The sequence below is a fragment of the Kribbella sp. NPDC050124 genome (assembly GCF_044460355.1).
Classification (GTDB): Bacteria; Actinomycetota; Actinomycetes; order Propionibacteriales; family Kribbellaceae; genus Kribbella.
The window spans coordinates 454,131-511,801 of record NZ_JBITJU010000002.1; the positions used below are offsets into that span (position 1 = coordinate 454,131).

The window sequence follows — 57,671 nt, forward strand, 5'->3', positions numbered from 1 at the left end:
CCGAAGGGCGAGGTGTTCACCGCGACATTGGGCGGCGGCGCGTTCCTGGACGGGAAGCCGATCCAGGTGTCGGGGTGCACCGAGTTGAGCACCGCGCTGGTCGGCACCGGGTTCGGGTACGACCCGGAGCGGCGGCAGGTGCAGGCCGAGGTGATCCAGCACCTGATCACCAAGGTGCGCGACATCCGGCGGATCGGGGTCGGCGCGCTCGACCTCTGCTATGTCGCCTGCGGCCGGCTGGATGCGGTCTACGAACGCGGACTGAACCCGTGGGACTACGGAGCGGGTGCGCTGATCGCCGCCGAGGCCGGCGCGGCCGTCGGCGGTCTGAACGGGGCCGCGGTGTCGCCGGAGATGTCGATCGCGGCCAGTCCGGCGCTGTTCGAGCCGTTCCACGCGTTGCTGGCCGCCGCGGACCCGTTGCGTGCCTAGACGCCGCCGAGTGCTCGTTAGTGCGTGTACTGAGCATTAACGAGCATTTTCGTGTTCGGTCCTGACATTTGTTGCGACACGCTGGCCGGAAGGTGGACCCTGACGCGCGCGTAGGGCCCTTCATAGGGCACAATCCCGTCCTCGGGAACGGTAGCTGCCGGTCCCGGCCTGGCTGTCAAGGGTTTCGGGGGACGAAAGATTCAGCGTGCGGTCCTGGCGCGGAATTTCTCGGCCGCTCTACCCGTTCAAGGGCTCAGCAGGCAACACCACGGGTACGAAGAGGGCAGGGAAACACCATGGCGACTGATTACGACGCCCCGCGCAAGACGGACGAGGACGCTTCCGAAGAGTCGATCGAGGAGCTGAAGACTCGCCGTCACGACAAGAACTCCGGCAAGGTCGACGAGGACGAGGCCGAGGCCGCGGAGAGCTTCGAGCTGCCCGGCGCCGACCTGAGCCACGAAGAGCTGGCGGTGCGGGTGCTCCCGCGCCAGGCCGACGAGTTCACCTGTTCGAGCTGCTTCCTGGTTCACCACCGTAGTCAGCTCGCGGAGACGAAGAACGGGCAGCTGATCTGCCGCGACTGCGCAGCCTGACACCAGCGCCCTACTTCGGATTCACCTCAGCGGGACCGCCCCAGACACCTGGGACGGTCCCGCTGTTGTGCTTGAAGCCAGGCCTCAGTCCTGTTTCTTGCTCAACGCCGTGTCTGTCGCCTTCACCAGCACACCGTTGACCGCGTCCTGCTCGTAGCCCGGGGGTGCGTACCCCGTGGACTTCAGCCAGTACGCCGCCGCGCGCCGCTCGGCGAACAGCTTGGCAGCGGCCGCCGCGGCTCCACTCGCGACCGCCCACGTCACCACCTCGGCGTAGCCGCCCTGGCCGCCCTTCGGCGGCTTCCCGCCCGAGCCGAGCTTCCAGGCCGTGCTGACCGCCTTGTTCGCGACCAGGCCCACGACCAGCGTGAACGCGGCCAGCACCAGCTTCCAGCCGATCTTCGCTCCGACCACAACAGCCTCCTAACAGCAAGTCCCCGACATCAGGATCTTGCCACGCTGTTCCCCGTCAGCGCTGCTGCCAACCGGTCCGGGTGCCGCGTGGCGATCAACCAGTACGGCGCCGGGTCGCGCGGATCGGTGATTTCGACCCGGACCGCCCCCCGCACGTAGCTGCGCAGCAACAGGTACGCCTTCGGGTCGCAGTCCCGCCCGAACGCGTGCCGCGCGTCGTCCCCGGTCAGCGCCTCGACCTTGCCGAGGTGGGCCCGGTCGATCACGGCCCGGCCGGCCCGGAGCCGTTCACCGTCCACCTCGACCAGCGCGGCGCCGTACTGCAGGAAGAAGAGGACCGCCAGGAGCGCGGACGTGCCGCCGACGACGGCGCCGCCGAAGCGGCCGACCGGCACGTAGGTGATCACGAACAGCGTGATGACCAAGGCCGCGGCGATGATCCACCAGGACACCGGCACGCTCAGGCGTTCGCGATAGCTACCCACGAGGACCAGCCTGGCACGTGACCGGCGCGGGCGGGTCGGTAGGGTCGCCTCCCGTGACCGAGGTTTTGATCCAGCGACTCGACCCCGACCTCCCGCTCCCGTCGTACGCGCATCCCGGCGACGCCGGCGCGGACCTGGTGGCGGCCAGCGACATCACTCTGAAGCCCGGTGAACGCGGTCTGGTCGGCACTGGGATCGCGATCGCGCTGCAGGACGGGTTCGCCGCCTTCGTGCACCCGCGCTCCGGGCTGGCCGCCAGGCACGGCGTCTCGATCGTCAACGCCCCTGGCACCGTTGACGCCGGCTACCGCGGCGAGATCAAGGTCTGCCTGGTCAACCTGGACCCGCACGCCGAGGTCACCCTGCGGCGCGGCGACCGGATCGCACAGTTGGTGATCCAGCGGGTGGAGAAGGCCCGGTTCGTCGAGGTGGCCACGTTGCCGGGATCGGCCCGCGGCGACGGGGGGCACGGCTCGACCGGTGGTTTCGGTGGTGTGACACGCTGATCAGGTGCGCCCGTTGACCTGACGGATGCGCGAGACTACGGCGGCTGTACGAATTCGGACACCAGGAAGTAGGCAAGAGGCTGTGATCTTCCGCCGCAAGGCAAAGAACGAGGAGCCCGAGACGTCCGCCGAGGAGGCGGTCGAGGAGGCAGCGCCGGAACCCCGCGCGGAGGGCCCGTTCGATTCCACCGAGGTCGACCCCGAGGTCCTGGAGGCGGAGGACCGGATCGACCTGGGCGCCCTCGTGATCAGCGGCCGGCCCGGGATGGAGCTGCGGCTGCAGGTCGACGAGCAGTCCGGCCAGGTGCAGGCGATCCTGCTGGTGCTGGAGGACTCCGCTCTCGAGCTGCGTGCGTTCGCGGCGCCGAAGACCAGCGGCATCTGGACTGAGGTACGGCGCGAGATCGCCGCCGAGGCCAGCCGGATGGGCGGGACAGCGACCGAGACCGACGGTCCGTTCGGCACCGAGCTGGTGCTGGTCGTGCCGGTCGAGGACCCGGACGGCCAGATCTTCAGCCAGACCTCCCGGGTGATCGGTGTGGACGGCCCGCGCTGGCTGCTGCGCGCGACCGTGCTCGGCCGGGCCGCCGTCGAGCCGGACGCGGCGCCGCCGATGGAGGAGACGCTGCGCAGCACCATCGTGGTCCGGGGCAGCGAGCCGATGGCGGTGCGTGAGTCACTGCCGTTGCGGCTGCCGCCGGGTGCTCAGCCAGCTCCCGAAGCCGAAGCCTGACGGACTACACTCGAAGTATGGGTAGCGACAAACCCGCGGGGCTGTTGCGGCGCGCGTTCCGTGGGCTGGCAGGCGACCGCGAGCAGCGGGACGCCGAGGTCCTCCAGGACTTCGCGCAGGACTGTGGTGCGCGGTCGATCACCGGCTGCCACGACCGGGAACTGGTCACCTTGTTCGGCACGCTGCGCACGATCACGTTCAGCCCGCGCGGCGGCGTGCCTGCCTTGGAGGGCGAGTTGTACGACGGAACCGGCACGGTCAAGCTGATCTGGCTCGGCCGCCGCAAGATCGCCGGGATCCACCCGGGGTCCGAGCTGATCGCCTCCGGGCGGATCGGCGTCGTGGACGGCGACCGGGTGATGTTCAACCCGCGCTACGAGCTGCGTCCGCAGGCAGCGCATGGCTGAGCCGCGGCGCGACCAGGTCGATGACGACCAGCAGGCCGAGTCCGGCCTGCGCAAGCAACTCGATGACCATCTCGACGAGCAACTCGTCGAGATGTTGCGTCCGGAGGTCGAGGCGGCCGAGGCGGAGCTGACCAGCGACGAGACGAAGGCGAAGTCGCCGTCGAGCGACAAGGACTTCTTCCACGCTCTCGGCGGCTGGGGCGCGCTGCTCGACATCGGGCTGCCCTGGATCGCGTTCCTGGTCGTCTACGCGGCCACCGACCACAACCTGCAGGTCGCGCTGATCGTCGCGATCGGCGGTGCGGCCGCGATCGCCGTACTGCGCCTGATCCGCCGGCAGCCGCTGCGGAACGTGTTCGGTGGGTTCGTCGGCGTGCTGATCTCGGCCTGGGTGGCGAACCGCACCGGCAACGCCAAGGATTTCTACGTCCCCGGCCTGCTCACCAACCTCGGGTACGGCGCGCTCTACCTGATCACTGTGCTGATCCGCTGGCCGCTGTTCGGCGTCCTGTACGGCGTGATCACCCAGACCGGCACCGCCTGGCGCAAGGACCCGGCGATGCTGCGGGGCTTCTCCCGGGCCACGATGGTGTTCGTCGGCCTGTTCGCGGTCCGGCTCATCGTGCAGGTGCCGCTGTACTTCACCGGCAGCCTGAACGCGCTCGGCATCGCGAAGATCGGCCTGGGACTCCCGTTCTACGCGCTCGCGCTGTGGCTGGCGTACGCGGTACTGCGGGGATCACTGCCGCAGGACAAGTGGGACGAGGCCCGCGACCATGTCACCCACCTGCTGCGCGGCAACAAGAAGTAAGTAGGTCAAAAGGAAGCGCCCGGGGATTCCCCGGGCGCTTCGTTCATTCCGCTTCTTGCTTGCGGTGGTGCGGCGAGAGCATGTCCTCGAGTTGTTCCTCGGTCTCGTCGGCGGCGACGAACAGCAGCTCGTCGTTGAGCTCGAGGGTGCCTTCGGGGTCCGGGCGCAGTACCCGGCCCTCGCGCAGGATCACCACCAGCGCGGTGTCCAGCGGCCAGTCGATGTCGCCGACCCGCAGGCCGATCATCGGGGAGTCCTCGGGCAGGGTCAGCTCGACCAGGTTGGCGTCGCCCTGGCGGAAGGTGAACAGCCGGACCAGGTCGCCGACCGAGACCGCCTCCTCGACCAGCGCGGACATGATCCGCGGGGTGGACACCGACACGTCCACGCCCCAGGCCTCGTTGAACATCCACTCGTTCCGCGGGTGGTTGACCCGGGCAACGGTCCGGGGGACGCCGAACTCGGTCTTCGCGAGCAGCGAGACGACCAGGTTGACCTTGTCGTCGCCGGTGCTGGCGATCGCGACCTGGCAGCGCTGCAGCGCCGCCTCCTCCAGCGAGGACAGCTCACAGGCGTCGGCCAGCAGCCACTCGGCGCGCGGCACCGACTCGGCCTTGATCGCCCGCGGGTCCTTGTCGATCAGCAGCACCTCGTGGCCGTTCTCCAGCAACTCGCCGGCGATCGAACGACCGACGTTGCCGGCGCCGGCGATGGCTACCCGCATCACAGCTCCTCAGGCTTGGTGCCGAGTTGGGACTCGACCGCGGCGACGTCCCGTTCGAGCATCACGACGTGGACCAGGTCACCCTCCTGGATGACCGTATCGGCCTTGGGCAGCAGGCCCTCGCCCAGCCGGGTCAGGAACGCGACCCGGGCGCCGGTGGCCTTCTCGATGTCGAACGCCGGCCGGCCGACCCAGCCGGAGTGCACGTGCACCTCGGCCAGCCGGACCGTGGCGGACGGATCGCGCCACTCCGGCTCCGAGCCCTCCGGCAGCAGCCGCCGCATCATCTGGTCGACGGTCCAGCGCACGGTGCCGACGGTGGGGATGCCGAGGCGCTGGTAGACCTCGGCGCGGCCCGGGTCGTAGATCCGGGCCACCACGTTGTGCACGCCGAACGTCTCCCGGGCCACCCGGGCGGCCAGGATGTTGGAGTTGTCGCCGTTGGACACCGCGGCGAACGCCTCGGCCTCCTCGATCCCGGCCTCGGTCAGGATCTCGCGGTCGAACCCCATGCCGGTGATGGTCCGGCCGGTGAAGTTCGGGCTCAGCCGGCGGAACGAGTCGGCGGACTGGTCGATGATCGCGACCGTGTGGCCCCGCTTCTCGAGGGTCCGCGCGAGCGTCGATCCGACGCGGCCGCAGCCCATGATGACGACGTGCACTCGGCTTCACTCCTTGCCCCGTTCGCGGGGCCGCTGGCTCGGTTCGGCGGGATAGACGCTACACCGGACCGGGGCTCCCTCTAACATCACCGGTGTGACTCCCGCTTTAGGCGATATCGGCAAACGGCTGCTGCTCGGCCGCAAACTGCGCAGCACCCAGTTGGGTGAGACGCTGCTGCCCAAGCGCATCGCGCTGCCCGTGTTCGCCAGCGACGCCCTGTCGTCGGTCGCCTACGCGCCCGACGAGATCTTCCTGACCCTCTCGCTGGCCGGCCTGACCGCGCTGACGATCTCGTGGAAGGTCGCCATCGTCGTCGCCCTGGTGATGCTCGTGGTGGTCGCGTCGTACCGGCAGAACGTGCACGCGTACCCGTCGGGTGGTGGCGACTACGAGGTGGCGAACGTCAACCTCGGGCCGACCGCCGGCCTGACCGTGGCCAGCGCGCTGCTGGTCGACTACGTGCTGACGGTCGCGGTGTCGATCTCGTCCGCCGCGCAGTACGCCGCCTCCGCGATCCCGTCGCTGGAAGGGCATCAGGCGACCGCGGCGGTGATCGCGGTGCTGTTCTTGACGACGATGAACCTGCGGGGGATCCGGGAGTCCGGGGCGGCGTTCGCGATCCCGACGTACATCTTTATGGTCACGATTCTGGGGATGGCCGCGTTCGGGTTCGGGCGGATGGTGTTCGGGACGCTGCCGCAGGCCGAGACCGCCGGCCTGGACCTGGTCGCGGAGGACCCGTTCGTGCAGGGCGCGGGTGGCTTCGCCATGGCGTTCCTGGTCCTGCGGGCGTTCTCGTCCGGGTGTGCGGCGCTGACAGGTGTCGAGGCGATCAGCAACGGAGTGCCGGCGTTCAAGAAGCCGAAGAGCAAGAACGCGGCGACCACGCTGCTGCTGCTCGGCTGCATCTCGATCGCGATGATGATCAGTGTGGTGGCGCTGGCGAACGTGATGAACGTGCGCTTCGCGGAGGACCCCGCGCACCAGTTGCTCCGCGACGGCGTACCGGTCGGGGACAGCTACCACCAGGACCCGGTGATCGGGCAGTTGGCGCAGGGGATCTTCGACCACTTCTCGCTCGGCTTCTACCTGGTCGCCGCGGCCACCGGCGTCATCCTGGTGCTGGCCGCGAACACCGCGTTCAACGGCTTCCCGGTGCTCGGCTCGATCCTGGCCCGCGACGGCTACCTGCCGCGACAGCTGCACACCCGCGGTGACCGGCTCGCGTTCAGCAACGGCATCATCATCCTGGCCGCGTTCGCGATCTTCCTGATTGTCGCCTTCGACGCCGAGGTGACCCGGCTGATCCAGCTCTACATCGTCGGCGTGTTCGTCTCGTTCACGATCAGCCAGATCGGCATGGTCCGGCACTGGACCCGGCTGCTGAAGACCGAGACCGATACCTCCAGGCGGCGGCAGATGCACCGGTCGCGGGTGATCAACACGATCGGCCTGACCATGACCGGCGTGGTGCTGGTGATCGTGCTGCTGACCAAGTTCACCCACGGCGCGTACATCGCGATCATTGCGATGGCGGTGCTGTTCTTGATGATGAAGGGCATCCGCCGGCACTACAACGCGGTCAGCAAGCAGATGGCGGTCGAGGGCGACGAGCAGCTGATGCTGCCGTCGCGGGTGCACTCGATCGTGCTGGTGTCGAAGCTGCACAAGCCGACCCTGCGGGCGCTGGCCTTCGCCAAGGCGGCCCGGCCGTACATGCTCGAGGCGGTCACGGTCGACGTCGACCGGGACGAGTCCGAGGCGCTGCAGGCCGAGTGGGATCGCCGCGGCATCCCGGTCCCGCTGAAGCGGCTGGCGTCGCCGTACCGGGAGATCACCCGGCCGATCCTGCAGTACGTCCGCGACATCCGGCGGCAGTCCCCGCGGGACGTGGTGATGGTCTACATCCCGGAGTACGTCGTCGGCCACTGGTGGGAGCACATCCTGCACAACCAGAGCGCACTCCGGCTCAAGGGGCGCCTCTTGTTCACACCTGGTGTCATGGTTACGTCCGTTCCTTACCAGCTGATCTCGTCGCAGGCAGCCGAGGAACGGCACGACCGGGAGGAACGGGTGGCAGGCCAGGTACGGCGTGGAGCCCGCAAGTCGTCAGGAGATCGGTGACAGACGAGAACATCGTCGGGACGGTAGTCGAGCTGGAAGTAGGGCCAGTAGCGCACGGGGGACACTGTGTAGCCCGGCACGAGGGGCAGGTGGTCTTCGTCCGGCACGCGTTGCCGGGTGAGCTGGTCCACGCCCGCGTCACCGAGCAGAACGCGAAGTACCTGCGCGCCGACGCCGTACAGGTCCTCACACCGTCGCCGCAACGGATCGATCCGCCCTGCCCGTACGCCGGACCGGGGCGGTGCGGTGGCTGTGACTTCCAGCACGCCAACATCGTCGAGCAACGGCGGCTGAAGGCCACCGTGGTGTCGGACACGCTGCGGCGGATCGGCGGGATCGAGCGCACGATCGTAATGGAGTCGCCGGGCGACGACGGCCTCGGCTGGCGGACCCGGATGCGGTACGCCGTGGTGGACGGGCGGCCCGGGATGTACGCGCACCGCTCGCACGACCTGATCCAGATCGACAAGTGCCTGATCGCGCACCCGGACAGCCCAGACGTCCTGGGGGAGCGGTGGCCGGGCGCGACGTCGGTGCAGTCGGTGGTGTCGTCGGAGGGCAAGACCGCTGTACTGACTGGCGAGGAGCCTGGTGGTCGCGTGGTCGAGGTAGTGCGGGGCCGGCGGTTCCGGGTGGAGGCCGATGGGTTCTGGCAGGTGCACCCGGCGGCTCCGGAGATGCTGGTGGACGCCGTACTGAGTGGACTGGAGCCGGCGGCGGGGGAGACAGCGTTGGACCTCTACTCGGGGGTCGGGCTGTTTGCTGCCTTCCTCGCTGAGGCTGGGTGCCCGGTGCTGGCGATCGAGGGCGACAAGGACGCGGTGCGCAATGCACGGCGGAACCTGCACGACCTGTCTGACGTGACGCTGGAGACCGGTGACGTCGGCCGCGTACTCAACACGGCCGCGGGGCAGGGGCTCGAGCATGTCGACCTTGTTGTCCTGGACCCACCACGGACGGGCGCCGGGAAGGACGTCGTACGGCGGATCGCGGCGCTGACCCCGCGTCGGGTCGCGTACGTTGCCTGCGACCCGGCGGCGCTGGCGCGGGACCTGAAGTCCTTCGCTGGGCTCGGTTATGGGATCGCGTCGCTGCGGGCTTTTGACCTGTTCGGGATGACTCACCACATCGAGTGCGTCGCCATACTCGAGCCTGTGGACGGCTGAGTCGCGAGTGTCGGGGGGCTCGGGTAGCGTTCTGGCCCTGGATTCCAATGCGCTGGAGACCTGATGCCGCTCGTTGACCTGGACGACCCGGAGGAGTTGCGTTCCCGCTGGACCGCACTCGCCGCGGTCGCCCATGCCACGGGGTTCGACCGGCGTTGGTACGCGGACGAGGCCGGCTACCACCATCAGGACGAGACCGCGTCCTTCCTGAACATGGTCCGGCTGGACGGCGGGCGGGCGGTGCTGTTCGGGTTCCACACCGAGCACAGCCAGACGGCTGGGGCAGACCTGCTGGCGGGATCGCCGGACTGGATCGGCCAGCCCGAGGTCCGGCAGCTGATCGCGGCGGGCGAGCTCGGGTTCGTGTACGGCGCGTTCAACGGGACGTGGGCGCGGGCGTCGTACCCGGGGGATCCGTGGCAGCCGGCCGAGGACGGGTTCGCGCCGATCGGGCAGTGGATCACCTCCGACGAGGACACCGCCGGCGAGATGATCGAGTGGGTCGCCGAGTGGTGCGACTACCTCGGCGGCCTCGACGAGCTGGTGCCGTTCGGGGTGCAGCTGATCCGGACCGGGGTCACAGTCGACTCCCTGGCGGAGTTCTTCGACCATTTCGGGATCGATCCGCGCTCGCCGGTCCAGCCGGATCTGCCGGCCGGCGCGGCCGCGGCCGGCGACTTCAAGCTTGCAGTCGCCGAACAGTTGGCCGACGAGCCTGACACAGCCGAGGTCTCGGTCGTTGAAGATGTCGTGATTGGAGCACCCGAGGGCCCCGACGACGAGGAGTCGTACGTCGTTCCGCCCGGCATCAGCCCGTTCACCGGCCAGCCGATCGACGAAGCGGTCGACGCCGGGCCTGCGTATGCCGAACCGGAGCCCTACTACGACCAGACGCCGTACCTTCCGCCTGCGCACGAGGACGACTACGGCGTCGTCTCCAAGAAACAAGGCTGGCTCCGCCGCCGCAAACACGAGGACGCCCCGCCTGACCCCGCCGCGGACGGTCCTGCCTACCCGGCCGGCGGCCCTGCGCCGGGTTACCAGGCCGGCGCGCCTTCTGCGGGTTACCAGACTGGCGGCCCCGCGCCCGGCACCTTCGTCCCGGACGGCATCGTCGGCTCGGGCCTGCCGTACGGCGCCCTGCCTTCCTCCGAGCCGCCCCGAGTGGGTGGAGGAGTGCACGAGGGCGAGGACTTCTACGCCAGCCTCTTCGCCGACGCCCCCGCGGCCGCCTACCAGCAGCCCACCCCACCCACCGACGAACAAGACTGGGAAACCACCGAACAACCCTCCTGGTCCGACGAAGACGCCACCAGCGAATACAACCCCTTCCCCGATGACACCCCACTCCCCGACCCGTCCCCCGACTGGGTAGGCGGCGCCTGGATCAACGGCGAATGGGTAGAGGACCCCGCGACCGCCTCCCACGCCCACCCCGCCCACACACAAGCGCCCGGCCCACACCCCTCAGCCACCCCCCGCCCAGACCTCCACCCCTCGGCGACTCACCGGCCGCATGCCCACTCCTCGGTCGCCGACCGGCCGGACGGCTCTGCCTCAGCCACTGACCGGCCGGAGGCCTACCCGTCAGCCGCACCCGGCTCGCCTTCTTCATCCGCCGACGCGCCGCCCTCAAACCCGTTCGCCCCCTCGCCTCCCACCCAAGTACCCACCGCCGCTGCCGCATCCCAGAACCTCGAAGACGACGACGCCCCCACCGCCGAAATCGCCGCTGTCCCCGACCCCACCGACAACGAAGAAGACCTGGCCTCCTTCACCGGCCCATCCCCCTTCGCCCCGATAACCCCAACATCCGCCGAAACCTCGCCTGCCCCCGGCACCTCCGCAACCGCACGCCCCGAGCCCACCGCCTCCCGCGGCAACGGCCTGCCTCCTCCCAGCGCTCACCCCGGCACCCGCGCGGACGAACCGCCCAACCGCACCGACCAAACCATCGGCCGACTCCCGGAGCCCACCAACCACCGCGATCCTGCCGCGGCCGGCCCGCCTACTCCCACCGGGCGCGTCGACGAGCCCGCAGCCGAACACCCGGCAGCGCGCCCCGACCGCCCGGACGCCGACGTCCAGCACCCGACGGAGCTCGCCAACCAGGCTGACGATGGCCTCCACGAGTCGACGGCGTCGGTCGACGAGGCGGGCGGGTGGACGGGCCAGGGTGGTGAGGTTTCGGCGCGGTATGACGAGGGGTCGGACGATGCCGCCGTACCTGGCGTGCACTTCGACGAGGCCGAGGATGATCTGACCGCGGAGATTCCGGTCGTGTCAGAGGAGCCTCCGGCGGTCGAGCATTCCGCGGCGGAGGCTACTGAGCAGGCCGAGCGGACGGCGGCGGAAACTGCTGCTGAGCAGGTGCGGTCGGCTGAGCCGGCCTTGCGGTTCGACGTGGCGGCGGACCCGGATGCTGAAGAGGATGAAGTCTTCGGAACGGCGCCTGCGGCTAAGGCTCAGGTCGAGCCTCACCCTCAACCACAGCCCTGGCCACAACCGCGCCCCGAGCCATGGCCCCAGCCCGACCCACACCCAGCGCCCTGGCCCCAGCCCGACCCCCACCGCGAGCCGACGCCAGCCCCCGGCCCGACACCAGGCCCACAGCCGACACCAGGCCCCGAGCCGGCCCCAGGTCCCGGCCCGACACCAGGCCCGCGGCCAGAGCCGACGCCTCAGCCTGAGCCGACACCCGGCCCGATCCCCGGACCTGGTCCGGAGCCCGAGCCGTGGCCCGAGCCCGAGCCGCAACCCACACCGGAGCCAACCCCGGAACCCGAGCCCCAACCGGAGCCTGAACCTGAGCCCGGCCCCTGGCCGGAGCCCGAACCACAGCCGGAACCCACCCCCGAGCCGATGCCGTGGCCGGACCCGGAGCCGTCCCCGCAACCGGACCCCATGCCCCGCCCCGAGCCCACCACCCACGTGGCCCCGGCCGCTCACCAGAACCCCCTGACCACCCACCCAGGCCCCTCCTCCCGACAGGGCCCGCCACCCGACGCCATAACCCATGCAGCCCAACACGAGCCCCCTCACGCCGACGCGACCCGACCGGACGCGCCGTACGACGGCGTGGCACGTGCGGGGTCGTCGTACGACGGCGAGGCGCACGCGGTGCGCGCAGAGTCACCGTTCGGCGAACGGGCGCAGCCAGGCCGGCAGCAGTCCCCGGACGACGTCGGTGGAGAGGCGGCCCGGCGCGAGTCGGCTTACGGCGACGCGCGGCAGGAGTCGCCGTTCCGCGACGGTGCTCGGGCGGGTGCGTCGTACGACGATTTGGCGCAGGCGGCTCGGGAGGAGGCGCCGTTTGGTGGTGGGGCGCGGCGCGAGGCGGCGGAGTACGACGGGGCGGAGGCGCAGTACGACGGCGCAGCCCGGGCGGAGGGGGCAGACGACGGCTCGGCGCAGGGGTACGCGCCGTACGGTGACTCGGCGGAGCAGTCGTACGACGATGCGGCGCGGGTGGCGGAGTACGACGACCTGGCGTCGGCGGGGCGGGGGGCGTCGGGGTATGACGCGGATGAGCTGGGGGCGTCGTATGGCGGTGTGAGCGGGGGGCGGCGGGAGGCGTCGTACGGGCGGGGGGTGGCGGCCGGGTTTGGGGATCCGGATGATGAGGAGCCGACGAGCTTCATTCCGGTGGTGGATGCCGAGCCGGTGGCGGATGTGGCTGCTGCGGTGCGGATGTCTATTCCGGGGTTGGGGCTGGTCGGGGCCGACGGGCCGCGGATTCAGCCGGTGCCGGGGTCGATCGAGGAGGCCATGCGGGCCGAGGTGGAGCGCCCGCGACCGCGTCCGCGGGAGTCGGAGGCGTTCGAGGCTCTGCACGCATGGTGCCGGGCGCGGACTGCGGTCGTGCCGTCCGGGTTCACGATTCAGGTCCAGGTGCTCGACCCCGCGGCCCCGTCGTACCGGTTCGACCTGGAGCCGCCGGAGGTGGATGATCCGGAGCTCGCCGCCGACAAGCTCAGTGGCCTGCTCGGCGACCTGTGGATCACCGAGGCGGACGGCGACCCGGGCGGCTGGTTGTTCGCGCGGATCGACGCGGCCGGGCGGACGTTGCGGATCGACCGGTGGTACGACCAGGTGCCCGACTGGTGGGACAACCCGGTGGAGCCGCGGCTCGACGTACACGGCTTGGTACGGCGTCTGAACGACCGCGGTCCCGAGTGGCAGCCGTCGTACATGGAGAGGCTGTACACGACCGCGAGATAGCGTGTCCGCATGCTTCTCAGGATCTTCACCGAACCCCAGCAAGGTGCCTCGTACGACGATCAGCTCGCGGTGGCACGCAAGACCGAGGAGAACGGCTTCGACGCGTTCTTCCGTTCGGACCACTACCTGGTGATGGGCGACCACGACGGGCTGCCCGGACCCACCGACTCGTGGATCACGCTCGCCGGGCTGGCCCGGGAGACGAGCCGGATCAAGCTCGGCACGCTGGTCAGCTCGGCCACGTTCCGCAACCCTGGAGTGCTGGCGATCTCGGTGGCGCAGGTCGACCAGATGAGCGGGGGCCGGGCGGAGCTCGGGCTGGGCGCCGGCTGGTTTGAGGCGGAGCACAAGGCGTACGGGCTGGACTTCCCGGACACGCCCGGCCGATTCGACCTGCTGACCGAGCAGCTGGAGCTGATCACCGGGCTGTGGGACACGCCGGTGGGGGAGAAGTACGAGTACGCGGGCAAGCACTACCAGCTGACCGACTCGCCGGCGCTGCCGAAGCCGGTCCAGCAGCCGCACCCGCCGATCATCATCGGAGGCGCAGGCAGGAAGCGTACGCCGTCCCTCGCAGCGCAGCACGCGGCCGAGTTCAACGCGGGGTTCCGCTCGGTCGAGGAGACGGAGACACTGTTCAAGCGCGTCCGCGCGGCCTGTGACGCAATCGGCCGCGACCCGCAGACGCTGGCCCTGTCCACCGCCCACACCGTCGTGGTCGGCAAGGACGACGCCCAGGTCAAACAACGCGCCGCCGCCATCGGCCGCGACGTCGATGAACTCAAGCAGAACGCCATCGCCGGCACCCCCGCCGAGGTCGTCGACCGCCTCGGCCAGTTCGCGTCCGTCGGCTCCCAACGCCAGTACGTCCAGATCATGGACCTCCAAGACCTCACCCACCTCGACCTCATCGCCGCCGAAGTCCTTCCCCAGGTGTAGCTCGCCGTCCGACCGCCTAAGTCGGAATAACTCCCGCGCTATTCCGACTTAGGCGACGCAGCCGGTTGTCCACAGGTGTGTGGTTGGGGTGCTGGGGTGGCTCGATGTCGTGTATCTTGATGTCGAGAGAGTTTGTGGTGTGGGGTTAGGGGAACCTGATCTCGCGGCCGGGTGCGGGGCTCGGCAGGATGGGCACAGCGGAACTGGACCGGATAGAGGAGCAGGTTGATGGCGAGCGTCGACAGCTTCGGTGCCAAGGGGGCACTCGAGGTCAACGGACAGTCGTACGAGATCTTCAGGTTGGCGGGTATCGAGGGTGCGGAGACGCTGCCCTACTCGCTCAAGGTGCTGCTGGAGAACCTGCTGCGCACCGAGGACGGTGCGAACATCACCGCCGAGCACATCTCCAAGCTCGGCAACTGGGACCAGAACGCGGCGCCCGACACCGAGATCCAGTTCACCCCGGCCCGGGTGATCATGCAGGACTTCACCGGGGTGCCGTGCGTGGTCGACCTGGCCACCATGCGCGAGGCGGTCGCCGAGCTCGGTGGCGACCCGACCAAGATCAACCCGCTCGCTCCCGCCGAGCTGGTCATCGACCACTCAGTCATCATCGACGTGTTCGGCCGGCAGGACGCGTTCGAGCGCAACGTCGAGCTGGAGTACGAGCGCAACCGCGAGCGCTACCAGTTCCTTCGCTGGGGCCAGACCGCCTTCGACGAGTTCAAGGTGGTCCCGCCCGGCACCGGCATCGTGCACCAGGTGAACATCGAGCACCTGGCCCGGACCGTGATGGTCCGCAACGGCCAGGCCTACCCGGACACCTGTGTCGGCACCGACTCGCACACCACGATGGTCAACGGTCTCGGCGTGCTCGGCTGGGGCGTCGGCGGTATCGAGGCCGAGGCCGCGATGCTCGGCCAGCCGGTGTCGATGCTGATCCCGAAGGTGGTCGGCTTCAAGCTGACCGGCGCGGTCCCGGCCGGCGCGACCGCCACCGACGTCGTGCTGACCATCACCCAGATGCTGCGCAAGCACGGCGTGGTCGGCAAGTTCGTCGAGTTCTACGGCGACGGCGTGGCCGCCGTGCCGCTGGCGAACCGGGCCACCATCGGCAACATGAGCCCCGAGTTCGGCTCCACCTGCGCGATCTTCCCGATCGACGACGTGACGCTGGACTACCTGCGGCTGACCGGCCGCTCCGACGACGACGTCGCGCTGGTCGAGGCGTACAGCAAGGAGCAGGGCCTCTGGCACAACCCGGCGATCGAGCCGCGGTACTCGGAGTACCTGGAGCTCGACCTGTCGAGCGTCGTCCCGTCGATCGCGGGGCCGAAGCGGCCGCAGGACCGCGTCGAGCTGAGCGAGGCCAAGGAAGCCTTCCGCGGCGCGCTGACCGACTACGCGACCGAGGAGCTGGAGGTCGACCCATCGGAGACCGGCAGCTTCCCAGCCAGTGACGCGCCGAACGGTCACGGGAACGTGGACGACGAGCCGCACGTGCCGCACGGCGCCAACGGCCGGCCGTCGAAGAAGACCACGGTCAGCCTCGAGGGTCAGGAGACCGAGCTCGACCACGGCCACGTCGTGATCGCCAGCATCACCTCCTGCACCAACACCTCGAACCCGTCGGTGATGCTGGCCGCCGCGCTGCTGGCCAAGAACGCCGTCGACAAGGGCCTCGCGTCGAAGCCGTGGGTGAAGACGTCGCTCGCGCCCGGGTCGAAGGTCGTCACCGACTACTACGAGAAGGCCGGCGTCACGCCGTACCTGGAGAAGCTCGGCTTCCACCTGGTCGGGTACGGGTGCACTACCTGCATCGGCAACTCGGGTCCGCTGCCGGAGGCGATCTCGGCCGGCGTCCAGGAGGCCGACCTGGCGGTCGTCTCGGTGCTGTCCGGCAACCGGAACTTCGAGGGCCGGATCAACCCGGACGTGAAGATGAACTACCTGGCCAGCCCGCCGCTGGTGATCGCCTACGCGCTGGCCGGGACGATGGACTTCGACTTCGAGACCGATGCCCTGGGCAAGGACGCCGGCGGCAACGACGTGTTCCTGCGCGACATCTGGCCGAGCGCGGACGAGGTGGAGCAGACGATCGCCACCTCGATCAACAAGGAGATGTTCACCAAGGACTACGCCGACGTGTTCGCCGGTGACGAGCGCTGGCAGTCGCTGCCGACGCCGGAGGGCAAGACGTTCGCCTGGGACCCGGAGTCGACCTACGTGCGCAAGCCCCCGTACTTCGAGGGGATGGCGAAGGACCCGGCGCCGGTCACCGACATCGCCGGCGCCCGGGTGCTGGCCAAGCTGGGCGACTCGGTCACCACCGACCACATCTCCCCGGCGGGTTCGATCAAGGCCGACAGCCCGGCCGGCACCTACCTGGCCGAGCACGGTGTCGCGCGCAAGGACTTCAACTCGTACGGGTCGCGCCGCGGCAACCACGAGGTGATGATCCGCGGCACGTTCGCGAACATCCGGCTGCGCAACCAGATCGCGCCCGGCACCGAGGGCGGGTTCACCCGCGACTTCACCCAGGCCGACGCGCCGGTCACCACGATCTACGACGCCGCGCAGGCGTACGCCGAGGCCGGCACGCCGCTGGTGATCCTGGCCGGCAAGGAGTACGGCTCCGGTTCGTCGCGCGACTGGGCCGCCAAGGGTACGGCGCTGCTCGGCGCCAAGGCCGTGATCACCGAGTCGTTCGAGCGCATCCACCGGTCGAACCTGATCGGCATGGGCGTGCTCCCGCTGCAGTACCCGGAGGGCGAGACCGCGGAGTCGCTCGGCCTGACCGGCGAGGAGACGTTCGACATCTCCGGCGTGACCGAGCTGAACGACGGCTCGATCCCGCGCACCGTGCACGTCAAGGTGACCGCGCCCGACGGCTCCGAGAAGGAGTTCGACGCGGTGGTCCGGATCGACACCCCCGGTGAGGCGGACTACTACCGCAACGGCGGCATCCTGCAGTACGTCCTGCGGTCGCTGATCGCGGGCTGACCCAGCACTTGAGGAGCCGGCCGGGGCGAACCTGGCCGGCTCTTCGGCGTCTTGTCGGCGGTCGCCGCTTTACTGGTGTTCATGACCGATCGGCAGCCACCGCGCGAGATCGTGCTCGAGGCGTGCGCCCGGTACGGCGAGGACGCGGTGATCGACTTCGCGATCGCCGTACTCACGGGTGCGGTGAGCCCGGAAGAGGCGTTCACGACCGAGGTCGACAAGCTGAAGTGGCTGGTCGGGCCGACCGTCGGCGGCTGGTCGAAGCTCGATCCGGTCAACTTCTACTGGGCTCGTGTCTGGGCGGCCCGGCTCTTCCTGTACGTCTGGCGTGACGATGCGGTCGACGCCTTGCTGATCGCCGCCGAGGACCCGGCCTGGCGGGTCCGCGAACACGTCGCCCGGATCACCGCTCAACGCGAGCTCGGTCAGTTGGTGGACGCGCTGCTCCCCGGGCTGAGCCACGAGTTGCCCCGGGTTCGTTCAGCCACTGCCCGGGCGGTCGGCGCTGCCGGCGAGGCCGAGCATGCCGAGGCGTTGCAGGAGCTTCTCGACGACCCGGACAACACTGTCCGGGCTGCCGCGGAGAAGGCGCTCGACCGGCTGGAAACCCGGCTGGACCGCAGCCTCCGCTAGCGCCTGCGGCACCGGGGTGCCTGGACGCCGAGCGCGACCAGCGTGGCCAGGGCAGCTGCTTCGTCACCCGTTGGCCATCTGGATGTCAACGGCCGCACATTCTTGACGGGAACGGTCGGGCGCATGGAGACCTCCCGTAGATCCGTCCTGAAAGCCGGTCTGGCTTCCACTGCGGCCGTCGCCGGCCTGACCCCGGCCCTCGCCACCTCGACCACTGCCGCCGCGACGCCGGTCCGGCAGGACCCGTTCACCCTCGGCATCGCCAGCGGCGACCCGTGGCCGGACGGGTTCGTGCTGTGGACCCGCCTCGCCGTCGACCCGATCGCGCCGGACGGCCTCGGCGGCATGCCGAACCGCGCGTACGCCGTCCAGTGGCAGGTCGCCACCGACTCGCGCTTCCACCGCGTCGTCAAGGCCGGCGTCGCGGTCGCGCGGCCGGAGCACGCCCACGCGATCCACGTCACCGTGCAGGGCGTCGAGCCCGGCCGCGAGTACTACTACCGCTTCCGTGCCGAGGGCTACGTCTCCGGCACCGGCCGCACCCTCACCTCGCCGGCCCGCGGTACGACGCCGCGCGAGCTGCAGATGTCGTTCGTGTCGTGCTCCCAGTTCGAGCACGGCTGGTTCACGGCGTACCGGCGGCTCGCCCAGGACCACCCGGACCTCGTGCTCCACCTGGGCGACTACCAGTACGAGTACACCAAGGGCGCGTACGTCGCTCCCGGTGGCAACGTCCGTGATCACGACGGACCCGAGACCACCGACCTGGCGTCGTACCGGCAGCGGCACGCGCAGTACAAGACCGATCCGGACCTGCAGGCGGCGCACGCGGTCGCGCCGTGGCTGGTGGTCTGGGACGACCACGAGCTCGACAACAACTGGGCGAACGAGACCCCCGAGCGGCCCGAGGACGGCTTCCTGGCTCGTCGTGCGGCCGCGTTCCAGGCGTACTACGAGAACATGCCGCTGCGCGCCTCGTCGAAGCCGCGCGGGATCGACCTGCAGCTCTTCCGCCGGGTGAAGTGGGGTGAGCTGGCAACGTTCCACATGCTCGACACCCGGCAGTACCGCGACGACCAGGGCTGCGGCGACGGCTACAAGGACTGCCCCGCGGCGGTCGACCCGAAGCGCTCCATCACCGGCGAGCGGCAGGAGAAGTGGCTGATCGACGGCTTCCGCCGGTCCGAGGCCCGCTGGGACATCATCGGCCAGCAGGTGTTCTTCGCCCAGCGCGACAACAACTCCGGTCCGCTGAAGGTGACCTCGATGGACTCCTGGGACGGGTACGTCGCCTCCCGCGACCGGATCACCCGTGGTTGGGTCGACGCCCGGGTGCGGAACCCCGTCGTACTCACCGGTGACGTGCACGCGCACTGGGCCTCGGACCTGAAGCTCGACTACGACGACCCGACCTCGCGGACGGTCGGCTCGGAACTCGTGTGCTCGTCCATCACCAGCGGCGGCAACGGCGCCGACTCCGCGACCGGCTCCCACCCGTGGTTCGCCTGGAACCCCCACCTCCGCTTCCAGAACAACCTCCGCGGCTACGTGAACACCACGATCACCCGCGAATCCCTGGTCGCCGACTTCCGCACGGTCCGCGCGGTCCAGACCAAGGACGCCGAGGTCTTCACCCGCGCCCAGTTCACGATCGAAGACCGCAACCCCGGCCTCAACCTCACCGCCGACACACCACCGGCCGCCGCCGCCCGCACCTTGGCCGCCGCCGCAGACGACACGGTCGCTTGGGAGACGTCCCGCCCGTAGCAGCCCACGTTGGTCAGCCCGCGCGAGCCGGGCTCACCAACGCGGCACGCCTGGGTGTACTACCCCTCCAGGGCGGCGCGGAGTTTGCCGGCGTATTCGGCGGCTTCGGTTTCGTCGGTGTACTTGGTGCGGGGCCAGAAGAAGCCGCGCAGTCCGTCCCCCTTCGTGCGCGGTACGACGTGCACGTGGAGATGGGGGACGGACTGCGACACCACGTTGTTGACGGCAACGAACGAGCCCTGCGCGTCGAACGCCGTACGCACGGCCGCCGCCAGCGACCGCGCCGCCCCAAACAGCGGGATCGTCAGCTCGTCAGGCAGCTCAACCAGCGTCGCCACATGCTGCCGCGGCACCAGCAGTGTGTGCCCCTTGAACACCGGCCGTGCGTCGAGGAACCCGACGACCTCCGGGGTGTCCAGCACGATCTGGGCCGGGGTGGATCCGGCGATGATGGAGCAGAACAGACAGTCGGCCATCAGCCCAGCTTCTCGTCCTCGAAGCACCAGCGCCAAGTCTCACCCGGCTCGAAGCTCCGCATCACCGGGTGCTTGGTCAGCGCGTAGTGCTTGCTGGCGTGCTTCATCGGCGACGAGTCGCAGCAGCCGACGTGCCCGCAGCCGAGGCAGAGCCGCAGGTGTACCCACGTGCCGCCCACGGCCAGGCACTCCTCGCAGCCGTCCGGCGTGTTCGGCGCGCGCACCAGCGGCGCGCTTTCCAGGTGCTCGCACGCACCAGCAGCCGATGGTGGCACCCGCAGGTCCTCCGACCGCCCGCCGACGTCGTCGTCCTCCTCGCGATCGAGCATGGACTCCTCGACGTCGAGCGCGATCTGGGCCCGCTGCAGCACCTCGTCCGCCACCAGCCCGGCATCCCGGACCTTCAGGATGTGCGCACGCTCGGCCTCCAGCATCTCCATCCGCAGTCGCCGGTACGCCTCACTCGGCGTCTCGTACTCGGTCTCCGGCCGGCCGAGGCGCTCCCAGGCGGCCTGCGCCCGCGCCTCGCCCCGCTGCCGGAGCACCTTGAGCACGATCGGCGGGTCGTCCGGCGTGGACACCTCGTCCAGCTTGTCCATCGCCGCCTTGTGAGCACCTTGCAGTACGGCGGCCTCCTGCAACGCATCTTCCGCCGGATCCGGGCCGGGCAGGCGCAGTCGCCGTACCAACCAGGGAAGCGTCGAGCCCTGGACCAGCAGCGTGCCCGCGGTGACGGCCAGCGCGATGAAGACGAGCACCTCGCGGTGCGGTGTGTCCTCGGGCAGCGTGAACACCGCCGCCAGCGTGACCACACCGCGCATCCCCGCCCACGACACGACGATCAGGCTCTGGAAGGAGACCGGACCGGGCCGCGATCGGCCGAGGACCTTCCGGGACAGGAACGTGGACGGGATGATCCAGATCGGCCGGAGCAGGACGACGGCCAGGAACACCGCCACCGTCGACGCCGCGATCAGCCACCCGGGCAGCGGGCTCTCCGCGAGGTCGTCGAGGATCCATCGGGTCTGCAGGCCGATCAGCAGGAAGACCGTGTTCTCCAGCAGGAACTGGAACGTCCGCCAGTTGGTCCGCTCCGACATCCGGGACTTGGCGGACTGGATGACCGGCGACTTGTGGCCGAGCAGCAGACCCGTGACGACGACGGCCAGGACACCGGAAGCGTGGATCTCTTCGGCGGCGATGTAGGCGATGAAGGGCGCGGTCAGGCTGAGCGTGGTGTCGAGCACCGGGTCGGTGAACCGCCTGCGGACCTTGGCCAGCACGATGGCCACGACGAAACCGATCGCCACGCCGCCGCCGGCCGCCAGCAGGAAGTCGAGCCCGACGTCGAGGACGGTCGGCGTCACGGCCGCGGCCGCGATCGCGGTCCGCAGGCAGACCAGCGCGGTCGCGTCGTTGACCAGGCTCTCGCCCTCGAGGATCGTGACCACCCGGCGGGGGAGACCGACCCGCTTGGCGATCGCGGTCGCGGCGACGGCGTCCGGTGGAGCGACCACGGCGCCGATCGCGAACGCGGCCCACAACGGCAGCGGCTCCTGGCCCTGCGCCTCGGCGACAGAGCCGAGCAGCCAGTACGCGACCGCGCCGACGCCGAGCGCGGTGAAGGCGACCAGGCCGACCGACAGCAGGCCGATCGAGCGCCGGTGCTTGGTGAAGTCGACCAGGCTGGTCCTGATCGCGGCGGCGTACAGCAGTGGTGGCAGGAAGCCGACCAGGACGACCTCCGGCTCGAGCTCGACCCGGGGGACGAACGGGAGGTACGACGCGGCGATCCCGAGGACCACGAGGAGGAGGGGAGCCGAGATCCCGAGCCGCCGGGCCAGCGCGGCCCCGGCCGCGACCACGGCGACGAGGGCCACGACCTCGATCGCGATATGCACGAGGCACAGTCTCGCAGCTTCCGACCGCGGGTTCGCCCACAGCGCAGCCGGGATCTGGTCAGCGTCGCCGCGGTCGTCTAGCGTGTGCGCAGCGGGATTCGTCGATCACGGGGAGTGACTGATGCATCGTCGTGTGGCTTCGCTGGCCTGTGCCCTCGGTTTGCTCGCTTCCACGCTGGTCGCGCTGCCCGCTTCGGCCGCAGTCAGCACCGGTTGCGTGGCGTCGGTCCCGGAGCCTGGTACGACGACGCCGGTCAGGATCTGCTACTCGCTGTTCAAACCCGCTGGCGCCGGCGGATCGCACACCGTCCCGATGGTCATGCACAGTCACGGCTGGGGCGGGAGCCGGACCAAGGACCCGGCCGCGTTCAAGGCCTGGCTCGACGCGGGCTTCGGCGTACTGAGCTTCGATCAGCGCAGTTTCGGCGAGAGCACCGGCGTCGCGCACGTGATGAACCCCGACTACGAGGGCCGCGACGTGATCAAGCTCGTCGACCTGGTCGCCGGTCTGGACTGGGTGACGAAGCAACGCCCGGGTGACCCGTTGCTCGGCGCGATCGGTGGGTCGTACGGCGGCGGGTTCCAGTTCGCCGGCGCGTTCACCGAGCTACGCGACACCGGGCGGACCCGGTTCGACGCGCTGGCGCCCGAGGTGACCTGGTGGGACCTGAAGCAGAGCCTGGCCCCGGACGAGGCCGCCCGGACGATGTGGCTGTCCCTGCTGTACGCGGGTGGCGGTACGCACCTTCCACCGGCCGTCTCCGCGGCGTTCGTCGTACTGATTGCTACCGGAGCCTGGCCGCCGGGGCAGGCAGGGCGGGACCTGGACGAGTTCTTCGCTCGCAATGGACCCGCTTGGCACGTCTCAGAGGGGCGGAATCTGGACATCCCGGTGCTGTTCGGCCAGGGGATCTCGGACAACTTGTTCAACCTCAACCAGGGGCTGGCCAACTTCGAGCGAGCCCTGACGCCGCGGGCGCGGGCGCGATCGATCTTCGTCGGCTACAACGGCGGTCACACGCTGCCGAGCGTGCTGCCGCCGGGGTACGCGACGCCAGGCGACCCGTGCTCGATCGCGCTCGGTTCGTCGAGCTTCCCGGGCCTCGCGCTGCGCTTCATGTCGACCAAGCTGTTGGGCAAGGCGACCGACCTGTCCGGGTACGGCGCCTACCACCTGGCGACCGCGGACGGGCGTTGCCTGACGCAACAGAGCCTGCCGGCCAACGCCCGCTACAAGCTAGGCAAGATCGCCACGCCGACCGGGGTCGGCCTGCCGGTGAACGTGAAAGTTGCCGAAGGCCCGCTGACGGTTTCCGGCGTGCCGCGCGTCGACGCCCGCGTCTACACCGTGCTGCCGGACGCGGGCGTCTTCCTCGGGCTCAGCGTCGGGACGAACCCACTGACCGCGAAGGTCGTGCAGAACAACACGATGCCGCTGCGTGAGAAGCGGGTGGTGAAGGGCGAGCGCCGGTCGATCGAGTTGCCGGCGGTCGCGGTCGACGTACCGGCCGGGAAGAACCTCTACCTGACCGTCACCCCGGTCGCCGACATGTTCGCCGGCCAGCGTGGACCGCTGCCCGGCGCCCTGCTACTGAAGGAGACCTCGCTGAGCGTTCACCGCACCCGGTCGAGATAGGTCTTGTAGACACTGAGGAACGGCTCTTCGGTCGCGACCACGCCGGCCAGCCAGTCGCAGGTCGCCTGCGCGGTCTCGATCACGGCGGCCGGGTAGCCGTACCTCACCTGGTGCTCGGCGAACTCGTCCTCGTCGTCGATGATGACCGTGCCGTCGCGCTTCTTGATCACGTCCAAGTCGAGGTCGATCATCGTGAACACGTCCTCGCCGAACTCCACCGGCGTGGTGATGTCGCAGTAGATCTCCGTCGACCGCGGCTCGTCGTTGAACATCGCGGTGAACCACTTGTCCCGGGGAAACAACTGCACGTGAGCCTGCTCCTGCACCACTTCGGGCTCGTCCCCACGCTGCGACACCGACAACGCCGGCGCACCGAGCCAAACGCCGTACTGGTCCTCACCCAAGTACCGCATCCACTGATGCCAATGCAGCCCCTCGTCGTACTTCCGGTAAACCACCCTGACATCACGCATGCCCCAAAACCTATCCCGCCAGGGTGTTACAGAAATTGCAGGTTGTTGCAGTTTCATGGCGCCGGCCGGGCCGCATCGACGAAGATGACCCGTCGGTCACGACCTGGGGAGGACTAGATGGTGGGGTGGGCTCAACGGAGCCGGTTGCGGCTCGCGGTGGCGATCGCTGCGGCGGCGCTGGGCGTCGGAGCGCTGACGGGGCCGGCGGCCGCTGCCGACGACCCGCCGACGCCGCCGGCGGTCACGGCGACCTACCAGGGCGCCGAGTTGGCGAACTGCCTGAACCAGCCGGTCTGCCCGAAGGTCGTGGTGTTCGACGACCCGGTGACCTTCACCCTCACGGCGACCTCGCCGGACGTGGTGCGGTTCCGGTACTACTTCCTCGGCCAGAACTACAGCGAGGTCGACGGCTCGACCGCGACGCTCGAGCTCCGCCCGCCGGACGACGGACTGATGCGGCTGGCGGTCCAGAGCATCAACTCGATCGGTCAGTTCAGCACCACGACGTACTTCATGTTCAACGTCGCGCCGGCGCCGGGACCGGTCGGGTCGTGGACCTTCGACGACGGCAGCGGTACGACGGCGGCCGACGGCCCCGGTCTCACACATCCGCTGACGTTGCACGGGGGAGCGGCGTTCGACGGCAAGGGACGGCTGCAGGGCTCGTTGGCGCTGGACGGCGTCGACGGCTACGCGGAGGCGAGCGAGTCGGTCATCGACACGTCACAGAGCTTCACGATCGCGGGCTGGGTGCGGCCGACGAGCGCTACCAAGCTGGGGGTCGTTGCGGCGGTCAACGGCACCAACAGCCCGTCGGTGGCGCTCGGGTATGACCCGTCGACCAAGCGGTGGATCTTCGCCCGTACGTCGGCCGACGTACAGGCGCCGACGCTCTACCGCGCCTCGTCGAAGGAGGCTCCGGTCAACGGCACGTGGTCTCACCTGCTGGCGTCGTACGACGCGACCGCGCACGAGCTCCGGCTGTACGTCAACGGCCGGCTGCAGCAGACCACCGTCGTACCGGCGACCGCCGTTTGGAAGGCCGACGGTCCGCTGACTGTGGGGCGGGGTGTTTACGCGGGTACGGCGATTGGTTCGTTTGCCGGCTCGTTGGACCACTTGCAGGTCTGGCAGCGGGCACTTCGTACGGAGGAGATCGTCGGTCTGCAGGAGCCTCGCAGTCCCAACGGTCCGATCGAGTCTGGGATCGTGGCGCACTGGCCGCTCGACTCCGCCGTACGTGGGGCCGATCGGGAGTGGCGGACGGCGGAGACCGTGCGTGGTGCCGACCTGACCGTGTCGGGGTTCGGCAACGACCAGTCGCAGGCGTTCGTCGATGACCCCGAGCGTGGGCGGGTGCTGTCGATGACCGGCGCCTCTCGCGAGTCGGTCAGCCTGGGCCGTCCCGTGATCGACGGCAGCGCGAGCTTCTCGGTGGCGGTGTGGGTGAAGGTCGGCGATCCGTCGAAGCCGATGGTCGTCGCCCGCCAGGGGACCAGCACGAAGGACGCCTGGCGGTTCGAGTACACGCCGGTGGACGAGTACTCGTACCAGTGGTCGTTCGCCCGCGGGAACGCCGACTCCGACACCGAGACAGTCGCGACCTCGACCGCCGACCGCGAGTTGGAGCCGGCTGACGGTTGGCACCTGCTCGTCGGCACCTACGAATCGACTGGCGAGGATGCCTTCGGCAACCCCACCGGCGAGATCTCCCTGACCGTCGACCTCAGGGGCAGCAACGGCGGCACCCAGACCTACCTGGCCCCCACCCGCGCCGGCAACACCGTCCTAGGCACCCCCGGCCCCACCGGCACCCCGTTCATCGGCCGCCTCGACGACATCCGCATCTACGCCGGCGTCCTCTCCCAGTCCAAAGCCTGCACCGAATGGCCCGACCTCCAAAACTGCGGCTCCTGATTCACCCTCTCCCTCGCCGCCGTAGGGGGGCCTATCCGGCGAGGGAGAGGGCCCTACCGTTTCTAGGTGCTCAGAGACCGGGTGAGGTCTAAATAGGGTTTGTAGGCGGTGGTGAAGGGTTCTGTGGTGGTTATGTGGGTGGCTAGCCAGGTGCAGGTGGCTTGGGCGGTGGCTACTACCTGGGGTGGGTAGTTGTACTTCACCTGGTGGGCGTGGAACTCGTCTTCGTCCATGACTCGGACGGTGCCGTCTCGCATCAGGCGGATGTCGAGGTCGAGGTCGACGGCGGTGACGGTGTCGACGCCGAACTCGGGCGGCATGGTGACGTCGCAGTAGATCAGGGTCTGGTGGGGTTCGTCGTTGAAGAGGGCGCTCCACCACTGGCCGCGGGGGAAGAGCCGGACGCGGTGGTGGTCGATGGTCTTCCAGGTGCCGTCGGCGCGCTGGCCCTGGGTGCCGGGGACCGAGCCGACCCACAGGCCGTGCTCGTCCTCGCCGAGCCGGACTGCTTCCACGAGGCGATGCGGCTGCCCGTCGTACTTCCGGAACAGCGTCCTCACCATATCCATGCCCGTCACTCTAGGTGAAACTCGAACAAAGTACGCCGACCTGGCGTCTTGGAGTGTGAGATTCGCCCGGAGGTGCCGGCGAGTTCGGAAACCGGGCGGCGGGTGCATAGACTCAAGCATTCGAGGACGACCGCGGGAGGAGCTCGATGCGCGTGCTGGAGACGGTCGGAGGGCCGGCGGACCTCAAGAAGCTGACCGGTCAGCAGCTCACCGATCTCGCGGCGGAGATCCGGGATCTGCTGGTGGAGACGGTGTCGCGGACCGGCGGGCACCTGGGGCCGAACCTGGGCATGGTGGAGATCACGCTGGCGATGCACCGGGTGTTCGACTCGCCCCGGGACCGGCTGATCTTCGACACCGGTCACCAGACCTACGTGCACAAACTGCTGACCGGCCGGGCGCCGAAGTTCGACACGCTCCGTCAGCAGGGCGGCCTGAGCGGGTACCCGAGCCAGGCCGAGTCCGAGCACGACATCGTCGAGAACAGCCACGCCTCGACCGCGCTGTCGTACGCCGACGGCCTGGCCAAGGCCTACCGGCTGCGCAGCGAGGACCGGCACGTGGTCGCGCTGATCGGCGACGGCGGCCTGACCGGCGGGATGGCCTGGGAGGCGCTGAACAACATCGCCGCCGCCAAGGACCTCAAGCTGGTCATCATCGTCAACGACAACGGCCGCTCCTACAGCCCGACCGTCGGCGGCCTGGCCACCCACCTGACCAGCCTGCGCACCAACCCGCGGTACGAGAAGATCCTCGACCTGATCAAGAAGAACCTCGGCCGGACCAAGTTCGTCGGCCCGCCGATGTACGAGGTGCTGCACGGCGTGAAGAAGGGCCTGAAGGACATGCTCGCCCCGCAGGGCATGTTCGAGGACCTCGGCCTCAAGTACGTCGGCCCCGTCGACGGGCACGACCGGCAGGCCATGGAGGACGCGCTCCGCAACGCGAAGTCGTTCGGCGGGCCGGTGATCGTGCACGCGGTGACCAAGAAGGGCTTCGGGTACGCCGCCGCCGAGCAGGACGAGGAGGACAATTTCCACCAGGTCCGGCCGGTGAACAAGCCGCGTGGCTGGACCGACGTGTTCGCCGACGAGCTGGTCCGGATCGGCCACCGCCGCCCGGACGTGGTCGCGATCACCGCCGCGATGCTGCACCCGACCGGGCTGGCGCCGTTCGCTCAGGAGTTCCCGGACCGGATCTTCGACGTCGGCATCGCCGAGCAGCACGCGGTGACCAGCGCCGCCGGCCTCGCGATGGGTGGTATGCACCCGGTCGTCGGCCTCTACGCCACCTTCCTCAATCGGGCGTTCGACCAGTTGCTGCTCGACGTCGCGCTGCACAAGTGCGGCGTCACCTTCGTGCTGGACCGCGCGGGTGTCACTGGTGATGACGGCCCGAGCCACAACGGCATGTGGGACATGTCGATCCTGCAGCTCGTCCCCGGGCTCCGGCTGGCCGCGCCGCGCGACGGCAAGCGGTTGGAGGAGCTGCTCAACGAGGCGGTCGACGTTTCCGACGCCCCGACCGTACTGCGCTACGCCAAGGGGGAAGTGTTCCCGGATATCGAGGCGATCGACCGGATCGGTGAGCTCGACGTGCTGGAGCGGACCGGCACCGACGTACTGCTGGTCGGCATCGGCTCGATGGCGGCCACGGCGATGGACGTCGCGCGCCGACTGGAGGCGCAGGGATTCGGCGTCACCGTGGTGGACCCGCGGTGGGTGAAGCCGGTCGACCCGAAGCTGGTCGAGTTGGCGGCCAAGTTCAAGTACGTCGTCACCGTCGAGGACAACGGCCGGGCCGGCGGCTGCGGGTCGATGATCGCGCAGGCGCTCCGCGACGCCGGGGTGACGACGCCGGTGCGCGACTTCGGTATCCCGCAGCAGTTCCTCGACCACGCCAAGCGTCCCGCCGTACTGCAGGAGATCGGGCTGACCGGCCAGGAGTTGGCCCGCGACATCACCGAGCTGATCGCGCAGCGCTCCGGCGACCCGATCAGCGAGCCCAACCCGGCGGGCGGCCGCCCCGGCGGAGCCTGAGCCGGCCGGCATGTCCGGGCGTCACGCCGCGCCCCCGAAGAGCCGGCACGCGGCCGCCAAGGGCACGAGGTTCTGGCCGCTGCTGCTGTCGCTGGCGCTGGTGGTCGTCGCGGTCGCCGGCGGCCTCGCCCTGCACCGGGCGAGTGGCCGCGCGGACGGGAGCGGCACGTCGACGCCGAGTACGCCGGACATCGACCTGGCAGCGCGGTCCGCAGCGGTCGACCTGGTCCTCAGGAAGCGCGCTCAGGCCGTGCTCCAGGACGACCAGGGCGCGTTCATCGCCGACGTCGACCCGGGCAACAAGAGCCTGGTCGCCCGCCAGCGCACCCTGTTCGCGAACCTGCGCCAGTTCGGCTTCGCCCGGCTCGTCTACCAGCAGCTGAGCCAGCAGTACGACGAAGCAGTCACCACCAAGCACGGCCCGTCGACGTACCTGGTCGCGGTCGCGATGACGTACCAGATCCGCGGCATCGACGCCGTACCGGTGCGCTCGATGCTCGGCTACACCTTCACCGAGCGGGCGGACGGTCGCTGGATGCTGGTGTCGGACACCGACCTCGACAAGCGGCTGCCGCGCGGCTCGCACCAGGAGGCCTGGGACACCGGCGACGTGCTGGTCAAACGCGCGCCTCGAGTCCTGGTGGTGGTCGAGAGGGGGCAGGACCAGCTCGCGAGCAAGCTGCTCGGCCAGGCGGCCGGCGCGGTGAAGGCCGTGAGCAAGAGCTGGCCGGGCGGCTGGACCGGCTCCGGTGTGGTGATCGCCCTCGACGACAAGGTCGTCCGCGGCGCCGACTACACCGTGCCGAAGAATGCCGAGGACGCGATCGCGATGGCGACCTGGGTCTACCGCACGTTGCCCGGTGAGGCCACCGGCGAGGGCGAGCGCGCCGACTCGTACGTCGTCGTGAACCCGCGCAACCGCTCGAAGGTCGACGCCCGCATCCTCGCGCACGAGTTCACCCACGTCGCGACCGCGCCGTACGGCGCCCATGCCCCACGCTGGCTGGTCGAGGGCGCGGCGACGTACGTCGAGTTCCTGCCGATGGACGGTGCACCCAAGCTCGCGGTCGACACCTACCGGCAGGCGGTCCGGACGAGGTACCTGGCGAAGGCGAAGAGCCTGCCGGCCGATGCCGTGTTCTTCCAGCAGTCCGACAGCTCGTATCCGCTGTCCTGGCTGGCCGTCGACTACCTCTTCGAGAAGTACGGCGCGACCGAAGTCGGCACGCTCTACCAGGAGTTGGCGGGCCTCGGCACTACCCAGGCCGAGCGGGACCGGATCATGCTGGAACACATCAACCTGACCGAGTCCGGCCTCTTCCAAGCTCTCAAGGCGGCAGCCGCTTGACGGCGTGTCGGTGATGGAATCCGGGGAAGCGAGTAGGGTAGCCGGGCTGCAGCAGACGGGTACTCGGAGGATCGACCCGACGTGAGTGTGACCAACCCCAGCGCCGAACCGCCAGGCGCTCAGGTTCCGCCGCATCGCCCTCGGCGCTGGCTGGGGTTGCTGGCGGCGGTCGCGCTTGTCTCCGGCGGCGTGGTGTACACCGTTGAAGACCGGGAACGGGATGCCCGGGCCAGGCCCGCCGCGACGGTCACGCCCGGACCGAACCAGTCCTCCAAGCCGTCGAAGACCGCCGCCGCGGTCGCCGCCCGTCGCATCGCGATCGACACGATCCTGATCCGCCGGGCGCAGGCGGTGCAGACCGTCAACGAGGCGATGTTCCTCCAGGATCTCGACCCGGCCGACAAGAAGCTGCGGGCCGAGCAGAAGGTGCTGTTCGCGAACCTGGTCGAGCTCGGCTTCACCGAGCTCGGCTACAGCCAGGCCGAGGAGCGGTTCGCCCCGGAGGTGGCCAAGGCACACGGGCCGACGACGTACCTGGTCCGGGTCCTGATGTGGTACCAGATCCCCAAGGTCGACCTGACGCCGGTCACGACCGAGCTCGGGTACACGTTCATCAACGTGCGTGGCCGCTGGGTGCTCACCGACGACGACGATTTCGACGACGACCTCGGCCCGGGCGCGCACAAGGAGGCCTGGGACCTCGGCCGGATCGAGGTGCACCGCGGGCCGCGGGTGCTGGCCGTGGTGGAAAAGGGCGACACCACGCGCGGCCGGGCGATCGTCATCGAGGCGACCGAGGCGCTGAACCAGGTAACCGCGTACTGGCCGCGGAGATGGCGCGGGTCGGTGTTCGTGATCGCGCTGGACGAGCTCGACGTCCGCGACGCACGGTTCGCCGACGAGGACATCGAGTCGGCGGCGAGCGCGGGGTCGACGTTCTCCTCGCTGCCCGGCCAGGACACCGCCGACGGCACCGTCGCGGGCGCCTACATCGTGATCAACCCGAACGAGCGCGACCGGGTCGACGAGATCCTGCTGTCGCACGAGATCACCCACGCCGCGACCGCCGATCTCGGCGGCTACGAACCGCTGTGGCTGGCCGAGGGGGCGGCCGAGTACGTGTCGTGGCGGGGGATCGAGGCGATCAGCGGCGCCGGCGAGGTCGGCAAGTGGGAGCAGGAGGTCATGGACGACGCCCTGCCGGCGTTGACCGCGCTGCCGAGTGACGCCGGCTTCTACCAGAACAGCGCCGACGTGTACGGCGTCAGCTGGCTGGCGGTCCGGTACTTGGTCCAGCGGCTCGGGCTGCCGCAGGTCGCGGAACTGTACGAGGACATGGCCCGGCACGGCATCGACCAAGCGGCCCGGGATCGCATCCTGATGGACCGCAGCGGCCTCACCGAGGTGACGTTGTGGACGTCACTCAAGACCTACCAGCCGCAACGCTGAGTGGCGGTTTGACCTCGCGGTGTCAGAGGGGCAGTCTCGAATGGGTCCGTCCACTTCGAGGAGGCGCAGATGAGCCTGTTGCGGAAGAAGACGATCGAGCAGTCGATCGCCGACACCGACGAGCCGGAGTACCAGCTCAAGAAGCGCCTCACCGCGGTCGACCTGACCGTCTTCGGGATCGGCGTGATCATCGGCGCCGGCATCTTCACCCTGACCGGCCGGGCGGCCAAGACGTACGCCGGGCCCGGGATCGCGCTCTCGTTCGTCCTCGCCGCGATCTGCTGCGCCCTGGCCGCGCTGTGCTACGCCGAGTTCTCCTCCACCGTGCCGGTGTCCGGGTCGGCGTACACGTTCTCGTACTTCTCCCTCGGTGAGATCTTCGCCTGGATCATCGGCTGGGACCTGTTGCTGGAGTTGTTGCTCGGGGCAAGCGTCGTGGCCCAGGGCTGGTCGACGTACGCCGCCTTGTTCCTGGAACAGATCGGGTTGGGCTGGCCGGAGTCGATCGGCCCGGACAGCAGCGTGAACGTGCTCGCGATGCTGCTCGTGGTGGCGCTGGCGACCCTGGCGACGATCGGCATCAAGGAGTCGCTGCGGGTCAACCTGGCCCTGGTCGCGGTCAAGCTGTTCGTGGTGCTGTTCGTGATCGTCGCCGGCCTGTTCTACGTCCAGGGCTCGAACCTGTCGCCGTTCATCCCGCCGAGCGTGCCGGCCGAGAACGGCGACGTCACCATCACCACGCCGCTGTTCCAGGCGTTGTTCGGGTTCACCCCGTCGACGTTCGGGATCATGGGCGTCATCTCCGGGGCTTCGCTGGTGTTCTTCGCGTTCATCGGGTTCGACGTGGTCGCGACCACCGCCGAGGAGGCGAAGAATCCGCAGCGCGACCTGCCGCGCGGCATCATCGGCTCGCTGGCGATCTGCACCGTGCTGTACGTCCTCGTCTGCATCGTGATCACCGGCATGATCAACTACACCGACATCAACAGTGAGGCAGCGCTGGCCGAGGCGTTCCGGTCGGTGGGCCGGCCGGGCTTCGCGACGCTGATCTCCGCGGGCGCGGTGGCCGGCCTGACCACGGTGGTGCTGACGCTGATGATCGGCGCCGCCCGGGTGGTGTTCGCGATGAGCCGCGACCACCTGATGCCGCGTGAGCTCGGCAAGACGCACGCCAAGTGGGGTACGCCGTACCGGCTGACCATCGCGATCGGCATCCTGGTCGCGCTCGTGGCGGGACTGACTCCGATCGGCAAGCTCGAGGAGATGGTGAACATCGGCACGCTCGCCGCGTTCACCCTGGTGTCGATCGCGGTGCCGATCCTGCGCAAGCGGCGGCCGGACATCAAGCGGTCGTTCCGGGTGCCGGGCAACCCGGTGATCCCGATCCTGGCCGCGCTGATCTGCGTCTACCTGATGCTGAACCTGTCGCTGGAGACCTGGCTGCGGTTCGCGATCTGGATGGCCCTCGGCTTCTTGGTGTACTTCCTGTACGGCTACCGGCGCAGCCGCGTCGGCATCGAGGAACGCACCGGCGAGAGCACACGCGCCTAGGTCTGGACCACTCTGGGGCCGGCTGGCGATAAGATCCGTCAGCCGACCACCGGAGGGGGAGACGATGAAGCACCCGCGGCGCCTGTTCGCAGGCTTGGCCGCGCTCGTGCTGGCGGGGACGTCCGGAGTGGTCGCCGTACGCCTCCAGCAAGGCGGCACGGTTCCTGGCGGCAGCGCGGTCGCGGTCAAGGCCACGGCGACGCCCGGTCAGCTGACCGACGCGCAGAAGGCGGAGCGGAAGGCCGCGGTCGACGCGATCCTGGCCAAGCGGTCCGCTGCGGTGCTGAAGGGTGACCTGAAGGGCTTCCTCGCGGCCGTCGACGCGAAGCAGCCAGAGCTGGTCGCGCGGCAGCAGATGCTGTTCACGAACCTGCGCAAGTTCAAGTTCACCAGCTTGAAGTACTTCGTCGACGACGAGCGGCGATCGCCGGAGCTGATGGCCAAGTACGGCGCGGCCGTGTTCTCGACCCGCTTGATGATGCGCTACCAGCTGGCCGGCTTGGACCGCAGCCCGGTGCAGACCGACCTGGGCTACGCGTTCGTACCGCGCGGCGGCGCCTGGGTGCTGGTCGAGGACGGCGCGATCGACGAGGCGCTGAGCCCGGACGGCCACCGGCAGCCCTGGGACTTCCGGGAGATCGCGGTGATCCGGCGCGGCCGGGTGCTGGTCGTCGTCGACAAGGGCGAGCAGGCGCTCGGCGAGAAGATCGCGCGGGTGTCGCAGGGCGCGGTCGACGGCGTACGGCGGCACTGGAAGCGCTCCTGGGACGGCGCCGTGATGGTGGTCGCGATGTCGGAGCCGCGGGTGATGGCGACGCTGTGGAAGTCGGGCAGCAACTCCGGCTGGACGATCGCGGCGAAGGCGGTCTCGCTGTACGACGGTGATCCGTGGAAGCAGAAGTCGGTGCCGCCGGTGAGCAGCCGGATCGTGGTCAACCCCGACGTCCGCAAGAAGCTGGCCGAGGACCTGCTGGTGCACGAGATGACGCACGTCGCGACGCTGCAGTTGGGGGTTCGGACACCGATCTGGCTGGTCGAAGGGATCGCCGAGTACGTCCGGTGCGCGTCGATCGAGGACGATCCGCAGTGGTCGGTCGACCCGTACCGCAGGACGGTCCGGACCAAGTACCTGCCGTCGATGAAGGTGTTGCCGGACCGGGCCCAGTTCGATGCCGCCGGGGACCGGTCGTACGGCCAGAGCTGGTGGATCACGTCGTACCTGGTCGACGAGTTGGGGGAGAAGGGCGTGGCCGACCTCTACACAGACCTCGCCCAGCACAACACCACCCAGGCCCGCTACCTGGCCATCGTCAAGAAACACACCGGCAAAACCCCCGCCCAGCTGGTAGCCGCCGCCAAGAGGTTCAAGGGTTGAGCTCAGCGGGTCCCTGTGACCACGAGCATTTCGCAGGGTCCGGCGAAGCCGTCGGGGCCTTCGAACTGGGCTAGCTGGTCGGTGATCTCCTGCCAGGCTGCGGCTCGGCCGGATTCGTCGAGGCCGGACAGCATCTGGTGGAGGGCGCCGAAGGACTCGCGTTCGAACCGGACGCAGTCGGCGGCGGTGGGCACCCGGACCGGCGACGGGACGACGTCCACGGTGATGTCCTGGAACCCGGCCGTGCTGAAGGTCTGTTCGGCGACGCCCGGGCTGCCCAGGCTGAACGGACCAGGCTGGCCGGGCGCCGGCGGCGGGAGCTCGGCCCGGCGGCGGATGATGCCGACCGGAATCGAGAAGAAGCCGTTGCGGTCCGGTGTCGAGTAGACCACCGCGGAGAACTTCCCACCTGGTCGAAGCGCCCGATGGATGCCGCGCAGAGCAGCCTGCTGGTCCGGGAAGTAGATCAGGCCGACCCGAGAGATGGCGGCGTCGAAGCTGCCCTCGTCGAGCCCGGACAGGTCCTCGCCGTCCGCCTCGAGGGTTTCGACCGTCTCCAGGCCGGCTTCGGCAGCCTGCCGGTCGGCGTACCCGAGGATGGCCGGCGAGATGTCGGTCGCGAGTACCCGGCCGGTCGGCCCGGCCAGCCGTGCCGCGGCGAGCGTCTGCCCACCGGCCCCGGCGGCCACGTCCAGCACGCGTGCGCCGGCGTCGACACCGGCAGCGTGGAGCATGGCCGAGGTGGCGTCGCCGAGCCAGTCCTCGATCGTCGGGCCCCAGCGATGCCAGGCCTCCGCGGCGTCTTCCCACTGCGCGCGGGTGGTCTGCTTGTAGACCCTCGGGTCGAATGTGACGGTCATTGGTCCCCTCCTGTGGTGAGGGTCCCAGCGCATCAGCCGAGCGGTACGACGTACTAGTACTGGTTCTGGACCTGTCTGGTACACATCCTGGACCGGGGCGCACAATGAGCCATGCGAGACTACGGCCAGTACTGTCCGGTGGCCCTGGCGAGCGAGGTGCTGGCCGATCGCTGGACGCCCCTGATCGTGCGTGAGCTCGTGCTCGGGAGCCGGCGGTTCAACGACATCGACCGCGGTCTGCCCGGCATTTCCCGCACCTTGCTCAAACAGCGCCTGAATCACCTGGAACGGAAGGGCGTGCTCGAGCTGATCCCGGTCGCCCGCGGTCACGAGTACCAGCTCACCCCGGCGGGTCGTGACCTCGAGAGCGTGATCATGTCGTTCGGGGAGTGGGCGGTGCGCTGGATGTTCAGCGAGCCACAGCCCCGGGAGGTCGATCCGGTCACCCTGACGTGGTGGATGTCGCGACGGGTCGATTTCGAGAAGCTGCCCCGGCAGCGGGTCACCGTGGAGTTCGAGTACCGCGGCGACGATCCGACCCGGATCTGGTTGATCCTCGACCGGCTGGAGGCCTCGGTGTGCACCGACCACCCCGGGTTCGACTCGGACGTCGTCGTCACCACGGAGCCGGTCGGCCTGATGCGCGTCTTCTCCGGCATCGTCAGCCTGGCCCAGGCCACGATGGACGGGACGGTGACCCTGACCGGCCCGCCACGGCTCCTCAAGGCGCTTCCGACCTGGTTCCTCTGGAGCCCCTTCGCCCCGGCGGTCCGGGAACGCATCGGCTGACCAAGCTGCTGGGGGCCGGAGCGGGCTTCCGGCTCCACACCGACCCCCAGCGGTTCTAGGTGAGGCTGGCGACGCCCTTGGGCAGGAATCGGGTCCCGTTGGTCTTTTCCGCGAGGCCGGTGCGGTCCAGGTACGGGGTGATGCCGCCGAGGTGGAAGGGCCAGCCGGCGCCGAGCAGGAGGCAGAGGTCGATGTCCTGAGCCTCGGCGACCACGCCCTCGTCGAGCATGATCCGGATCTCCTCGGCCAGGGCGGTGAGGACTCGGGTGCGGAGCTCCTCAGGGGTGGACGGCTTGTCGCCGACGGTGACCAGTTCCGCGACCTCCGGGTCCACGACCGGCTTGCCCTCCGGCCAGACGTAGAACGAGCTCTTGCCTGCGGCAACGACCTTGGCCAGGTTCGCCGAGACCGCGAACCGGTCCGCGTACGCCCGGTTCATCGTCTCCGCCACGTGCAGCGCGACCGGCAGCCCGACCAGCTGCAGCAGCACGAACGGCGGCATCGGCAGCCCCAGCGCGGACAGCGCCTTGTCGGCCTCCGGGATCGGCGTCCCCTCGTCGACCGCCGCGCTGACCTCGCCCAGGAACCGGGTCAGCAACCGGTTCACCACGAACGCCGGCGCGTCCTTCACCAGCACGCACGACTTCTTCAGCGTCTTGCCGACCGCGAACGCGGTGGCCAGCGTCGCGTCGTCGGTCTGGTCCGCCCGGATGATCTCCAGCAGCGGCAGCACCGCGACCGGGTTGAAGAAGTGGAACCCGACCACGCGCTCCGGGTGCTCCAGGTCCGCGGCCATGTCGGTGACCGACAGCGAGGAGGTGTTGGTCGCGAGTACGGCGTCCGGCCGCACGACCTTCTCCAGCTCCGCGAAGATCGTCTTCTTCAGCTGCAGTTCCTCGAACACGGCCTCGATCACGAAGTCCGCGTCCGCGAACACCGCCCGGTCGACCGAGCCGGTGACCAGCGCCTTCAGCTGGTTCGCCTTGTCCGGCCGGATCCGGCCCTTGCCGAGCAGCTTGTCGATCTCGCCGTGCACGTACCCGACCCCGCGGTCCACCCGCTCCTGGTCCAGGTCCGTGAGGACGACGGGAACCTCGAGCCGCCGGACGAACAGCAGCGCCAACTGGCCCGCCATCAGGCCGGCGCCGACGACACCGACCTTCGTGACCGGCCGGGCGAGCGACTTGTCCGGCGCACCGGCCGGCCGCTTGGCCCGCTTGTTCACCAGGTCGAACGCGTAGAGCCCGCTGCGCAGCTCCTCGCTCATGATGAGGTCGGCCAGCGCCTCGTCCTCGGCGGCGAACCCGCGGTCGCGGTCGTTGTCCTTTGCTGCGGTGATCAGCTCCAGCGCCCGGTACGGCGCCGGCGCCGCACCGCTCACCTTGAGGTCGGCGAACGCCTTGCCCCGGGCAACCGCCGCGTCCCACGCGTCACCACGGTCGATCTCCGCCCGCTCGACCGTGACCTCGCCGGTGAGCACCTTGCTCGCCCAGATCAGCGACTGCTCGAGGAAGTCGGCCGAGTCCAGCAGTACGTCGCCGATGCCGAGCTTCACCGCCTCCGGCCCGCTGAGCATCTTGTTCTGGTTCAGCGCGTTCTCGACGACGACCTTGACCGCGTGGTCCGCGCCGATCAGGTTCGGCAGCAGGAAGTTGCCGCCCCAGCCCGGGATCAGGCCGAGGAAGACCTCCGGCGTCGACAACATCCCGGCGGCCACCGAGACGGTCCGGTAGGTCGCGTGCAGGGCGACCTCGAGGCCGCCGCCCAGCGCGACGCCGTTCACGAACGCGAACGACGGCTTGCCGCCGTCGACCAGCTTGCGCATCACGCCGTGCCCGATCCGGCCCAGGTTGAGCGCCTGCTCCCGGTCGGTCAGCTTCGGCACCCCGGTCAGGTCGGCGCCGGCGGCCAGGATGAACGGCTTGCCGGTGACCCCGATCGCGACGACCTCGTCGCGCGCCAGGGCCGCGTCGATCGCGGTGTTGAGCGAGGCCAGGCCCTTCGGGCCGAACGTGTTCGGCTTGGTGTGGTCGTGCCCGTTGTCCAGCGTGATCAGCGCCATCGTGCCGGCCTTGTTCGGCAGTACGACGTCCCGCGAGTGCGCGAGCGTGACCACCTCGTCGGTCTCGATCGCGACCGCTTCGTCGATCAGATCCTGCAGAGTCACGCGACGTTCCCTTCCCAGTTCGGGTTCTCCCAGATGACCGTTCCGCCCATGCCGAGGCCGACGCACATGGTGGTCAGGCCGTAGCGGACCTCGGGGCGCTGCTCGAACTGCTTGGCCAGCTGGTTCATCAGCCGGACGCCGGACGACGCGAGCGGGTGGCCGTACGCGATCGCGCCGCCGTACGGGTTGACCCGCGGGTCGTCGTCGGCGATGCCGTAGTGCTCCAGGAACGCCAGCACCTGGACGGCGAACGCCTCGTTCACCTCGAAGGCCTCGATGTCGTCGATCGTCAACCCGGCCAGCTTGAGCGCCTTCTCGGTCGCCGGGACCGGGCCGACCCCCATCACCTCGGGCTCGACGCCGGCGAAGCCGTAGGACACCAGCTTCATCTTCGGGGTCAGCCCGAGCTCCGCGGCGGCCTCGGCGGAGGCCAGCACGCAGGCGGTGGCGCCGTCGTTGATCCCGGCCGAGTTGCCGGCCGTGACCCGGCCGTGCGGGCGGAACGGCGTCTTCAGGCCGGCCAGGTCCTCGGCCGTCGTACCAGGACGCATCGGCTCGTCGGTGCCGGCGTAGCCCCAGCCCTGCTCGGCCGAGCGGGTCGCGATCGCGACGAGGTCGGGCTGGATCAGGTCGTTGGCGTAAGCCTTGGCCGCCTTCTCCTGCGAGGCCACGGCGAACGCGTCCGCGCGCTGCTTGGTGATGGCCGGGAACCGGTCGTGCAGGTTCTCCGCGGTCGACCCCATCACCAGGGCCGAGGTGTCGACCAGCTTCTCGGAGACGATCCGCGGGTTCGGGTCGACGCCCTCGCCCATCGGGTGCCGGCCCATGTGCTCGACCCCGCCGGCCACGACCACGTCGTACGCGCCGAACGCGATCCCGGCGGCGGTGGTGGTGACGGCGGTCATCGCGCCGGCGCACATCCGGTCGATCGCGTAGCCGGGCGTGGTGTTCGGCAGGCCGGCCAGCAGGGCCGCGGTCCGGCCGATGGTCAGGCCCTGGTCGCCGATCTGGGTGGTGGCCGCGATCGCGACCTCGTCCACCCGCTCCGGCGGGAGCTCCGGGTTCCGCCGCAGCAGCTCCCGGATGCACTTGATCACCAGGTCGTCGGCGCGCGTCTCGGCGTACTGGCCCTTGGCCTTGCCGAACGGGGTGCGAACGCCGTCGACGAACACGACATCGCGGATCTCACGGGGCACGAGGGCCCTCCTCTGGGGGGTCGGGAAAGCTACTCAGATGCTACCCGTGGGTAACAGAACTGCCCAACCACCCCGCGCTGTGCGGCTGCTCACAAACCACAACCGTGTGGTCACGCTGGCCGTAACCCGTGGCGAAGACCGGCGATTCGGCGCATGCTGGTGGCAGGTAGCTATGGGGAGTCGGACATGAACAACCTTGATCTCGCCGTACCGGTCCTGAGCCGGGGCAAGCACCGCAATCCACGCAAAGGCGCCTGCTTCATGGAGTTCGCCTCCTACCTGGCCGGCGAGCCGTGGTCGGACCACCCGGCCTGCACGCACGCGCTGCTGGCAGGTGTGGCGCGTGACGTCAACGACTGCACGACCGACGCCGGCCGGTCCCGGCTGGCGCCACTGATCCCGTCCGTGATCGGGCTGACGCCGGACGACCCGCACGTCGTACCGCGGGTGACGGCGGTCTGCATCCAGCACGCCTTGCCGATCGTGTCGCAGGAGCGCCAGTACATCCTCGCGGTCGCGCTGCTCGTGGGGGAGCGGCACCTGGCCGCGCTGGACGGACGGCCGCTTGACGACCTCGAGCCCGCCTCGCAGGCGGCGCTGGAGTCGGTCCCCGCCGCGACCAAGTGGGCGCGGTCCTTCACTTCCCGGGCCCACCGGGGTACGCCGGACTTCGCGAAGCGGACCGCTCCACGCGCCGTGTCGTGCGCGGTGGAGGGGATCTCACAGGCCTGCGTGCCGGACCCGGACGACCGGCTGTACAAGCTGCTCACGTCGGCGATCGACGAGTGCAAGGCCTGGATGCCGAAGCCGGCACCAGCACCAGCGCCGGTCCAGCCACCCACGCTGGTCCCCGAAGAAGCCGCCCGCTGACGCACCCCTCCGGTTGGCTGACCCACCAGAGTGCGGGTTGGCCACCCGGATTCCGGTGGGCCAACCCCCAGCGGGGTGGGCCGGCCCACCAGAGGGAGCGTCCCCAGTAGGCTTCACTGTGTGACGTTGGAGATCGATACCGGTACGGGGTTGATGCCAGTCCACGAGTGGAATCCCGAGGGTGACGGACCCGGGGTGCTGCTCCTGCAGGAGATCTTCGGGGTCTCCGGCTACATCAGGCAGCGGGCCGCGGACCTGGCCGCCCTCGGGTACTACGTCGTCGCGCCGGAGATCTACTGGCGGCTGGACGACACCGAGCTGGACGAGTCCGCGCCGGATCTGCTGGAGAAGGCGATGGCGCTGCTCGGCCGGCTCGACTGGGACCTCGCCGTCTCGGACGCGGTCGCGGCGCTGGAGTACCTGCGTGGCCGCGACGCCGGCACCGGGATCGTCGGGTTCTGCTTCGGCGGCGGGCTCGGCTTCAACGTGGCCGCGGCGTCACCGCCCGACGTGCTCGTCAGCTACTACGGCTCGGCGTTGCCGCAGCTGCTGGAGCTGGCCCCCAAGGTGACCGCCCCGAGCCTGCACCACTTCGGTGACGCCGACACCTACCTGAACGCCGACGACGTGATCCCGGCGCTCGGCGATGTCGAGATCCACCGCTACCCGGGCGCCGGTCACGCGTTCGACAACCCGATGCCCGCTTTCCACCATGCCGAGGCCTCCGAGCTGGCGTGGCGGCGTACTGTCGCGTTCCTGTCCCGTGAACTTCCTACCTCCCAAGGATCCTGATGAGCCTGTACGACATCCCGCTGACCACCCTCGACGGCGCGGCCACCTCGCTCGGCGACTACAAGGGCAAGGCTGTGCTCGTGGTGAACGTCGCCTCGAAGTGCGGTCTCACCCCGCAGTACGAGGGCCTGGAGAACCTGCAGAAGAAGTACGCGTCCCGCGGGTTCACCGTGCTCGGCGCGCCCTGCAACCAGTTCGGCGGTCAGGAGCCGGGCACGTCGGAAGAGATCTCCACCTTCTGCTCGACGACGTACGGCGTGACGTTCCCGCTGCTCGGCAAGCTCGAGGTCAACGGTGCGGGCCAGCACCCGCTGTACGCCGAGCTCACGCAGACGCCGGACGCCGCCGGCGAGGCCGGTGACATCCAGTGGAACTTCGAGAAGTTCCTGATCAGCCCCGAGGGCACCGTCGCCGCCCGCTTCCGCCCCCGCACCGAGCCGGAGTCCGCGGAGGTCGTCGACGCGATCGAGGCCCAGCTCCCGAACTAGGCCGTGTCCGGCCTAGTCGAGCGGTTTCACCGGAGCTTCTGCTGCCATGGCGTCCGTGATGACTGCGGCTGTGAGGCCGATCTGCCACTCGCGGGCGCCGTGGTCGCGCAGGAACGTGCTGACGACCTCGAGGGTCGGGTCGGACGGCGGGGCCCAGGCCAGGCGGCGGATCGTGTCCGGCGCCATCAGGTTCTCGGTCGGGAGGCGGTGAGCCTCGGCGATCTCGCCGACCGCGGACCGCGCTGCCGAGAGGCGAGCCGCCGCGTCCGGGTCCCGGTCGGCCCAGGCGCGGGCCGGCGGCGGGCCGTCGTACCGGGGTCCCTGCTTCGGGAGCTGGGACTCGGGCAGCCGCCGCGCGTGGTCGATGGCCTCCCACCAGGTCCGCATGTGCCGGTGCGCGCCGCGGCCCTTGAACGCGGTCAGCCGCTGCAGCGTGTCCCGGTCGGCCGGCATCGCCGACGCGGCCTCGACGATCGCGGCGTCCGGCAGGATCCGGCCAGGGGAGATGTCCGCGGACTCCGCGATCTGGTCGCGGGCCTCCCACAGGGCGCGTACGACGGCCAGACTCCGGCGATTGCGGACCCGGTGCATCCCCGACGTCCGGCGCCACGGATCCGGCTTGGGCTCGCGCGGGGGAGCGGACAGGATCGCGGCGAACTCCTGCTCGGCCCACTCCCACTTGCCCTCGCGGCGCAGCTCGGTCTCGATCGCGTTCCGCAGCTCGATCAGCATCTCGACGTCGAGCGCGGCGTAGATCAGCCACGGGCCGGGCAGCGGGCGGGTCGACCAGTCGGCTGCCGAGTGCTCCTTGCGCATCCGGTAGCCGAGCACCTCGCTGACGAGCGAGGCGAGACCGACCTTCGGGTACCCGAGCAGGCGGCCGGCCAGCTCGGTGTCGAACACCTTCCGCGGCACCATCCCGACCTCGGCCAGACAGGCCAGGTCCTGGTTCGCGGCGTGGATGATCCACTCCGCGTCGACGATTGCGTCACCGAGCGTGGACAGGTCGCCGAACGGGATCGGGTCGACCAGGGCCGAGCCGGCGCCTTCACGGCGCAGCTGGACCAGGTACGCGCGGTGCGAGTACCTGTAACCGGAGGCGCGCTCGGCGTCGACGGCAACCGGGCCGGCCCCGGACCGGAACGCCTCGACCACCTCGGTCAGCGCGGGGTCGGTGTCGACGACCTCGGAGAGGCCGTCACGCAGTTCGAGCAGTGGCAGGTGCGCGGTCGGGTCGTCCGGTAGAGGCGACTGCTGGGTCTCGGCTGGGCTCATCGGCCCCGCTGTCCACGCCGGGTCGGCATCGCCACCACCCCCGGCGGCACTGGCGGCAGCCCGGCCGCCGTGCAGAGCACCTCACCCCATGCCTCTGCGTGCCTGGTCACGTCCACGCTGCCGGTGCCACCAGGTCCCGGCACGGGACTCCAGGACGCGCGGATCTCGATCTCCGCCGTCGCGTCGTCGTCGGCCATCCCGCCGAAGCTTTCCGATACCACCCTGGTGACGGTACCGCTTGGGGCCAGGAAGTCGGCACCCCGGTCGGTCAGCGCCTCCATCAGCCAGGTCCAGCCCACGCCGCCGAGCAGCGCGTCGGTCACCATCTCCGGCTCGACGGCCGCACGCACGTACGCGACACAGCGGAAGGTCGACTGCCAGGCGTCGTTCCCGTCCGGGTCGTAGAGGATGACGAGCCGGCCGGTGGCGACGTCGTCGCCGTCGACCGTCACGTCGGCGCTGACCGCGGCCGCATGCGGTGCGATCCGCTGCGGCGCGGGCATCTCCTCGACGAATACCTCGGGCCGGAACCGGGCACTGCGCAGTTGCGACACTGCCTCGGCGAACTCCGCGGGTGGCGCGTCGACCTGCTTGCGGGCACCCATGCTTGGCAGCCTACGACTGATTACTCACCGACGCTGGTCTCGACGCGCCGGTAACGGCCCGCGACGGCCGCTCACAAACGGATTTCCGGGCGTGGGATCATCGCTGTGTGCCCCTGACACCACCTGCTGCTTCACGCAGCGCGACCGTGCGCTCTCCCTTCCTCCTGGCGGCCCGGGGTGAACCCGGCCCGCACACGCCGGTGTGGTTCATGCGGCAGGCCGGACGTTCGCTGCCGGAGTACCGGGCGGTCCGCGAGGGCACCACGATGCTCGAGTCCTGCATGCGGCCCGACCTCGTCGTCGAGATAACGCTGCAGCCGGTACGCCGTTACGGCGTCGACGCGGCCATCTTCTACTCCGACATCGTGCTACCGCTGAAGGCGGTCGGCTTCGACATCGAGATCAAGCCGGGCGTAGGCCCGGTCGTGGCCGACCCGGTCCGGGACGCGGCCGGCCTGGAGGCGGTCCGTCCGGTCACCGACGCCGATGTGCCGTTCACCACGGACTCGGTGAAGCAACTGGTGGCGGAGCTGGGCGGTACGCCCCTGATCGGGTTCGCGGGCGCTCCGTTCACGGTGGCGTCGTACCTGGTCGAGGGTGGGCCGAGCAAGGACCACGCGAAGACGAAGGCGCTGATGCACAGCGACCCGGCGCTCTGGCACGCGCTTGCGGACCGGCTGGCCGACGTGGCGATCGCGTACCTGTCGGTGCAGGTCGAGGCCGGTGCGTCCGCGATCCAGCTGTTCGACTCGTGGGCGGGCGGGCTGTCGCCGCGGGACTACGAGCAGTTCGTGGCCCCGCACTCCGCGAAGATCTTCGAGGCGCTCGCGCCGTACGGCGTGCCCCGGATCCACTTCGGCGTGAACACCGGCGAGTTGCTCGGCCACATGAGCGAGGTCGGCGCGGACGTTGTCGGCGTCGACTGGCGAGTGCCGCTGGACGAGGCGGTACGGCGGATCCAGGCGGCCGGACTGCGGTCGAAGCCGGTACAGGGCAACCTGGACCCGGCGCTGCTGTTCGCCGGCTGGGACGCCCTGGAGCCCGAGATCGACCGGATCCTCGCGGAGGGCAAGGCGGCGCCCGGTCACATCTTCAACCTCGGCCACGGGGTGCCGCCGGACGCCGATCCCGAGGTGCTGCACCGGATCGTCCGCTACGTCCAGACGAAGTCGGTCCATGTACCTGCCTGATCACGACGTCACCCTCGAACTCCTCTCCGAAGCCCACGCGGAGGCGCTGCTCGCCTTCGAGCGGGAGAACCGGGCCTACTTCGCGGCGTCGATCCAGGACCGTGGGGACGCCTTCTTCGAGGAGTTCGGGGCGCGGCATGCGGCGCTGCTGGCCGAGCAGGAGGCGGGCATCTGCCAGTTCCACGTGCTCGTCGACGGCTCCGGTGCGGTGGTCGGTCGGCTGAACCTCTACGACCTCGAGAACGGCTCGGCCGAGCTCGGCTACCGGATCGCGGAGAAGGCCGCCGGTAAGGGGCTCGCCACGGCCGCGGTCCGGGCCGTCGCCGGGCTCGCCGCGTCGGACTACGGGCTCACCACCCTGCGAGCCGGGACGAACGTCACGAACGTCGCCTCGCAAACCGTGCTGACGCGAGCCGGCTTCCGCCAGGTCAGTGCGGTCGGGGACCAGAAGACGTACGAGTTGACGCTGGAGGACCGGTGAGCGAGCGCAGCGAGCGAACAGTTGGTAGAGCAGTTGTCGCTCACGCCGGAACCGAGCGCAGCGAGGTGGAGGCGTGAGTTCGGTGGTCGTGGTCGGCGGCGGGATCAGCGGGCTGGCCGCGGCTCACGCGCTGGCGACCGGCCCGAATCCGCCCCGGATCACCGTCCTGGAGGGCTCGCCCCGGCTCGGCGGCAAGCTGGCCGGCGCCGAGCTCGAAGGCGTCCCGGTCGACCTGGGCGCCGAATCGGTGCTGGCCCGGCGGCCGGAGGCGGTCGACCTGATCAAGGCGGTCGGCCTTGTCGGCGACCTGGTGCACCCGGCGACCACGTCGGCCGGGCTGTGGATCGGTGACCGGATCCGGGCGATCCCGCCGACTGTCATGGGCGTCCCCGTCGATCCGGCCGCGACTGCCGACGTACTGGGTGCCTCGGCCTCCGAGCAGGTCGCGCACGAGGCGGAGCTGCCCGCGCCCGCGTTGACCGAGGACGTCGCGATCGGGCGGTTCGTCGCGGAGCGGATGGGCTCCGCGGTGACGGACAAGCTGATCGACCCGCTGCTCGGCGGTGTGTACGCCGGCCGTGCGGAGGAGATCTCGCTGGCGGCCGCCGTACCCGACCTGTACGCCAAGCTGCAGACCGCGCCCAGCCTGCTCGCGGCGACTGCTGAGCTGCGGGAGGCTGGCCAGAAGCGGGCCGGTCAGCCCGTGTTCGCGGGCATCGTGGGTGGGATCAACCAGCTGATCTCCGCGCTGGAGCAGGATCTGACCGCCCGGGGCGTCCAGATCAGGCGTCAGCTGGCGGTACGGCGGATCTCGCGCACCGCCGAGGGGTTCGAGCTGGAGGCCGGGCCGGTGCCGGCGCCGACGCTGCTGGATGCGGACGCGGTGATCGTCGCCGTACCGGCGTCGCCCGCAGCCCGGATGCTGGCCGAGCTGGTGCCTGCCGCGTCGGCCGAGTTGGCGGCGATCGAGTACGCCAGCATGGCGATCGTGACGCTGGCCGTGCGTAAGCGGGACTGGCCGGCGGATGCGACCGGCTCCGGCTTCCTGGTGCCATCGGTGGAGGGGCGGACGATCAAGGCGTCGACGTACTCGCACGCGAAGTGGCAGTGGTCGAGTGAAGCCGGGGGAGAGCTGGCGGTACTCCGCGCCTCGGTCGGGCGGCTGGGGGAGGAGTACGTGCTGCAGCGGTCCGATGAGGAGCTGGTGGCGCTGGCCGTTGCGGACCTGCAGCGCGCAATGGGGTTGCAGACGCCGGTAGTGGGCTCACTGGTGACCAGGTGGGGTGGTGGCCTGCCGCAGTACGCCGTGGGGCACTTGGACCGCGTGGACCGTGTCGAGACGGCTGTGGCCGGGGAGCCCGGATTGGCTGTGTGCGGAGCGGCGTACCGGGGTGTGGGAATCGCCGCCTGCGTGGCGTCGGGCAGCAAGGCAGCCACCCGGGTGCAGGGATATTTAGGCACATTGGAGACAATGGCTCCGTGACGGAGAAGCCGAAGGCGCGTGAGCTGAACAATGTGATCCGGTACACCATGTGGTCGGTCTTCAAAGTGGAGACGCCGCTGGGCGACGTGGACCGGGACGAGTTGACCGCCGAGCTGTCGGACCTGATCGGGAAGCTGTCGGCCGACGACGTGGTGATCCGTGGGATCTACGACGTCGAGGGGTTCCGGGCGGACGCGGACTTCATGATCTGGTGGCACGCGCCGACGTCGGACGCCCTGCAGAAGGCGTACCACGCGCTGCGCCGGTCCCGGCTCGGGCGGCACCTGGCGCCGATCTGGTCGCAGCTCGCGCTGCACCGTCCGGCCGAGTTCAACAAGAGCCACATCCCGGCGTTCCTGGCCGACGAGGAGCCGCGGGCGTACGTGTGCGTGTACCCGTTCGTGCGGTCCTACGAGTGGTACCTGCTGCCGGACGAAGAGCGGCGGGCGATGCTGGCCGAGCACGGCAAGATGGCCCGCGGGTACCCCGACGTCCGGGCGAACACGGTCGCCTCGTTCGCGCTCGGCGACTACGAGTGGATGCTGGCGTTCGAGGCCGACGAGCTGCACCGGATGGTCGACCTGATGCGCGACCTGCGCGCCTCCACGGCCCGCCGGCACGTACGCGAGGAAGTGCCGTTCTACACCGGCAAGCGGACCGAACTCGGCGAGCTGGTCGCCAACCTGGCCTGACGCCGATGCACCGTAAGGCGTTTCCGGTGCTGTACGTCTCCAACGTGCGCCGGTCGGTCGAGTTCTACACGCTGCTCGGCTACGAACCGACGTACCAGTTCCCGCTCGAGGGCGACCCGCACTACGTCGGCCTCGAGCGCGGCGACTCCTCGCTGGGCCTGTCCGACGCCAACTGGCCGGAGGCTCAACTCGGCATCACCGTCGGTACGGCGCCGCGCTTCGAGCTCTTCGTGTACGTCGACGACGTCGACGCCGAGGTGGAAACCTTCCGAACCGCCGGTCACGCCGTCCTGCAGGAGCCGGCCACCATGCCGTGGGGCGAACGCCAGGCCTACATCGCCGACCCCGAAGGCAACCCGGTCGCCCTCGCGACCCCGATCTAGCTTCCGGGCCGCTGCAGCAGGTAGTCCTCCGCGCGCATCGAGGTCGGCTCCTTCACGTCCTCCGGGAGCAACTCGCGCAGGTCGCGCTCGGTGAGGCTGTCCGGGTCGCGCTCGGACAGCCGGGTCGCCTGGTTGGCGATGGCCTCCTCGAGCACGTTCCGGATGAACCGACCGTTGCCGAAGTTGTGGCCGCGCGGCGCGGGCGGGATGACCTGCCGGACCACGTCCAGCACGTCGTCGGTGTAGAGCATGCCGCGCTGCCGGGCCTGCAGCTCGAAGATGGCGACCAACTGGTCGTTGTCGTACTCGCTGAACGACAGCAGCTTCGGGAACCGTGAGGCCAGGCCGGTGTTGGACTCCATGAAGCGCTGCATCTCGCGGTGGTACCCGGCGACGATCACGACGCACTCGTCGCGGTGGTCCTCCATCAGCTTCAGGATGGTGGCGACCGCCTCCAGGCCGAAGTCACCAGGGCTGTTCTCCGGGACCAGCGTGTAGGCCTCGTCGACGAACAGCACGCCGCCGAGCGCCTCCCGGAACTTGCCCGCGGTCAGTGGCGCGGTGGTGCCGACAGTGGATCCGACCAGGTCGGAGCGGTCGACCTCGACCACGTGGCCCTTCTCGAGTACGCCGAGCTGGCTGTAGATCCGGCCGACCAGCCGGGCGATCGTGGTCTTCGCGGTACCGGGCTTGCCGACGAACACCATGTGCCGTGCGCGCTCGTGACTCGGCAGCCCGAGCTCCTTGCGGCGCAGGTTGGTCTTGATCTCGGCCACCATCCGGCGGACGGCTTCCTTGATCGACTCCAGCCCGATCAGCGAGTCCAGCTCGGCGAGCGGGTTCTCACTGAAGTCGACCGGCTTCGGCAGTGCCCGCTCCGAGGACTCCGGCGCTGCGGACTCCCGCGTGTCGACCCGGGCCAGCGGGACCACCTTGGCGAGCGGCTCGGGCTTGGCGGCAGGCCGGCGCTCACGGTCGAGGACCCGGAAGAACGCGTCCAGGTCCGGGAGCTGCGGCTCCGGCCACGGCGCGTCCGCGAGGACGCCGGACAGATGCATCGACACCCGGGTGGCCGCGGCGGCCCAGGACCGCGCGAGCACCCGCTGATCACCGCGCACGGCGCGGGCCAGCCACTCGGTGTTGGCGGCCACCCACGCCTGCGGGTCGAAGCCGCTCCGGATCTCGGAGAGCGCCTTCTCCACGTCCTGAGCTGCGGGGCCAAGGATCTGAGCGACGGCCGGCGGAAGTCCGCCCAGACGGGCGCTCAGGATCAATGGGGACAACAATTGGGCGAAGTCGCCGGTCTCCGTGTCCGGCATCGCCATCAGCAGCTTGGCATGCGCGTCCCGAAGCGAGTTGACCGAGTACCGCAAGGCCGCCGACGAGCCGGACAGCTCCGGCAGCACCAAGCGCTCGGCTTCGGTGAGCGCGGAGGTCCGCCAGAACTGCAGGATCGTCTCGTAGTCGGCGGTGGCGTGCATCCGGGTGTTCTCGCGGTCGGCCAGCACCCGGTCGAGCGCAGCGGTCAGAGCCCGGGCGCGGACCGCCATCGGCGGTGCGTCGACGAACAGGCCGACCACGTCCCGAGTCAGCTTCAGTGCTTGCCGTCGGCCCTCTTCACGGAAGCCCCGGACGCCCGACACGACCTGCAGGGGCCAGTCGGTGGCGCCGTACCGGACCACGTATCCGGCGCCGCCGATGCGGTACGTCGGCCGGTAGAAGTCGCGGGCCAGCTCGGTGCCGATGTCGGCGTACTCGCCGTGCAGCACCGGGATCCACCCGGTCAGCAGCGGCGCCACCTGGTGGGTGAACCACACCGGCGCAGGCGTGCCGCTCACGAACCCCGGGAACGCGTCCGCCCGCAGCGGCCGCAGTGTGCTCGGATCGTCGCCCCAGGCCCGCAACTGCCGCCGTACCCGTGCCACCCACTCGGCCGGCACCTCCCAGGCCTCATCGGCGGCGAGTACGTCGAGAACCCGTCGCCCGCGGGTGTCGTCAGCCACTCAAAACCCTTTCACCCGTCCCGGCACCTGGCTGGCCGAGTCTAGTCCGTCACCGGCCGATCACCGGGGTCAGGCGGGCCCGCGAATGATCACCCCTGCCTTTGCGAAGGCGTACCTGGTGTTCACGTGTTGGACCTTGGCCGGGACCGGTGCCGGTGTGAGAATCCGGCCATGTCTGCCCAGTACCGATCACGGCGCCGCCTGGGCGCCCTCGTGGTCACCTCAACTCTCGTCTTCGCCGGTACGGCGGTCGCCATCGTGGCCGCGCCTGCGGACGCTGCCTCGTCCACCGTGGTCATCACCGAGGTGTACGGCGGTGGCGGCAACACCGGAGCGCCGTACACCAACGACTTCATCGAGCTGACCAACAACAGCTCCTCGCCGGTCGACCTGACCGGCTGGTCGGTCCAGTACGCCTCCGCCGCCGGCACCACCTGGGCAGTCACCCAGCTCACCGGCAGCCTCGCTCCGGGCGCCGCGTACCTGGTCCAGGAGGGCGCGGGCGCAGGCAACGGCCAGCCGATGCCGACCCCCGACGCGACCGGCAACATCGCGATGTCCGCGTCGTCGGGCAAGGTCGCCCTGGTCTCGGCGACCACTGCGCTGGCGTGTGGCGCGACCTGCTCGACCGCGGCCGGTGTGGTCGACTTCGTCGGCTACGGCACGGCCAACGACTTCGAGACCACCGCGGCGCCGGGGCTGTCCAACACGACGTCGGCGACCCGCAAGGTCCCGACCACGGACGCGGACAACAACGGCACCGAGTTCGCCGCGGTCAACCCGTCGCCGAAGACGCTGACCTCGACGCCGCCGGACCCGAACCCGATCGACGCCAAGATCCACGACATCCAGGGTTCTGCCCACCTGTCGCCGCTGAACGGCAAGCTGGTCGGCAACGTCACCGGCGTGGTCACCGCGAAGAGCGGCAACGGCTTCTGGTTCCAGGACCCGCAGCCCGACGCCGACCCGGCCACCAGCGAGGGCCTGTTCGTCTTCACCAGCTCCGCGCCGACCGTGAACGTCGGCGACGCGGTGACGGTCAAGGGCACGGTCGCCGAGTTCCGCCCCGGCGGCTCGGGTGGCACCGACAACCTGACCACCACCGAGCTCACCAACCCGACGATCACCGTCACCGGCACCGCCGTGGTGCCGGCCCCGACGATCGTCGGCCCGGGCGGCCGGGTGCCGCCGTCGACCGTGATCGACGACGACTCCAACGGCGACGTCGAGACCACGGGCACGTTCGAGCCGGCGACCGACGGCATCGACTTCTGGGAGTCGCTGGAAGGCATGTGGCTGGGCATCGACCAGCCGCAGGTCACTGGCCCGACCAGCTCCTTCCGTGAGCTGTCCGTCGTACCGGCGGGTTCGTCGGTGCGGACCGTCCGCGGCGGCATCGTGCTGCAGAAGGCCGACAGCAACCCTGAGCGGGTGCTGCTCGACGACGTGCTGACGCCGATCCCGGACGCGAAGACCGGGGACAAGCTGGCCGGGGTCGTGAGCGGGGTCCTGGACTACTCGTTCGGGAACTTCAAGTTCCTGCCGACGCAGACCCCGACCGTCGTGGCCGGTGGCGTGACGCGTGAGACGACCAAGGCGTCCTCGCCGCTGCAGGTCTCGGTGGCGACGTTCAACGTGGAGAACCTGGACCCGTCCGACGGTGCGGCCAAGTTCGACGGGCTCGCCCAGGCAGTCGTGCGGAACCTCGCGTCGCCGGACATCATCGGCCTGGAGGAGGTGCAGGACAACGACGGCGCCACGAACTCCGGTACGACGGCCGCCAACGTGACCCTGGACACCCTTGCGGCCGCGATCGTGAAGGCCGGCGGCCCGGAGTACGCGTGGCGGCAGATCGACCCGGTGAACAACGCCGAGGGCGGCGAGCCGGGCGGCAACATCCGGGTCGCGTTCCTGTACCGGACGGACAAGCCGGTCAAGTTCGTCGACCGGCCCGGCGGCGGCTCGACGGTCGCGACCACGATCGTCACCGACCGGTTCGGCCGGCCGCACCTGAGCTCCTCGCCCGGTCGCGTCGACCCGGCGAACCCGGCCTGGGCGGCCGCCCGGGTCCCGCTGGCCGGTGAGTTCACCTGGCACGGGCAGAGCCTGTTCGTGGTGGTCAACCACTTCAGCTCCAAGGGCGGCGACGACCCGCTCTGGGGCCGGACCCAGCCGCCGGTGCAGGTGACCGCGGCCAAGCGGCACCAGCAGGCCGAGTCGGTGCGCGGGTTCGTGGACCAGCTCCTGGCCAAGGACACGGGCGCCAACGTCATCGTGCTCGGCGACATCAACGACTTCGACTTCTCCGAGACCACCGACATCCTGGTCGGCTCCGGGAAGACGGCGCTGATCGACCTGCCGCGGACGCTGCCGCTGCCGGAGCGCTACAGCTACGTGTTCGAGGGCAACAGCCAGATCCTGGACCAGATCCTGATCTCGCAGAACCTCAAGCCGGCCTCGTCGTACGACATCGTGCACATGAACGCGGAGTTCCCGGACCAGATCAGCGACCACGACCCGCAGGTGGCCCGGGTCGTGCCGCTGCCGTCCTGGGTGCGCTGACGGGACGCTTACGTATCGGTGCCCGGACAAGGTTTTCCTTGCCCGGGCACCGATACTGGGGTCGTGACAGATGACACCAAGCAGTACGCCGTACAGAAGTCCGAGGCGGAGTGGAAGGCGCAGCTGACGCCCGCCGAGTTCCACGTACTGCGCAAGGCCGGCACCGAGCGGCCGTTCACCGGCGAGTACACCGACACCAAGACGGTCGGCGTGTACAAGTGCCGGGCGTGTGACGCGGAGCTGTTCCGGAGTGAGACCAAGTTCGACTCGCACTGCGGCTGGCCGTCGTTCTTCGCGCCGCTGGCCGAGGACCGGGTGCAGTACATCGAGGACAGCACCCTCGGGATGAAGCGGGTCGAGGTCCGCTGCGCGAACTGCGGATCCCACCTGGGCCATGTCTTCGAAGGCGAGGGCTACGGCACCCCGACCGACCTGCGCTACTGCATCAACAGCATCAGCCTGACCCTGCAGCCCGCCTGACCGTCAGGCGTCCGGAGTGGTCAGTGCGACCAGGCGGTAGACCTCGAGGGGTTCTGTCTTGCCTTTGAGGTCCAGGCAGCCCAGCGACTCGGTGACTGCATCGGGGAGCAGGGCCTTGGTGGCGGGGCCGATGGCCACGCCACCGCCTGGGGCCTTGCCCTCGATCCGGGAGGCGACGTTGACGGTGTCGCCGATGACCGTGTGGGTGCGGCCGCCCTCGGTTCCGAGCAGGCTGACCGAGGCGACGCCGCTGTTGATGCCGACCCGGAATCGCGGCCATTGCGGGTGCGCCATCTGGACGGCGGTCGCCGCCTCCTGAAGCGCCAGCCCGGCTGCAGCCGCCCGCTCCGCGTGGTCCGGCTGGTCACCACGTTTGTTGAAGGTGACCATCAACGCGTCGCCGATGATCCGGTCGACGTCGCCGCCATGTCGTCGTACCACTGGAGGTACGACGACCTGGAAGTACGTGTTCAGCATCGCGGTGACCTCGGACGGGTCGTGGTGCTCGGAGAAGGTCGTGAACCCCTGCAGGTCGGCGAACAGCACGCTCAGCTCGCGCCGCCCGGACACGGTGTCCTCGACGTACAGGTCCGCGAACCGCTCCTCGTGCCACTGGATCCGGACGCCGAGCACGACCAGGATGAACGCGGCGAGCATCAGCACGTGCCACTCCCACCACGACAGCGCCCAGTTCCGCGCGAACACCAGTGCCACCATCGCCTCGGCCAGCAGGACGAACGCCGCGACCATCGACAGCAGCATCAGCGACGGCCGTTCCCACCAGGTCCGCAGATACCGCGCGGCCGCGATCGCGTAGAGCAGGATGGCCGGTACGGCGAGTGCGGCGAGGATGCCGTCCGCAGCCTCCGGTACGGCGGTCTCGTGCAGCGGAGGCAACCGCAGTACCGAGGCCAGCGCCCACAACGCCATCAGCGTCAACAACCCAGCCCGGAGCCAACGCCCCCACCGCACTGCCGAGACGACCCGATCGCCGGAGAAGTTCAAGCTCGACAACAACGCGAACACCGAGGCCAGCGCCACGCCGACCGGAGTCGCGAGCGTGAAGCCGGCATTGGGGGTGTCGAGCAGCACCTTCGGCGTCGCCAGGGCATGCAGCGCCAGGAACCCGGCCGCCGACAGGAACGCCAGCGAGACCAGCAGCACGCGCGGATCGCCACGCTGTACTGCAGCCGCGCCGGTTCCGTACGCGAGTACGGCGCTCAGCACCGCCGTCGCCAGCACCAGCCAAAAGTGCGCCGGGTGGTGCTGCCAGTGCACGTCCAGGTGTGGTTGCCGCAGCAGCAGGAACAGCCCTGCCAACGGGAGGAGCAACGCCAGGGCCGTCAGGACGACCATTGCCGGCGTGTAGACGAACCGCCGTTCAGGCATCGGCAGTGACCTTCAGATGGGTGTGGACCTGCGACACGACCACCGAACCCTCGCCGACCGCCGACGCGACCCGCTTGACCGACCCACAGCGCACGTCGCCGATCGCGAACAGGCCCGGCAGCGTGGTCTCGTACGGCTGTGGCGGCCGCGACTCGTTCCACTGCGGATCCGCCGCGGCGTCCGACCCGGACAGCACGAACCCGCGCGCGTCCCGGCCGACCTTGTCCGGCAACCAGTCGGTGCCGGGCACAGCGCCGATCATCACGAACAGCCCGTTGACCGGCAGCGACTCCTCGTCGCCGTTCCGCCGGTCGAGCAGAGTGATGTGCTCGAGCCGCCCGTCGCCGCCGCCACCGACGACCTCGCTGTTCGCCCGTAGGGTCACGTTGGGCGCGGCATCGATCTCGTCGATCAGGTACTGCGACATGCTCGCCGACAGATCGGGGCCACGGATCACCAGCGTCACGTGCCGGCAGTACCGGGCCAGGTGCAGGACAGCCTGTCCCGCCGAGTTCCCGCCACCGACCACGCAGGCGTCGAGCCCCTGCAGACCATGGGCCTCCGACACGCTGGCGCCGTAGTAAACGCCGTTGCCCATCAGGTCCTCGAGCGAGGGGACATCCAGCCGCCGGTACGAGACTCCGGTTGCCAGCACGACCGCGCGGGCCGTCACCTCACCCACGTCACCGATGACCGCGCGGAAGTGGTCGTCCTCCTTCTCCAGCGAGACGATCGACCGCATCAGCACGAAGTGCGCGCCGAACACCCACGCCTGCTGATACCCGCGCTGCGCGAGCTCCGAGCCCCGGATGCCGCGCGAGAAGCCCAGGTAGTTCCGGATCAGCGAACTCGTCCCTGCCTGCCCGCCGATGGACTCCCGTTCCACCACGAGCGTCCGCAAGCCCTCCGACGACGCGTACACCGCCGCAGCCAGACCGCCCGGACCAGCCCCGATCACCAGCAGGTCGAAGGCGTTCTCACCGTCGGCCAGCGTCGTCGGCACACCCCAGGCTTCGGCGATCTCCGCATCGGTCGGATCGTGCAGTACGGCGCCGCCGACTGCAGGCATCCACACCAGTACACCCTCACCGGGGTCCGGCTCGCCGATCCACTGCAGCGCTGCCTCGGCCAGCGCCGAACCGCTGACCCGGAACGCGCTTGGAATCCCGTTGCGCGCGAGCAGACTGCGGATCGCCTGACCGCGGACGGAGTGGTCGGAAGCGATGACCACCACCTCGCGGAGGTTGGCGACCTCGTACCGCGACCACTCCTGGATGAACTCCGCCACCGTCCGGTGGAACAGCTCGTCCCGCTCGATCCACGGTTTCAGCACGTAGTAGTTGATGTCGCCGACCGACATCGCGGCCAGGATCGCCGCCGCCGTCGACCGGTCCGCCCACGAACCCCACTCGACCAACAACGCCCGCCGCGCGTCCGGATGCAACGTCCGCGACAAGTCGAAGATCGCGGCCCGCTCGGCGTCGGCGAGCACATGGTCGACCAGTACGACGGCTACTCGCTGCTCCAGTTCGTGCGCGAGCCGCAGGGTGTCAGCCGCCGCGGTCGCGGTCAGCTCGCCGCGCACGCGGAAGTCCACGCCGAACGCGCGCTCGAGCTCTGTCTCACTTCGTTCCAGCCGCATCGGATCGGCGTCGACGACCAGTAGCAATGGCCGTGCCTCGCGCAGGCTGGACCTGTCCCCGGGTTCCCCTCCCATGCTTGCGACGGTAGGTCGGCCGCCACCGATGGGCAATGGAGAAAGCGATTGTTCGCCGGTCCTGTCCGCCCCAGTGGGACAGGACCGGCGAAGATTCAGACGCTGCTCAACCCGTCAGTTGACGCTGACCGCGGACCACGCGGCGGCGACGACTGCGCGCTCGGTGCTGCTCGCGCCGTACAGGTCGGTGGCCGCGTTCAGCGTTGCGGTCCGGGCCTGTGCGTACGTGGTCCCCGTGGTCATGTACGTGGTCAGCGCGCGGTACCAGATCTTGCCGACCTTGTCCCGGCCGATGCCGGAGACGGTCGAGCCGTTGCAGGTCGGGGAGTTGTGCTGCAGACCACCGATCACCTTGGCGCCGCTGCCCTCGGAGGCGAGGTAGGCGAAGTGGTTCGCCACGCCCGAGGAGTAGTGCACGTCGAGGTTGCCGACGCCGGAGGAGTAGCAGTCGACCGAGTTCCCGTCCTTGCTCGGCTTGTCCATGTACCGCAGGGCCGGCCGGTCCTTCATGATCTCCTCACCGATGTAGTAGTCACCCGGGTCGGAGGCGTTGTTGGAGTAGAACTCGACGAAGGTGCCGAAGATGTCGCTGGTCGCCTCGTTCAGGCCGCCGGACTCACCGGAGTAGGTGAGGTTCGCGGTCGCCGTGGTGACGCCGTGGGACATCTCGTGACCGGCCACGTCGATCGAGACCAGCGGACCGGCCACGACGCCGTCGCCGTCGCCGTACGTCATCTGCTTGCCGTCCCAGAACGCGTTGACGTAGTTGTTGCCGTAGTGCACGCGGCTCGGGACGCCCTTGCCGTTGTTGAAGATGCCGTTCCGGCCGTGCTGGGTCTTGTAGTAGTCCCAGGTGGTCGCGGCGCCGTAGTGCGCGTCGACCGCGGCGGTCTGCCGGTTGGTGTTCGCGCCGGTGCCCCAGTGGTTGTCGGCGTCGGTGAACCGGGTCGGCACCGGGCAGCCGAAGCCGAACAGCTGGCACAGGATCGAGTCGGTCTTGTTGTTCGCGTCCGCGGTGTAGCCGTTGCCGCGGGTCGGGTCGGTCAGCGTGAACCCGCCGGTGGCTGGCGTGCTCTCGATCGGCACGGTCCCGCTGTACAGGCTCTGACCGTCGCCGGAGGCGGTGTGGATGTGCTGCTCGGAGACCAGCTTCGCCCCGGTCAGCGCGTCGATCGTGGTCGTCACGTGGCTCGGCGTACCGTCCGCCTGGGTCCCGCCCGTGGCGACGAGGTAGGCCAGTCGCGGCGCGCCCTTGCGTGCCTCGATTACCAGCGTGGGCTTGCCCTCGGCCTTCTGGCCGCGGGTCAGCGCCTTGGTGGTGGCGCTGGCGACGCTGATCTTCGGCGTCCGGCTCACGTCGGCGCTGCGGCTCAGGGTCAGGCTGGCGCCCTTGAAGGCGCCGTCCGCGGCCTGGTGCACGACGACGTCGCCACCGAGCACCTTCAGCCCGCCGATGGTGCGGTCCATCCGGACGTGGCTGGAGCCGTCGGCGTCCACGATGACGTCCCGGACGACGAACGCGTCGGCGCCGGTGGCCTTCAGTACGGCGAGATGGTCGCCGATCGCGGCCTTGGCCCGGGCGACGGCCGCGCTGGGGCTCGGGGCGGGGTCTGCCGTCGGCGCACCGGTGGCGGTGGTGGCGCTGGTCAGTCCGAGGGCGGTAGTGGTCGCCACTGCGGTGGCAGCGGCGAACAGGGCGGATCTGTTCATCCTCGCGCTCCTTCTTCAGCGTCCCGGGGGCCTCACGCCCCGGGAACGAGGTGCAGGCACGTTACCGCTCGGTCACCCACCGTGGCCAGAGGTTGGGAAAAGTTGCCTTTCCGCTGCGCTGCAGCGGATTTGGTCGGTCCGGGCGATACCGTCTCGACATGGCGAAGACCACAGCGGTGAT

General features: G+C 69.8%; 49 protein-coding genes (2 of these 49 cut by a window edge). 32 read left to right on the plus strand and 17 right to left on the minus strand.

Annotation, left to right across the window (positions count from 1 at the left end):
- Nucleotides 1-432, plus strand: the 3' portion of a protein-coding gene (locus ACIBL3_RS09025) for an inositol monophosphatase family protein (protein WP_396352717.1). It extends 363 nt beyond the left edge of the window; the window shows 432 of its 795 coding nt (coding positions 364-795); the start codon falls outside the window, past its left edge; it ends in the stop codon at nt 430-432.
- Between the two features lie 296 nt (nt 433-728).
- On the plus strand, nt 729-1,028 hold the full coding sequence (locus ACIBL3_RS09030; protein WP_130379292.1) for a DUF4193 domain-containing protein: 300 nt from the start codon (nt 729-731) through the stop codon (nt 1,026-1,028).
- 84 nt (nt 1,029-1,112) lie between these two features.
- Here the strand turns inward: ACIBL3_RS09030 and ACIBL3_RS09035 are convergent, their stop codons facing one another.
- Together ACIBL3_RS09035 and ACIBL3_RS09040 are read right to left on the minus strand one after the other, a co-directional pair.
- Nucleotides 1,113-1,442, minus strand: coding sequence for a DUF4235 domain-containing protein (locus ACIBL3_RS09035; RefSeq protein WP_396352718.1), 330 nt, complete (start codon nt 1,440-1,442; stop codon nt 1,113-1,115).
- Nucleotides 1,443-1,471: 29 nt separating this feature from the next.
- Nucleotides 1,472-1,927: a DUF3093 domain-containing protein gene (locus tag ACIBL3_RS09040; protein ID WP_396352719.1), complete on the minus strand. Its 456-nt coding sequence runs from the start codon at nt 1,925-1,927 to the stop codon at nt 1,472-1,474.
- 53 nt (nt 1,928-1,980) lie between these two features.
- On the opposite strand from ACIBL3_RS09040, the gene dut reads away from it, so the two are divergent.
- The 4 genes from dut (at nt 1,981) to ACIBL3_RS09060 (ending at nt 4,384) form a co-directional block, all read left to right on the plus strand.
- Nucleotides 1,981-2,433, plus strand: a complete 453-nt coding sequence (gene dut / locus ACIBL3_RS09045) for a dUTP diphosphatase (protein WP_396352720.1) — start codon at nt 1,981-1,983, stop codon at nt 2,431-2,433.
- 82 nt (nt 2,434-2,515) lie between these two features.
- Entirely contained in the window at nt 2,516-3,166 is a 651-nt protein-coding gene (locus ACIBL3_RS09050) for a DUF3710 domain-containing protein (RefSeq protein WP_396352721.1), read from the plus strand.
- Between the two features lie 17 nt (nt 3,167-3,183).
- Complete coding sequence (locus ACIBL3_RS09055) at nt 3,184-3,573, plus strand: OB-fold nucleic acid binding domain-containing protein (RefSeq protein ID WP_396352722.1); 390 nt, start codon at nt 3,184-3,186, stop codon at nt 3,571-3,573.
- A complete protein-coding gene (locus ACIBL3_RS09060; RefSeq protein ID WP_396352723.1) occupies nt 3,566-4,384 on the plus strand; it encodes a DUF3159 domain-containing protein in 819 nt (272 codons plus the stop codon). Before ACIBL3_RS09055 ends, ACIBL3_RS09060 begins: the two co-directional genes overlap by 8 nt.
- Nucleotides 4,385-4,427: 43 nt before the next feature.
- Here the strand turns inward: ACIBL3_RS09060 and ACIBL3_RS09065 are convergent, their stop codons facing one another.
- Nucleotides 4,428-5,108: a potassium channel family protein gene (locus tag ACIBL3_RS09065; RefSeq protein WP_396352724.1), complete on the minus strand. Its 681-nt coding sequence runs from the start codon at nt 5,106-5,108 to the stop codon at nt 4,428-4,430.
- Complete coding sequence (locus tag ACIBL3_RS09070) at nt 5,108-5,770, minus strand: potassium channel family protein (protein WP_396352725.1); 663 nt, start codon at nt 5,768-5,770, stop codon at nt 5,108-5,110. The genes ACIBL3_RS09065 and ACIBL3_RS09070 overlap by 1 nt, the downstream gene beginning before the upstream one ends.
- Nucleotides 5,771-5,864: 94 nt before the next feature.
- Between ACIBL3_RS09070 and ACIBL3_RS09075 the strand changes: the two genes are divergently transcribed.
- The 7 genes from ACIBL3_RS09075 to ACIBL3_RS09105 all read left to right on the plus strand — a co-directional run bounded on the left by ACIBL3_RS09075 (nt 5,865) and on the right by ACIBL3_RS09105 (nt 19,624).
- Nucleotides 5,865-7,895: an APC family permease gene (locus ACIBL3_RS09075; protein WP_396352726.1), complete on the plus strand. Its 2,031-nt coding sequence runs from the start codon at nt 5,865-5,867 to the stop codon at nt 7,893-7,895.
- Entirely contained in the window at nt 7,892-9,061 is a 1,170-nt protein-coding gene (locus ACIBL3_RS09080) for a class I SAM-dependent RNA methyltransferase (protein WP_396352727.1), read from the plus strand. Before ACIBL3_RS09075 ends, ACIBL3_RS09080 begins: the two co-directional genes overlap by 4 nt.
- 63 nt (nt 9,062-9,124) lie before the next feature.
- Nucleotides 9,125-13,282: a hypothetical protein gene (locus ACIBL3_RS09085; protein WP_396352728.1), complete on the plus strand. Its 4,158-nt coding sequence runs from the start codon at nt 9,125-9,127 to the stop codon at nt 13,280-13,282.
- A gap of 9 nt (nt 13,283-13,291) precedes the next feature.
- A complete protein-coding gene (locus ACIBL3_RS09090; RefSeq protein ID WP_396352729.1) occupies nt 13,292-14,221 on the plus strand; it encodes an LLM class F420-dependent oxidoreductase in 930 nt (309 codons plus the stop codon).
- A 228-nt stretch (nt 14,222-14,449) separates the two neighbouring features.
- On the plus strand, nt 14,450-17,224 hold the full coding sequence (acnA, locus tag ACIBL3_RS09095) for an aconitate hydratase AcnA (protein WP_396352730.1): 2,775 nt from the start codon (nt 14,450-14,452) through the stop codon (nt 17,222-17,224).
- Nucleotides 17,225-17,305: 81 nt separating this feature from the next.
- Entirely contained in the window at nt 17,306-17,857 is a 552-nt protein-coding gene (locus tag ACIBL3_RS09100) for a HEAT repeat domain-containing protein (protein WP_396352731.1), read from the plus strand.
- Between the two features lie 123 nt (nt 17,858-17,980).
- Entirely contained in the window at nt 17,981-19,624 is a 1,644-nt protein-coding gene (locus tag ACIBL3_RS09105) for an alkaline phosphatase D family protein (RefSeq protein ID WP_396352732.1), read from the plus strand.
- Between the two features lie 59 nt (nt 19,625-19,683).
- Here ACIBL3_RS09105 and ACIBL3_RS09110 read toward each other — a convergent pair whose 3' ends face one another.
- Together ACIBL3_RS09110 and ACIBL3_RS09115 are read right to left on the minus strand one after the other, a co-directional pair.
- Nucleotides 19,684-20,100 carry an HIT family protein gene (locus ACIBL3_RS09110; RefSeq protein ID WP_396352733.1) on the minus strand — a complete coding sequence of 139 codons (417 nt, stop codon included), beginning with the start codon at nt 20,098-20,100 and terminating at the stop codon, nt 19,684-19,686.
- Nucleotides 20,100-22,001: a Na+/H+ antiporter gene (locus tag ACIBL3_RS09115; protein ID WP_396352734.1), complete on the minus strand. Its 1,902-nt coding sequence runs from the start codon at nt 21,999-22,001 to the stop codon at nt 20,100-20,102. The genes ACIBL3_RS09110 and ACIBL3_RS09115 overlap by 1 nt, the downstream gene beginning before the upstream one ends.
- Nucleotides 22,002-22,122: 121 nt before the next feature.
- Between ACIBL3_RS09115 and ACIBL3_RS09120 the strand changes: the two genes are divergently transcribed.
- The gene (locus tag ACIBL3_RS09120; RefSeq protein WP_396352735.1) at nt 22,123-23,637 is read left to right on the plus strand and encodes a CocE/NonD family hydrolase; all 1,515 of its coding nucleotides are present in this window, start codon (nt 22,123-22,125) and stop codon (nt 23,635-23,637) included.
- On the opposite strand, the gene ACIBL3_RS09125 is transcribed toward ACIBL3_RS09120, so the two are convergent.
- Entirely contained in the window at nt 23,616-24,110 is a 495-nt protein-coding gene (locus tag ACIBL3_RS09125) for a DUF402 domain-containing protein (RefSeq protein WP_396352736.1), read from the minus strand. The two genes, ACIBL3_RS09120 and ACIBL3_RS09125, sit on opposite strands and share 22 nt — an antisense overlap.
- Nucleotides 24,111-24,227: 117 nt before the next feature.
- On the opposite strand from ACIBL3_RS09125, the gene ACIBL3_RS09130 reads away from it, so the two are divergent.
- A complete protein-coding gene (locus ACIBL3_RS09130; protein WP_396352737.1) occupies nt 24,228-26,027 on the plus strand; it encodes a LamG-like jellyroll fold domain-containing protein in 1,800 nt (599 codons plus the stop codon).
- A 62-nt stretch (nt 26,028-26,089) separates the two neighbouring features.
- Here the strand turns inward: ACIBL3_RS09130 and ACIBL3_RS09135 are convergent, their stop codons facing one another.
- On the minus strand, nt 26,090-26,596 hold the full coding sequence (locus ACIBL3_RS09135; RefSeq protein ID WP_396352738.1) for a DUF402 domain-containing protein: 507 nt from the start codon (nt 26,594-26,596) through the stop codon (nt 26,090-26,092).
- A 146-nt stretch (nt 26,597-26,742) separates the two neighbouring features.
- Between ACIBL3_RS09135 and dxs the strand changes: the two genes are divergently transcribed.
- The 5 genes from dxs to ACIBL3_RS09160 all read left to right on the plus strand — a co-directional run bounded on the left by dxs (nt 26,743) and on the right by ACIBL3_RS09160 (nt 34,358).
- Entirely contained in the window at nt 26,743-28,635 is a 1,893-nt protein-coding gene (gene dxs, locus ACIBL3_RS09140) for a 1-deoxy-D-xylulose-5-phosphate synthase (protein ID WP_396352739.1), read from the plus strand.
- 10 nt (nt 28,636-28,645) lie between these two features.
- Nucleotides 28,646-29,983, plus strand: coding sequence for a hypothetical protein (locus ACIBL3_RS09145; RefSeq protein WP_396352740.1), 1,338 nt, complete (start codon nt 28,646-28,648; stop codon nt 29,981-29,983).
- Nucleotides 29,984-30,064: 81 nt separating this feature from the next.
- Entirely contained in the window at nt 30,065-31,432 is a 1,368-nt protein-coding gene (locus ACIBL3_RS09150) for a hypothetical protein (protein ID WP_396352741.1), read from the plus strand.
- Nucleotides 31,433-31,501: 69 nt separating this feature from the next.
- Nucleotides 31,502-32,983, plus strand: coding sequence for an amino acid permease (locus ACIBL3_RS09155; RefSeq protein WP_396352742.1), 1,482 nt, complete (start codon nt 31,502-31,504; stop codon nt 32,981-32,983).
- A 64-nt stretch (nt 32,984-33,047) separates the two neighbouring features.
- The gene (locus ACIBL3_RS09160) at nt 33,048-34,358 is read left to right on the plus strand and encodes a peptidase MA family metallohydrolase (protein ID WP_396352743.1); all 1,311 of its coding nucleotides are present in this window, start codon (nt 33,048-33,050) and stop codon (nt 34,356-34,358) included.
- 2 nt (nt 34,359-34,360) lie between these two features.
- Here ACIBL3_RS09160 and ACIBL3_RS09165 read toward each other — a convergent pair whose 3' ends face one another.
- Nucleotides 34,361-35,218, minus strand: a complete 858-nt coding sequence (locus ACIBL3_RS09165) for a class I SAM-dependent methyltransferase (RefSeq protein WP_396352744.1) — start codon at nt 35,216-35,218, stop codon at nt 34,361-34,363.
- Nucleotides 35,219-35,329: 111 nt separating this feature from the next.
- Here ACIBL3_RS09165 and ACIBL3_RS09170 point away from each other — a divergent pair, with 111 nt between their 5' ends.
- A complete protein-coding gene (locus tag ACIBL3_RS09170) occupies nt 35,330-36,007 on the plus strand; it encodes a winged helix-turn-helix transcriptional regulator (RefSeq protein WP_396352745.1) in 678 nt (225 codons plus the stop codon).
- Between the two features lie 55 nt (nt 36,008-36,062).
- Here the strand turns inward: ACIBL3_RS09170 and ACIBL3_RS09175 are convergent, their stop codons facing one another.
- Both ACIBL3_RS09175 and ACIBL3_RS09180 read right to left on the minus strand, forming a co-directional pair.
- Nucleotides 36,063-38,174: a 3-hydroxyacyl-CoA dehydrogenase NAD-binding domain-containing protein gene (locus tag ACIBL3_RS09175; RefSeq protein ID WP_396352746.1), complete on the minus strand. Its 2,112-nt coding sequence runs from the start codon at nt 38,172-38,174 to the stop codon at nt 36,063-36,065.
- Nucleotides 38,171-39,370 carry a thiolase family protein gene (locus ACIBL3_RS09180; protein ID WP_396352747.1) on the minus strand — a complete coding sequence of 400 codons (1,200 nt, stop codon included), beginning with the start codon at nt 39,368-39,370 and terminating at the stop codon, nt 38,171-38,173. The genes ACIBL3_RS09175 and ACIBL3_RS09180 overlap by 4 nt, the downstream gene beginning before the upstream one ends.
- Before the next feature lie 186 nt (nt 39,371-39,556).
- On the opposite strand from ACIBL3_RS09180, the gene ACIBL3_RS09185 reads away from it, so the two are divergent.
- The 3 genes from ACIBL3_RS09185 to ACIBL3_RS09195 all read left to right on the plus strand — a co-directional run bounded on the left by ACIBL3_RS09185 (nt 39,557) and on the right by ACIBL3_RS09195 (nt 41,520).
- A complete protein-coding gene (locus tag ACIBL3_RS09185) occupies nt 39,557-40,240 on the plus strand; it encodes a hypothetical protein (RefSeq protein WP_396352748.1) in 684 nt (227 codons plus the stop codon).
- Between the two features lie 120 nt (nt 40,241-40,360).
- Entirely contained in the window at nt 40,361-41,032 is a 672-nt protein-coding gene (locus tag ACIBL3_RS09190; protein WP_396352749.1) for a dienelactone hydrolase family protein, read from the plus strand.
- Nucleotides 41,032-41,520: a glutathione peroxidase gene (locus ACIBL3_RS09195; RefSeq protein WP_396352750.1), complete on the plus strand. Its 489-nt coding sequence runs from the start codon at nt 41,032-41,034 to the stop codon at nt 41,518-41,520. Before ACIBL3_RS09190 ends, ACIBL3_RS09195 begins: the two co-directional genes overlap by 1 nt.
- 12 nt (nt 41,521-41,532) lie before the next feature.
- Here the strand turns inward: ACIBL3_RS09195 and ACIBL3_RS09200 are convergent, their stop codons facing one another.
- Both ACIBL3_RS09200 and ACIBL3_RS09205 read right to left on the minus strand, forming a co-directional pair.
- Nucleotides 41,533-42,795: a ribonuclease D gene (locus ACIBL3_RS09200; RefSeq protein ID WP_396352751.1), complete on the minus strand. Its 1,263-nt coding sequence runs from the start codon at nt 42,793-42,795 to the stop codon at nt 41,533-41,535.
- Nucleotides 42,792-43,400, minus strand: a complete 609-nt coding sequence (locus tag ACIBL3_RS09205; protein WP_396352752.1) for a DUF3000 domain-containing protein — start codon at nt 43,398-43,400, stop codon at nt 42,792-42,794. The genes ACIBL3_RS09200 and ACIBL3_RS09205 overlap by 4 nt, the downstream gene beginning before the upstream one ends.
- A 146-nt stretch (nt 43,401-43,546) precedes the next feature.
- Between ACIBL3_RS09205 and hemE the strand changes: the two genes are divergently transcribed.
- The 5 genes from hemE (at nt 43,547) to ACIBL3_RS09230 (ending at nt 47,629) form a co-directional block, all read left to right on the plus strand.
- Entirely contained in the window at nt 43,547-44,590 is a 1,044-nt protein-coding gene (gene hemE / locus ACIBL3_RS09210; RefSeq protein WP_396352753.1) for a uroporphyrinogen decarboxylase, read from the plus strand.
- Nucleotides 44,577-45,071 (plus strand): GNAT family N-acetyltransferase, encoded by a 495-nt coding sequence (locus ACIBL3_RS09215; RefSeq protein ID WP_396352754.1) that lies wholly within the window; start codon nt 44,577-44,579, stop codon nt 45,069-45,071. The genes hemE and ACIBL3_RS09215 overlap by 14 nt, the downstream gene beginning before the upstream one ends.
- Before the next feature lie 73 nt (nt 45,072-45,144).
- Nucleotides 45,145-46,554, plus strand: a complete 1,410-nt coding sequence (hemG, locus tag ACIBL3_RS09220; RefSeq protein ID WP_396352755.1) for a protoporphyrinogen oxidase — start codon at nt 45,145-45,147, stop codon at nt 46,552-46,554.
- On the plus strand, nt 46,551-47,246 hold the full coding sequence (hemQ, locus tag ACIBL3_RS09225; protein WP_396352756.1) for a hydrogen peroxide-dependent heme synthase: 696 nt from the start codon (nt 46,551-46,553) through the stop codon (nt 47,244-47,246). The genes hemG and hemQ overlap by 4 nt, the downstream gene beginning before the upstream one ends.
- Before the next feature lie 5 nt (nt 47,247-47,251).
- Complete coding sequence (locus tag ACIBL3_RS09230) at nt 47,252-47,629, plus strand: VOC family protein (RefSeq protein WP_396352757.1); 378 nt, start codon at nt 47,252-47,254, stop codon at nt 47,627-47,629.
- Here ACIBL3_RS09230 and ACIBL3_RS09235 read toward each other — a convergent pair.
- Nucleotides 47,626-49,632, minus strand: coding sequence for an AAA family ATPase (locus ACIBL3_RS09235; protein WP_396352758.1), 2,007 nt, complete (start codon nt 49,630-49,632; stop codon nt 47,626-47,628). The genes ACIBL3_RS09230 and ACIBL3_RS09235 overlap by 4 nt on opposite strands.
- Before the next feature lie 171 nt (nt 49,633-49,803).
- Here ACIBL3_RS09235 and ACIBL3_RS09240 point away from each other — a divergent pair, with 171 nt between their 5' ends.
- Together ACIBL3_RS09240 and msrB are read left to right on the plus strand one after the other, a co-directional pair.
- Nucleotides 49,804-52,194 carry a lamin tail domain-containing protein gene (locus ACIBL3_RS09240; RefSeq protein ID WP_396352759.1) on the plus strand — a complete coding sequence of 797 codons (2,391 nt, stop codon included), beginning with the start codon at nt 49,804-49,806 and terminating at the stop codon, nt 52,192-52,194.
- A gap of 63 nt (nt 52,195-52,257) precedes the next feature.
- A complete protein-coding gene (gene msrB / locus ACIBL3_RS09245; protein ID WP_360536101.1) occupies nt 52,258-52,674 on the plus strand; it encodes a peptide-methionine (R)-S-oxide reductase MsrB in 417 nt (138 codons plus the stop codon).
- A 3-nt stretch (nt 52,675-52,677) separates the two neighbouring features.
- Here the strand turns inward: msrB and ACIBL3_RS09250 are convergent, their stop codons facing one another.
- From ACIBL3_RS09250 to ACIBL3_RS09260, 3 genes are all read right to left on the minus strand, one after another.
- On the minus strand, nt 52,678-54,063 hold the full coding sequence (locus ACIBL3_RS09250) for an adenylate/guanylate cyclase domain-containing protein (protein ID WP_396352760.1): 1,386 nt from the start codon (nt 54,061-54,063) through the stop codon (nt 52,678-52,680).
- Entirely contained in the window at nt 54,056-55,780 is a 1,725-nt protein-coding gene (locus tag ACIBL3_RS09255) for an FAD-dependent oxidoreductase (protein ID WP_396352761.1), read from the minus strand. The genes ACIBL3_RS09250 and ACIBL3_RS09255 overlap by 8 nt, the downstream gene beginning before the upstream one ends.
- A 114-nt stretch (nt 55,781-55,894) precedes the next feature.
- Nucleotides 55,895-57,490: a M4 family metallopeptidase gene (locus ACIBL3_RS09260; protein WP_396352762.1), complete on the minus strand. Its 1,596-nt coding sequence runs from the start codon at nt 57,488-57,490 to the stop codon at nt 55,895-55,897.
- 158 nt (nt 57,491-57,648) lie between these two features.
- Between ACIBL3_RS09260 and ACIBL3_RS09265 the strand changes: the two genes are divergently transcribed.
- Nucleotides 57,649-57,671 carry the 5' end (the start) of a DNA polymerase domain-containing protein gene (locus ACIBL3_RS09265; RefSeq protein ID WP_396352763.1) on the plus strand. It continues 1,066 nt past the right edge of the window, so 23 of the gene's 1,089 nt are visible here — the first part of the coding sequence; its start codon is at nt 57,649-57,651; its stop codon lies beyond the right edge, outside the window.

Bases quoted from the DNA above. Each gene is read 5' to 3' on its own strand.
- ACIBL3_RS09110 (WP_396352733.1), bottom strand. From the start codon at position 20,100: ATGGCCGACTGTCTGTTCTGCTCCATCATCGCCGGATCCACCCCGGCC.
- ACIBL3_RS09165 (WP_396352744.1), bottom strand. From the start codon at position 35,218: ATGACCGTCACATTCGACCCGAGGGTCTACAAGCAGACCACCCGCGCG.
- ACIBL3_RS09100 (WP_396352731.1), top strand. From the start codon at position 17,306: ATGACCGATCGGCAGCCACCGCGCGAGATCGTGCTCGAGGCGTGCGCC.
- ACIBL3_RS09215 (WP_396352754.1), top strand. From the start codon at position 44,577: ATGTACCTGCCTGATCACGACGTCACCCTCGAACTCCTCTCCGAAGCC.
- ACIBL3_RS09185 (WP_396352748.1), top strand. From the start codon at position 39,557: ATGAACAACCTTGATCTCGCCGTACCGGTCCTGAGCCGGGGCAAGCAC.
- ACIBL3_RS09170 (WP_396352745.1), top strand. From the start codon at position 35,330: ATGCGAGACTACGGCCAGTACTGTCCGGTGGCCCTGGCGAGCGAGGTG.
- ACIBL3_RS09130 (WP_396352737.1), top strand. From the start codon at position 24,228: ATGGTGGGGTGGGCTCAACGGAGCCGGTTGCGGCTCGCGGTGGCGATC.
- ACIBL3_RS09105 (WP_396352732.1), top strand. From the start codon at position 17,981: ATGGAGACCTCCCGTAGATCCGTCCTGAAAGCCGGTCTGGCTTCCACT.
- ACIBL3_RS09230 (WP_396352757.1), top strand. From the start codon at position 47,252: ATGCACCGTAAGGCGTTTCCGGTGCTGTACGTCTCCAACGTGCGCCGG.
- ACIBL3_RS09205 (WP_396352752.1), bottom strand. From the start codon at position 43,400: ATGGGTGCCCGCAAGCAGGTCGACGCGCCACCCGCGGAGTTCGCCGAG.
- acnA (WP_396352730.1), top strand. From the start codon at position 14,450: ATGGCGAGCGTCGACAGCTTCGGTGCCAAGGGGGCACTCGAGGTCAAC.
- ACIBL3_RS09145 (WP_396352740.1), top strand. From the start codon at position 28,646: ATGTCCGGGCGTCACGCCGCGCCCCCGAAGAGCCGGCACGCGGCCGCC.
- ACIBL3_RS09155 (WP_396352742.1), top strand. From the start codon at position 31,502: ATGAGCCTGTTGCGGAAGAAGACGATCGAGCAGTCGATCGCCGACACC.
- ACIBL3_RS09090 (WP_396352729.1), top strand. From the start codon at position 13,292: ATGCTTCTCAGGATCTTCACCGAACCCCAGCAAGGTGCCTCGTACGAC.
- ACIBL3_RS09055 (WP_396352722.1), top strand. From the start codon at position 3,184: ATGGGTAGCGACAAACCCGCGGGGCTGTTGCGGCGCGCGTTCCGTGGG.
- ACIBL3_RS09160 (WP_396352743.1), top strand. From the start codon at position 33,048: ATGAAGCACCCGCGGCGCCTGTTCGCAGGCTTGGCCGCGCTCGTGCTG.
- ACIBL3_RS09260 (WP_396352762.1), bottom strand. From the start codon at position 57,490: ATGAACAGATCCGCCCTGTTCGCCGCTGCCACCGCAGTGGCGACCACT.
- ACIBL3_RS09195 (WP_396352750.1), top strand. From the start codon at position 41,032: ATGAGCCTGTACGACATCCCGCTGACCACCCTCGACGGCGCGGCCACC.
- dxs (WP_396352739.1), top strand. From the start codon at position 26,743: ATGCGCGTGCTGGAGACGGTCGGAGGGCCGGCGGACCTCAAGAAGCTG.
- ACIBL3_RS09060 (WP_396352723.1), top strand. From the start codon at position 3,566: ATGGCTGAGCCGCGGCGCGACCAGGTCGATGACGACCAGCAGGCCGAG.
- ACIBL3_RS09240 (WP_396352759.1), top strand. From the start codon at position 49,804: ATGTCTGCCCAGTACCGATCACGGCGCCGCCTGGGCGCCCTCGTGGTC.
- ACIBL3_RS09200 (WP_396352751.1), bottom strand. From the start codon at position 42,795: ATGAGCCCAGCCGAGACCCAGCAGTCGCCTCTACCGGACGACCCGACC.
- ACIBL3_RS09085 (WP_396352728.1), top strand. From the start codon at position 9,125: ATGCCGCTCGTTGACCTGGACGACCCGGAGGAGTTGCGTTCCCGCTGG.
- ACIBL3_RS09250 (WP_396352760.1), bottom strand. From the start codon at position 54,063: ATGCCTGAACGGCGGTTCGTCTACACGCCGGCAATGGTCGTCCTGACG.
- ACIBL3_RS09030 (WP_130379292.1), top strand. From the start codon at position 729: ATGGCGACTGATTACGACGCCCCGCGCAAGACGGACGAGGACGCTTCC.
- ACIBL3_RS09120 (WP_396352735.1), top strand. From the start codon at position 22,123: ATGCATCGTCGTGTGGCTTCGCTGGCCTGTGCCCTCGGTTTGCTCGCT.
- ACIBL3_RS09065 (WP_396352724.1), bottom strand. From the start codon at position 5,108: ATGCGGGTAGCCATCGCCGGCGCCGGCAACGTCGGTCGTTCGATCGCC.
- ACIBL3_RS09255 (WP_396352761.1), bottom strand. From the start codon at position 55,780: ATGGGAGGGGAACCCGGGGACAGGTCCAGCCTGCGCGAGGCACGGCCA.
- ACIBL3_RS09135 (WP_396352738.1), bottom strand. From the start codon at position 26,596: ATGGATATGGTGAGGACGCTGTTCCGGAAGTACGACGGGCAGCCGCAT.
- ACIBL3_RS09125 (WP_396352736.1), bottom strand. From the start codon at position 24,110: ATGCGTGATGTCAGGGTGGTTTACCGGAAGTACGACGAGGGGCTGCAT.